General features: G+C 68.6%; 43 protein-coding genes. 17 read left to right on the forward strand and 26 right to left on the reverse strand.

Annotation, left to right across the window (positions count from 1 at the left end; all coding sequences use genetic code 11):
* Positions 1 to 263: 263 nt before the first annotated feature.
* Positions 264 to 3,089 carry a type I DNA topoisomerase gene (topA, locus tag FAB82_RS01480; RefSeq protein WP_425461574.1) on the forward strand — a complete coding sequence of 942 codons (2,826 nt, stop codon included), beginning with the start codon at positions 264 to 266 and terminating at the stop codon, positions 3,087 to 3,089.
* On the opposite strand, the gene FAB82_RS01485 is transcribed toward topA, so the two are convergent.
* Positions 3,086 to 4,528, reverse strand: coding sequence for a glycosyltransferase family 2 protein (locus FAB82_RS01485; RefSeq protein ID WP_136532767.1), 1,443 nt, complete (start codon positions 4,526 to 4,528; stop codon positions 3,086 to 3,088). The two genes, topA and FAB82_RS01485, sit on opposite strands and share 4 nt — an antisense overlap.
* Positions 4,529 to 4,934: 406 nt before the next feature.
* Here FAB82_RS01485 and FAB82_RS01490 point away from each other — a divergent pair, with 406 nt between their 5' ends.
* A complete protein-coding gene (locus FAB82_RS01490) occupies positions 4,935 to 6,098 on the forward strand; it encodes a glycosyltransferase family 4 protein (RefSeq protein ID WP_168801371.1) in 1,164 nt (387 codons plus the stop codon).
* 113 nt (positions 6,099 to 6,211) lie between these two features.
* On the opposite strand, the gene ispD is transcribed toward FAB82_RS01490, so the two are convergent.
* Entirely contained in the window at positions 6,212 to 6,949 is a 738-nt protein-coding gene (gene ispD, locus FAB82_RS01495; RefSeq protein ID WP_211116302.1) for a 2-C-methyl-D-erythritol 4-phosphate cytidylyltransferase, read from the reverse strand.
* 207 nt (positions 6,950 to 7,156) lie between these two features.
* Here ispD and FAB82_RS01500 point away from each other — a divergent pair, with 207 nt between their 5' ends.
* Both FAB82_RS01500 and FAB82_RS01505 read left to right on the forward strand, forming a co-directional pair.
* Entirely contained in the window at positions 7,157 to 7,852 is a 696-nt protein-coding gene (locus tag FAB82_RS01500) for a phosphocholine cytidylyltransferase family protein (protein WP_136532769.1), read from the forward strand.
* 76 nt (positions 7,853 to 7,928) lie between these two features.
* Positions 7,929 to 9,647 (forward strand): CDP-glycerol glycerophosphotransferase family protein, encoded by a 1,719-nt coding sequence (locus tag FAB82_RS01505; RefSeq protein WP_136532770.1) that lies wholly within the window; start codon positions 7,929 to 7,931, stop codon positions 9,645 to 9,647.
* Positions 9,648 to 9,845: 198 nt separating this feature from the next.
* Here the strand turns inward: FAB82_RS01505 and FAB82_RS01510 are convergent, their stop codons facing one another.
* Together FAB82_RS01510 and FAB82_RS01515 are read right to left on the reverse strand one after the other, a co-directional pair.
* Entirely contained in the window at positions 9,846 to 11,354 is a 1,509-nt protein-coding gene (locus tag FAB82_RS01510) for an FAD-dependent monooxygenase (protein ID WP_211116303.1), read from the reverse strand.
* 16 nt (positions 11,355 to 11,370) lie between these two features.
* Positions 11,371 to 12,819, reverse strand: a complete 1,449-nt coding sequence (locus tag FAB82_RS01515) for an MFS transporter (RefSeq protein WP_211116304.1) — start codon at positions 12,817 to 12,819, stop codon at positions 11,371 to 11,373.
* A 154-nt stretch (positions 12,820 to 12,973) separates the two neighbouring features.
* Here FAB82_RS01515 and FAB82_RS01520 point away from each other — a divergent pair, with 154 nt between their 5' ends.
* Positions 12,974 to 13,291, forward strand: a complete 318-nt coding sequence (locus FAB82_RS01520) for an ArsR/SmtB family transcription factor (RefSeq protein ID WP_136532772.1) — start codon at positions 12,974 to 12,976, stop codon at positions 13,289 to 13,291.
* 45 nt (positions 13,292 to 13,336) lie between these two features.
* On the opposite strand, the gene FAB82_RS01525 is transcribed toward FAB82_RS01520, so the two are convergent.
* The 7 genes from FAB82_RS01525 to FAB82_RS01555 form a co-directional block, all read right to left on the reverse strand.
* A complete protein-coding gene (locus tag FAB82_RS01525; protein WP_136532773.1) occupies positions 13,337 to 14,533 on the reverse strand; it encodes a cytochrome P450 in 1,197 nt (398 codons plus the stop codon).
* Positions 14,534 to 14,564: 31 nt separating this feature from the next.
* Complete coding sequence (locus FAB82_RS01530; protein ID WP_136532774.1) at positions 14,565 to 15,218, reverse strand: HAD family hydrolase; 654 nt, start codon at positions 15,216 to 15,218, stop codon at positions 14,565 to 14,567.
* Between the two features lie 28 nt (positions 15,219 to 15,246).
* Entirely contained in the window at positions 15,247 to 16,251 is a 1,005-nt protein-coding gene (locus FAB82_RS01535) for a ScbA/BarX family gamma-butyrolactone biosynthesis protein (protein WP_136532775.1), read from the reverse strand.
* Positions 16,252 to 16,526: 275 nt separating this feature from the next.
* On the reverse strand, positions 16,527 to 18,218 hold the full coding sequence (locus FAB82_RS01540) for a CDP-glycerol glycerophosphotransferase family protein (protein ID WP_136532776.1): 1,692 nt from the start codon (positions 18,216 to 18,218) through the stop codon (positions 16,527 to 16,529).
* Positions 18,219 to 18,229: 11 nt separating this feature from the next.
* The gene (locus FAB82_RS01545; RefSeq protein ID WP_211116305.1) at positions 18,230 to 18,937 is read right to left on the reverse strand and encodes an SDR family NAD(P)-dependent oxidoreductase; all 708 of its coding nucleotides are present in this window, start codon (positions 18,935 to 18,937) and stop codon (positions 18,230 to 18,232) included.
* Positions 18,930 to 19,613, reverse strand: coding sequence for an IspD/TarI family cytidylyltransferase (locus FAB82_RS01550; protein ID WP_136532777.1), 684 nt, complete (start codon positions 19,611 to 19,613; stop codon positions 18,930 to 18,932). The genes FAB82_RS01545 and FAB82_RS01550 overlap by 8 nt, the downstream gene beginning before the upstream one ends.
* A gap of 341 nt (positions 19,614 to 19,954) precedes the next feature.
* On the reverse strand, positions 19,955 to 20,764 hold the full coding sequence (locus FAB82_RS01555; RefSeq protein ID WP_136532778.1) for a DUF3109 family protein: 810 nt from the start codon (positions 20,762 to 20,764) through the stop codon (positions 19,955 to 19,957).
* 65 nt (positions 20,765 to 20,829) lie between these two features.
* Here FAB82_RS01555 and FAB82_RS01560 point away from each other — a divergent pair, with 65 nt between their 5' ends.
* The 4 genes from FAB82_RS01560 to FAB82_RS01575 all read left to right on the forward strand — a co-directional run bounded on the left by FAB82_RS01560 (position 20,830) and on the right by FAB82_RS01575 (position 25,530).
* Positions 20,830 to 21,630, forward strand: coding sequence for a sugar phosphate isomerase/epimerase family protein (locus tag FAB82_RS01560; protein ID WP_211116306.1), 801 nt, complete (start codon positions 20,830 to 20,832; stop codon positions 21,628 to 21,630).
* 104 nt (positions 21,631 to 21,734) lie between these two features.
* On the forward strand, positions 21,735 to 22,853 hold the full coding sequence (locus FAB82_RS01565) for a DegT/DnrJ/EryC1/StrS family aminotransferase (protein ID WP_136532780.1): 1,119 nt from the start codon (positions 21,735 to 21,737) through the stop codon (positions 22,851 to 22,853).
* A gap of 47 nt (positions 22,854 to 22,900) precedes the next feature.
* On the forward strand, positions 22,901 to 23,929 hold the full coding sequence (locus tag FAB82_RS01570) for a Gfo/Idh/MocA family protein (protein ID WP_211116307.1): 1,029 nt from the start codon (positions 22,901 to 22,903) through the stop codon (positions 23,927 to 23,929).
* On the forward strand, positions 23,926 to 25,530 hold the full coding sequence (locus FAB82_RS01575; protein WP_136532781.1) for a glycosyltransferase family 2 protein: 1,605 nt from the start codon (positions 23,926 to 23,928) through the stop codon (positions 25,528 to 25,530). The genes FAB82_RS01570 and FAB82_RS01575 overlap by 4 nt, the downstream gene beginning before the upstream one ends.
* Positions 25,531 to 25,649: 119 nt before the next feature.
* On the opposite strand, the gene FAB82_RS01580 is transcribed toward FAB82_RS01575, so the two are convergent.
* Positions 25,650 to 26,807 carry an RNA-guided endonuclease InsQ/TnpB family protein gene (locus FAB82_RS01580; protein ID WP_168801372.1) on the reverse strand — a complete coding sequence of 386 codons (1,158 nt, stop codon included), beginning with the start codon at positions 26,805 to 26,807 and terminating at the stop codon, positions 25,650 to 25,652.
* Positions 26,808 to 26,989: 182 nt separating this feature from the next.
* Here FAB82_RS01580 and FAB82_RS01585 point away from each other — a divergent pair, with 182 nt between their 5' ends.
* The 3 genes from FAB82_RS01585 to FAB82_RS01595 all read left to right on the forward strand — a co-directional run bounded on the left by FAB82_RS01585 (position 26,990) and on the right by FAB82_RS01595 (position 31,532).
* Positions 26,990 to 28,273, forward strand: coding sequence for a nucleotide sugar dehydrogenase (locus tag FAB82_RS01585; RefSeq protein WP_136532782.1), 1,284 nt, complete (start codon positions 26,990 to 26,992; stop codon positions 28,271 to 28,273).
* Positions 28,274 to 28,391: 118 nt separating this feature from the next.
* Entirely contained in the window at positions 28,392 to 29,882 is a 1,491-nt protein-coding gene (locus FAB82_RS01590) for a glycosyltransferase family 4 protein (protein ID WP_211116308.1), read from the forward strand.
* 123 nt (positions 29,883 to 30,005) lie between these two features.
* The gene (locus FAB82_RS01595) at positions 30,006 to 31,532 is read left to right on the forward strand and encodes a glycosyltransferase (RefSeq protein WP_136532784.1); all 1,527 of its coding nucleotides are present in this window, start codon (positions 30,006 to 30,008) and stop codon (positions 31,530 to 31,532) included.
* Here FAB82_RS01595 and FAB82_RS01600 read toward each other — a convergent pair.
* The 7 genes from FAB82_RS01600 to FAB82_RS01630 all read right to left on the reverse strand — a co-directional run bounded on the left by FAB82_RS01600 (position 31,529) and on the right by FAB82_RS01630 (position 38,547).
* A complete protein-coding gene (locus tag FAB82_RS01600; RefSeq protein WP_136532785.1) occupies positions 31,529 to 32,080 on the reverse strand; it encodes a PH domain-containing protein in 552 nt (183 codons plus the stop codon). The two genes, FAB82_RS01595 and FAB82_RS01600, sit on opposite strands and share 4 nt — an antisense overlap.
* An 86-nt stretch (positions 32,081 to 32,166) precedes the next feature.
* Complete coding sequence (locus FAB82_RS01605) at positions 32,167 to 32,766, reverse strand: acyltransferase (RefSeq protein ID WP_136532786.1); 600 nt, start codon at positions 32,764 to 32,766, stop codon at positions 32,167 to 32,169.
* 59 nt (positions 32,767 to 32,825) lie between these two features.
* Complete coding sequence (locus FAB82_RS01610; RefSeq protein ID WP_136532787.1) at positions 32,826 to 33,578, reverse strand: D-glucuronyl C5-epimerase family protein; 753 nt, start codon at positions 33,576 to 33,578, stop codon at positions 32,826 to 32,828.
* A gap of 27 nt (positions 33,579 to 33,605) precedes the next feature.
* A complete protein-coding gene (locus FAB82_RS01615; protein WP_136532788.1) occupies positions 33,606 to 33,785 on the reverse strand; it encodes a hypothetical protein in 180 nt (59 codons plus the stop codon).
* Positions 33,782 to 34,891, reverse strand: coding sequence for a non-hydrolyzing UDP-N-acetylglucosamine 2-epimerase (gene wecB, locus FAB82_RS01620; RefSeq protein ID WP_136532789.1), 1,110 nt, complete (start codon positions 34,889 to 34,891; stop codon positions 33,782 to 33,784). The genes FAB82_RS01615 and wecB overlap by 4 nt, the downstream gene beginning before the upstream one ends.
* A 282-nt stretch (positions 34,892 to 35,173) precedes the next feature.
* The gene (locus tag FAB82_RS01625; protein ID WP_136532790.1) at positions 35,174 to 37,288 is read right to left on the reverse strand and encodes a glycosyltransferase family 4 protein; all 2,115 of its coding nucleotides are present in this window, start codon (positions 37,286 to 37,288) and stop codon (positions 35,174 to 35,176) included.
* Positions 37,285 to 38,547 (reverse strand): glycosyltransferase, encoded by a 1,263-nt coding sequence (locus FAB82_RS01630; RefSeq protein WP_136532791.1) that lies wholly within the window; start codon positions 38,545 to 38,547, stop codon positions 37,285 to 37,287. Before FAB82_RS01630 ends, FAB82_RS01625 begins: the two co-directional genes overlap by 4 nt.
* A 472-nt stretch (positions 38,548 to 39,019) precedes the next feature.
* On the opposite strand from FAB82_RS01630, the gene FAB82_RS01635 reads away from it, so the two are divergent.
* The 5 genes from FAB82_RS01635 (at position 39,020) to FAB82_RS01655 (ending at position 42,858) form a co-directional block, all read left to right on the forward strand.
* Positions 39,020 to 39,940: a proline dehydrogenase family protein gene (locus FAB82_RS01635; protein WP_136532792.1), complete on the forward strand. Its 921-nt coding sequence runs from the start codon at positions 39,020 to 39,022 to the stop codon at positions 39,938 to 39,940.
* Positions 39,941 to 40,076: 136 nt separating this feature from the next.
* A complete protein-coding gene (locus FAB82_RS01640) occupies positions 40,077 to 41,804 on the forward strand; it encodes a hypothetical protein (RefSeq protein ID WP_136532793.1) in 1,728 nt (575 codons plus the stop codon).
* Positions 41,805 to 41,990: 186 nt separating this feature from the next.
* On the forward strand, positions 41,991 to 42,194 hold the full coding sequence (locus tag FAB82_RS01645) for a helix-turn-helix domain-containing protein (protein ID WP_136532794.1): 204 nt from the start codon (positions 41,991 to 41,993) through the stop codon (positions 42,192 to 42,194).
* 194 nt (positions 42,195 to 42,388) lie between these two features.
* Positions 42,389 to 42,490: a 30S ribosomal protein bS22 gene (locus tag FAB82_RS01650; protein WP_081687713.1), complete on the forward strand. Its 102-nt coding sequence runs from the start codon at positions 42,389 to 42,391 to the stop codon at positions 42,488 to 42,490.
* Positions 42,491 to 42,534: 44 nt separating this feature from the next.
* Positions 42,535 to 42,858 carry a DUF2516 family protein gene (locus tag FAB82_RS01655; protein WP_136532795.1) on the forward strand — a complete coding sequence of 108 codons (324 nt, stop codon included), beginning with the start codon at positions 42,535 to 42,537 and terminating at the stop codon, positions 42,856 to 42,858.
* 164 nt (positions 42,859 to 43,022) lie between these two features.
* Here the strand turns inward: FAB82_RS01655 and htpX are convergent, their stop codons facing one another.
* The 7 genes from htpX to FAB82_RS01690 all read right to left on the reverse strand — a co-directional run bounded on the left by htpX (position 43,023) and on the right by FAB82_RS01690 (position 50,624).
* Positions 43,023 to 43,883 carry a zinc metalloprotease HtpX gene (gene htpX / locus FAB82_RS01660; protein WP_136532796.1) on the reverse strand — a complete coding sequence of 287 codons (861 nt, stop codon included), beginning with the start codon at positions 43,881 to 43,883 and terminating at the stop codon, positions 43,023 to 43,025.
* Between the two features lie 66 nt (positions 43,884 to 43,949).
* Positions 43,950 to 45,539, reverse strand: a complete 1,590-nt coding sequence (locus tag FAB82_RS01665; RefSeq protein WP_246039408.1) for an NADH-quinone oxidoreductase subunit N — start codon at positions 45,537 to 45,539, stop codon at positions 43,950 to 43,952.
* A complete protein-coding gene (locus FAB82_RS01670) occupies positions 45,539 to 46,954 on the reverse strand; it encodes a complex I subunit 4 family protein (RefSeq protein WP_136532798.1) in 1,416 nt (471 codons plus the stop codon). Before FAB82_RS01670 ends, FAB82_RS01665 begins: the two co-directional genes overlap by 1 nt.
* A 61-nt stretch (positions 46,955 to 47,015) precedes the next feature.
* Complete coding sequence (locus FAB82_RS01675) at positions 47,016 to 48,791, reverse strand: NADH-quinone oxidoreductase subunit 5 family protein (protein WP_136532799.1); 1,776 nt, start codon at positions 48,789 to 48,791, stop codon at positions 47,016 to 47,018.
* A complete protein-coding gene (gene nuoK, locus FAB82_RS01680; protein WP_136532800.1) occupies positions 48,791 to 49,120 on the reverse strand; it encodes an NADH-quinone oxidoreductase subunit NuoK in 330 nt (109 codons plus the stop codon). The genes FAB82_RS01675 and nuoK overlap by 1 nt, the downstream gene beginning before the upstream one ends.
* 120 nt (positions 49,121 to 49,240) lie before the next feature.
* Complete coding sequence (locus FAB82_RS01685) at positions 49,241 to 50,059, reverse strand: isocitrate lyase/PEP mutase family protein (RefSeq protein WP_136532801.1); 819 nt, start codon at positions 50,057 to 50,059, stop codon at positions 49,241 to 49,243.
* Positions 50,060 to 50,126: 67 nt separating this feature from the next.
* Positions 50,127 to 50,624, reverse strand: a complete 498-nt coding sequence (locus tag FAB82_RS01690; RefSeq protein ID WP_136532802.1) for an 8-oxo-dGTP diphosphatase — start codon at positions 50,622 to 50,624, stop codon at positions 50,127 to 50,129.
* Positions 50,625 to 51,454: the final 830 nt, after the last annotated feature.

The raw sequence follows: 51,454 nt of genomic DNA on the forward strand, positions 1-51,454 counted from the left end.
GTTCCAGATCCCGGTGTTGGATCTGGGAGCCCGACAACGCAGCGAGCGGGCAAATGGGCCGGAGCCAGGCCTTCCGGCACCACCACACACCCCCTAGTTCCGGGGCGAATCAGACGCTTCGGCAACCCTGAAAGCCGAGACGAATCCACGTGTGCCCCGGTCCGTTCGGGCCGGGGCACACGCATACTCAGGGGACGAACCGTTGGAGCGTGAGCTACCGTAACGATTCGAGTGCGAATTTTTTCAGTGAACCCGAGTGAATGGTGGGAGCAGTGGCCGACCTCAAGCGCCTGGTCATCGTCGAATCCCCGGCGAAGGCCAAGACGATCTCCTCGTATCTGGGTCCCGGCTACATCGTCGACTCCTCCCTCGGGCACATCCGCGACCTGCCGCGCAATGCCAAGGAGATCCCCAAGAAGTACAAGGACAAGGCCTGGTCGCGGCTCGGCGTGGACGTCGACAACGACTTCGCGCCGCTGTACATCGTCAACCCCGACCGCCAGGCGCACGTCAAGAAACTCAAGGGCTACCTCGCCGAAGCCGACGAACTCTATCTGGCCACCGATGAGGACCGCGAAGGCGAAGCGATCGCCTGGCACCTGCTGGAGACGCTGAACCCGAAGATCCCGGTGCGGCGCATGGTCTTCCACGAGATCACCCCGCAGGCCATCGCCGAGGCCGTCGCCAACCCGCGCGAGCTCAACCAGGACCTGGTCGACGCCCAGGAAGCGCGCCGCATCCTCGACCGCCTCTACGGCTACGAGGTCTCCCCGGTGCTGTGGAAGAAGGTCATGCCCCGGCTGTCGGCCGGGCGCGTCCAGTCCGTCGCCACCCGCATCGTCGTCGAGCGCGAGCGCCTCCGCATGGCCTTCCGCTCCGCCGACTACTGGGACGTCTCGGCGAACCTCGCCACCGACGACGGCCAGATCTTCAAGGCCTCCCTCATCGCCGTCGACGGCGACCGCGTCGCCACCGGCAAGGACTTCGACTCCGCCACCGGCCGCGTCAAGGGCAATGTCGTCCACCTCGACGAGGCCGGCGCCCGCGGCCTGGCCACCCGCCTCGAAGGCCGCGATTTCACCGTCCTCAAGGTCGACAAGAAGCCCTACCGGCGCCGCCCCTACGCGCCGTTCATCACCTCCACGCTCCAGCAGGAGGCCGGACGCAAGCTCCGCCTCTCCTCGGCGCAGGTGATGCGGGTCGCCCAGCGGCTCTACGAGAACGGCCACATCACCTATATGCGGACCGACTCCACGAACCTGTCCAACACGGCCGTGGACGCCGCCCGCGCCCAGGCCGCCGAGCTCTACGGCGCCCAGTACGTGCCCGCCGAGCCGCGCCGCTACTCCCGCAAGGTCAAGAACGCCCAGGAGGCCCACGAGGCCATCCGCCCCGCCGGGAACAAGTTCAAGACCCCCGCGCAGCTCAAGGGCCAGCTGCAGGCCGAGGACTGGCGCCTCTACGACCTCATCTGGCGCCGCACCCTCGCCTGCCAGATGGTCGACGCCACCGGCAACTCGACATCGGTGCGCTCGCGCGGCGTCTCCACCTCCGGGGAAGAGGCCGACTTCGGCGCCTCCGGCAAGACCATCACCAACCCGGGGTTCCTCCTCGCCTACGTCGAGTCCATCGAGGACGGCGACGCCGACGACACCGAGAAGCGCCTCCCCGAGCTCACCGAGCGCCAGCACCTGGCCGAACGGGGCCTGGAGGCCGCCGGGCACACCACCCAGCCGCCCTCGCGCTACACCGAGGCCAGCCTCATCAAGGCCATGGAGGAGCGCGGCATCGGCCGCCCCTCCACCTACGCGTCCATCATGGAGACCATCCAGAACCGCGGCTACGTGTTCAAACGCGGCCAGGCCCTCGTCCCCTCCTTCCTCGCGTTCGCCGTCGTCGGCCTCATGGAGCAGCACTTCGCCCGCCTGGTCGACTACGACTTCACCGCCGGCATGGAGAACGAGCTCGACTCGGTCGCCGCCGGCAACGAGCAGCGCGTGGAATTCCTGCGAGCCTTCTACTTCGGCGGCGACGCCGGCGAAGGGACCGTGGCCGCCTCCGGCGGGCTGCGGCACCTCGTCGAGGAGGAACTGGGCAAGATCGATGCCCGCGGGGTCAACTCGATCGGGCTGTACACCGACGGCGAGGACCGCAAGGTCGTCGTCCGCGTCGGCCGCTACGGCCCCTACCTGGAGCGGACCTCCCCGGCGCAGGCCGAGGCCGGCGAACCGGGCGAGCGCACCTCCATCCCCGATTCCATGGCCCCCGACGAGCTCACGCCCGGGAAGGTCGAAGAGCTCTACGAGCTCGGCGCCGGCGAAGGCGAGATCGGCACCCACCCCGAGACCGGGGAGCCGGTGTACGCCAAGAACGGACGCTACGGCCCCTACGTCATGTCGGGCGAGAAGACCTCGTCGCTCCTGACCGGCCAGAAGCTCTCCGAGCTGACGTTGGACGACGCCGTCAGACTGCTCACCCTGCCGCGACTGGTCGGCAAGGACGCCGAAGGCGAGGAGGTCCGCACCGGCCTCGGCCCGCACGGCCCCTACGTCAAGAAGAAGCGCGACTTCCGCACCCTCCCCAGCGAGGAACAGCTGTTCACGCTGACCATGGAGGAGGCCGAGCACCTGCTGGCGCAACCGAAGACGCGCGGCCGCCAGCAGGCGCAGACGCTCCTCAAGGAGCTCGGCCCCGACCCGGTCACCGGCAAGGAGGTCACCCTCAAGGACGGCCGCTTCGGCCCCTACGTCACCGACGGGGAGACCAACGCCTCCATCCGCAAGACCGACGCCATCGAGACGCTCACGATCGACCGCGCAGCCGAGCTGCTCGCCGAGAGGCGCGAGAAGGTCGCCGCGAACGGCGGCCCCGTGAAGAAGACCGCCAAGAAGGCGGCGAAGAAGACCGCGGCCAAGAAGACCACGGCTAAAAAGGCGACGGCTAAGAAGGCCACGGCGAAGAAGACGGTCAAGAAGGCCGCGAAGAAGACCACCGCCAAGCAGACGACGGCCAAGAAGACCGCCAAGAAGACCGCCAAGAAGACCGCCAAGAAAGCCGCCAAGAAGGCGGCGCCGAAGAGCGAGGACTAGCGCCGCAGGCGGTCGGTGAGCCGCCGCAGCCGGCTCCGCGTGTGCGACGACAGGTCCAGACGCAGCAGGTCCTTCGTCGTGTAGTCGCCGAAGGTGACCTCCAGGTACAGGTCCCAGCCGCGCCGAATCCGCTGCTGCGCCGCGGCCAGTTCACGCAGCGGCACATCGACGCTGAACTTCGCGTCGCTCTGGTCGACCGGGAACGCCAGAACCGTGTCCGTGCCCCGCAGCTCGCAACGCAGCACCGCACTGACCCGGTCCTTCGGCACGTGCGCGAACGTCAACCTGCCCTGGAGATGCCGGTAGTCCCCGAGACGCTCGTCGACGGTGATCCCCGCGCGCAAGGGATACAGGGCACCGACCTCGACCGCCCACCGCTCGAAATCCGGCTCCGTCCAATCAGGGTGCGCCGCGAAGAGCCCGTCCGAGCGGCCCGTCAGTTCCACGGTGTCGAACTCGTCCTTGAGTCGCACGATCTCCTCGCAGCTCGCGGTGGGGAGCGCCGCGTACAGCACCTGCGCGGCCGGCTTCAGCTCCCGCACGGTCGCCGGGGTCCCCCACTTCTCGAACAGCCCCCGGATCTGGGCGTGCAGTTCGGCCTGCCGCTCCCGGTCCTTCACCCGTCCCATGTGGTGGATGGCGCTCTTGCACTGCAAGTGGAAGAGCCGCTTGAACAGGTAGCCCTCCCGCCTCGGGCTCAGATTGAACTCGCGGATCGCCGCGCAGGTCTGCTCCACGGTATTGATCCACTGGTAGGCCGCGGCGGCCGCGTCGCGCCGCCCCAGGGCGGTGACGTTCCCGCCGTCATCGCGTCTTCGCAGGTACATGTAGTCGTAGTCATTGAGGATGGAGATGGACTCGGCGTGCAGGAACGCCCGGGTCACGAACACCGAGTCCTCGCCGAACAGCATCCCGGTGGGGAAGCGCAGGTCGTGCTCCCGCAGCAGGTCGGTGCGGAACAGCTTCCAGGGGCCGACGCTCCAGAACGCGTAGGAGTCGAACACGGTGGTGCGGGGCAGGTGCTTGAGGAAGGCCTGCTTCTTGTCCGCGCGCCCGTTCGCGCCGACGATCTTGCCCATGACCACATCGGTCTGGTGATTCTCGGCCGCCGCGACGAGGCGCTCGATCGACTCGTCGCCGAGCCAGTCGTCGGCGTCGAGGAAGAACACGTACTCGCCCCGGGCCTCGGCCAGGCCCCGGTTGCGCGGCGAGCCGGGGCTGCCGGAGGCCTCCTGGTGGATCAGCCGGGTGTTGTCCGGATGCTCCCGGACCCACTGCCGCAGCACCTCGTCGCTGCCGTCGGTCGAGCCGTCGTCCACAATGATGTGTTCAATGTTCTCGCGCCCGAACGACTGGCGCTGCACCGATTCGAGTCCCTCTCGCAGATAGCCGGCGGCGTTGTAGACCGGCGTGACCACGCTGACGCGAATGCCGTTCATGGAAGCCCCTTGATAGGATCGGTGCTAAATAGCACAAGCGGGTCATATGTTGCAATAGGGGCATAGTAATTGCTCAGTGAACCCTGAGTGAACGAGAACGTGAATCGGACGGGTGATTTCGGCGCGGCGGGCGTCGGCGGCCCGCCATGATGCAGGCCGGAAGCGGACGCGCGCTTTCGTTGCGGTGTGTCGTATTCGACATTCGGATGCGATCGGACACGCAACCACCAGGGGCATTACGGGCGTCTTCAATCACAGATAGGCTATTTTCTTGCGCGGAGGCAACCGGGCGGTGCCGCAAAGCGTCAGAGAATTGTGGAGGGTGCTTAGTGTTGAGCATCGACGGTCCGTTGTGGATAACAGTGGCAGTCCTTGAAAATAAGTCTCGAAGATGGGTTTCGAAGGCATGCGTATTACATTTCTCGTCCGTAACATCTGGGGCATCGGTGGCACCATCAAGACCACCCTGAATACGGCTGAAGCGCTGCTTGACCTCGGGCATGACGTCACCATCGTCTCCTGTGTGAGGCACACGGACGAACCCGGATTCCCCTTTGACCCCCGCCTTCGCATCGTCAATCTCTGGGACGTCCGCGATCCCGCCAAGGGCGGCGACAAACTGTCCCTTATGAACAAAATTCTGCGGAAGCGTCCGTCATACTTGGATTCCGACAAGGTCAACAACATGGTCGAGTCGTCCGTGCTGTTCGACCGGAAGGTCAAGCGGTGCCTCCGCGACCTGGACACGGACGTAGTGGTCGGGACCCACGTCAGCATGAACCTGTACATGGCGAAATACGGGCACGGCGACTACGTCAAGGTCGCCCAGGAGCACATGTACCTCGACTTCTACTCCGACGGCACCCGCGAGCGAATTCTGCGTGAATACCCCTCTCTCGACTCGATCGTCACGATCACCGAGGCCGACGCCAAGATCTACCGCGAGGCCATTCCCGAGCACGCCGACAAGGTCGTGCGCATCCCCAACTCGATTCCCGGGAGCCCGCTGCCGCCCTCGGAACTGGCCGAGCCGGTCGTCATGACCGCCGGGCGCCTCACCGGGATGAAGGGCTTCGACATCCTCATCAAGGCCTTCGCGCAGGTCGCGGGGGACTATCCGGAGTGGAAGCTCAAGATCTTCGGCCGCGGCAAGGACCGCAAGAAGCTCCAGGGCCTCATCGCCGAATACGAACTCGAATCGCGCGTCGAACTGCCCGGCGCGGTCTTCCCGCTGGACGAGGAGTGGCGCAAGGCCTCGATCGCCGCGATCCCCTCCCGGTTCGAGCCGTTCGGGCTCGTCATCGTCGAGGCGATGGCCTCGGGCCTCCCCGTGGTCGCCTCCGCCGTCAAGCACGGCCCGCTGGAGATCATCCAGAGCGAGGAGAACGGCCTGCTGGTCGCCCCCAAGAAGCCCACGCAGCTGGCCAATGCGCTCTCGCGCCTCATGGGCGACGAGAAGCTGCGCCGCCGCTTCGCCGAAGAAGGCCTCGTGACCGCCAAGCGCTTCGAACCCGAACAGGTCGTCGGCCTGCACGTCGAGCTGTTCGAGCAGCTGCTCAAGACCAAGTGAGTCCGGACGGCCGAGCGAGACGGGTGGTCGCCGATCGGGGCGGGCCCGGCCCGTCCGCCGGGCGTCCGCACCGCGGCCGAGTCCCTGCCCGCCCGCGCCGGAGCCGGTTCGGCTCAGCGCTCCAGTAGCGCCTCGGCCACGGCCAGGTCCGTCGGCTCGGTGACCTTCAGGTTCCGCTCATCGCCGGGCACGACGCGCACCGGCACCTGCGGCAGGAACCGCAGCACCACCGAGCAGTCGTCGGTCGCCGTGAAGCCCGGCTCGGCCTCGGCCGCCGCATACGCCGCCCGGATCACCGAGAACCGGAAGCCCTGCGGGGTCTGGACGCGTCGCAGCCGCGAGCGGTCCGGCACGGCCGCGATGGTCTCCATCCCCGAGTCCCCGTGAACCTCGATCACCGTGTCCGAGGCCGGGACCGCGACGGTCACCGCGTCGCACTCGTCCAGGGCGCCGGCCACCTCGGCGATGATCTCGCCGGTCACCAGCATCCGCGCCGCGTCGTGCAGCAGCACCTTGCAGTCCTCGCCCGGCGCCACATGGGAGCCGATCCAGCTCAGCGCCGCCAGCGACGAATCCGAACGCGACGCGCCCCCGCCGATCACGTCGGCGAGCTTCGTCACACCGGCCTCGTTCGCGATCCTTCGCGCCTGGTCGCCGTAGCCCTCGGCCATGACCACCAGGATCCGATCCACCTCCGGCGCGGCCTCGAACGCCTCCAGCGTGTGGCCCAGCACCGGCTTGCCGCGGACCTCCAGCAGCTGCTTGGGCACCGGCCCGCCCATCCGCTTGCCCGTGCCCCCGGCCAGAACCACCGCGAACACGGCGACCGGCGTCTCTGTACTCTCGGCCACGCGTAACTCCTGATGCCTCGGGGCGCGGATGTGATCTGAGCGCGAGAATACCGGCCTCAAAACGGGGTACAGACGGTGACGACGGGTCCATGGGAGCGCGCGCCTGTGACCGGCGCGTCCATACGGTGTTGGGCCTTTCGTAATTGCCCGTTTAGCTAGGTAAACTGCACGAATCTTGCACCCTATTCAAACGAGGTGGCACCCAATATGTCCACGAACATCGTGATCCTTGCGGCCGGCGTCGGCTCCAGGCTCGGCAAGCCGCACCCGAAGCCGCTCACGCCGCTCAACACCGGCGAGACCATCCTCGGCCGCTCCCTGCGCCTGCTGACCTCCCGCTTCAGCCGCCAGTCGATCCACCTCGTCGTCGGGTTCAAGAAGGAGATGATCATGGAGGAGGTGCCCGACGTCGGCTTCATCTACAACCAGGCCTACGGCGACACCAACACCTCCAAGAGCCTCCTCAAGGCCCTCAACATCCTCGGCCCCGGCGGCGTCCTCTGGCTCAACGGCGACGTCGTCTTCGACCCCCAGGTCCTCGACCTGCTGCTGCCGCACATCGCCATGGACCGCTCCTTCGTGTCCGTCAACACCGCCAAGGTCTCCGACGAAGAGGTGAAGTACACCCTCGGCGCGGACGGCTACATCAACAAGCTCTCCAAGCGCGTCACCGAAGGCGCCCTCGGCGAGGCCGTCGGCATCAACTACGTCTCCGCCGACGACCGCGCCCTCGTCGCCAAGCGCCTCGCCGAGGTCGACGACCAGGAATACTTCGAAGGCGGCATCGAGGCGGCCATCGAGAAGGACGGCGTCAAGTTCGAAGCCGTCGACATCTCGCAGCACAACGTCATCGAGGTCGACTTCGCCGAGGACCTCGCGAACGTCAACCAGGCCTTCAAGTAGCCGACCGACCCACCCCCCAGCCCGAAGGGACGCCCGCGCGGCGCCCCTCGCAAGACCCGAGTTAAGGCACGGCGAGTTGAAGAAACTGCTCAAGTCCAGGACCATCCGACTCAACCTGCTCGCGGTGGCGGCCGTCATCTCATCCGTGGCACTGCGCGGCACCCCCTGGGTGACCCTCGTGCTCGCCTTCGCGGTGTTCGGCACCATCGCCTGGCGCAACCGCGACTCGGTCGCCTCGATGCGGATCGCCCGCACGCTCACCTCGCTCGCCGTCCTCATCGAGGTCTGGTACTCCGGCGGCGCAGGCCGCTGGCCGCTCCTGATCGCCGGGGTCCTCGTCACGCTCTACCTGGCCTACGCCGACATCGTCGCCAAGGCGCTCAACGTCGGCTACCTCCAGACCGTCGGCTTCGACATCGAACGCACCCGGCGCGAGCGGTGGACCACGCCGCCGTCCATCGGCCGCATCATGAACGCGCTCACCGTCCTGTACGTGCTCGCCGACATCCCCGCCGGGCCGCTCACGAACGCCACCGACCTGGTGTTCCTCGTGATCGCGCTGGCCGCGTTCGGGTGGACCGGCACCGCCGTGCTCTCGGGCTACCTGCACCGCCGCCGCGAATCCCACCCGGTCGACCTCAAGGTCATGACCGCCGTCCAGCGGCTCCAGCCGAAGTACGTCATCCACTTCGCCGGCGCCCGCGAGTCGGAGTACCAGCTCAACATGTGGCTGCCGTACTTCGAGCAGGTCGGCGACCCGTACATGATCATCGTCCGCGACCGGTACCTGCTCGACAGCATTGCCGCCCGCACCAGCGCCCCGATCGTGCTCGTGCCCGCCCAGTCGGTGCTCGACTCGATCCTGCCCGAGAGCGTCCGCGCCGCCTTCTACGTCAATCACGCCGTCAAGAACGCGCAACTCATCAAGCTGGACAAGTACATCCACACCCAGCTGATGCACGGCGACTCCGACAAGGCCATCAGCCGCAGCCCGGTCTCGCTCATGTACGACCGCGTCTTCGTCGCCGGGCAGGCCGGCATCGACCGCTACCACCGCCACGGCGTCGACATCCCGAACTACAAGTTCAAGAAGATCGGCCGCCCGCAGCTGCACGACCTCCAGGTGGGGCGCCGCGACAAGCTGGAGTCCGACCGCCAGGTGGTGCTGTACACGCCGACCTGGACCGGTCTGACCGCCGACGTGAACTACTCGTCCCTCAAGGAGGGCAAGCGGATCGTGGAGGCCCTGCTGAAGCGGGACGTCACGGTCATCTTCCGCACCCACCCCTATACGCGGACCAATGCGGCCTACCAGGCGCTGGCGGACGAGATCAAGGCGATCATCGCCGCCGACGCGGCCGCGACGGGCCGGGCGCACCTGTGGGGCTCGCAGGCCGAGTCGGAGGTGACGCTGTCGGACTGCATCAACGCCGCCGACGTGGCGATCTCGGACATCAGCGGCACGGCGTCGGACTGGCTGTACTGCGGCCGGCCGTTCGCGATGACCGACCCGAAGGGCTTCCGCGAGGACTACCTGGAGGAGTTCCCGCTGGCGAAGGCCTCCTACCTGTTCGATCCCCAGGCGGACAACGTGGAGGAGGTGCTGGACGAGCTGCTGGTCACCGACTCCAAGGCCTCCGTCCGCGCCGAGGTCCGCGAGTATTACCTGGGCGACATCGAGCCGGGGGACCTGATCGGCGTCTTCGCGAACGAGGTCAAGGCGACCTACGCGAAGCCGGTCCACAAGACCGCCATCGGCACCTCGGCTCTCCCACCCGAGCTGATCGGCAGCTAGCGGCTCGACCGGGAAGGTTCACCGGGTGACGGCGGAGTCCGTTCCACCGCCAACCTCCCCGGTCGAGCCACCGGCCATGAGAACGCGAAAGCCCCGCCGTCGCGAGGACGGCGGGGCTTTCACGTTTTGGCATTCAGCCGCCGCGTGTGTTCGGCGCGAACCCGCACGGGCGTATCGCAGGGACTGGAGAGGCATCCGTCAACGAGGTGTTCCGCCGAACCAGGCGGTGAGGGTCTGGATCAGGGATTCGATGGCCTGCCTGCTCTCCGGCACGTCATCGGCCCAGGCCAGGTAGCCGTCGGGACGGACCAGTACGGCGGTCCACGGCAGCGGCTGCGGGCCTTCGGCGCGAACCACCGACAGATCGGCGTGCCACGCGGCGGTCTCCTTTTCGGCGCCGGTGCGGTCATCGAAGAGGAGCAGCAGCGGCCTGCCGTCCGTCAGCAGTTCGGAGACGCTGGTGCGCCGACCGGTATTGGCCTCCTGCAAGGGCAGATTGGGAAGGAACCGGCCGGTCCAGCGGGAGGCGCCAGGCGGAGCCGGGTAGCAGACCTCCTGATCGCTGATCATGTCGCCGAGGCGGCGGTTGACGGGATCGAGCTCCATGAGGGACATGAAGAGGTCCCGGAGTGGGTCCCAGGCGGGATCCGGGTTCATCAGCGCCAGCTGTGCCCGGGTGTTGTCGACGACGCGCTGGGCGGGAGGACGCCGTTCAGCGTCGTAGGAGTCGAGCAGCGTGTCATCGCCGGAGCCGTCGCAGGCCAGAGCCAGCTTCCAGCCGAGGTTGAGCGCGTCCTGGACACCGAGGTTCAGCCCCTGTCCGCCGACGGGGAAGTGCACGTGCGCGGCGTCCCCGGCCAGGAGGACGCGGCCCCTGCGATAGGTCCGGGCCAGGCGCGAGTAATCGCTGAAACGGTCGAGGTGTTGCGGATCGGTCATCGGGATATCGAAGCCGGCGATGCGGGAGACCTCACTCCGCAGTTCCTCAAGGGTCGGCTGCCGGTTCCGGTCGGGGCCCGGGCCGCTGAAGTCGATTGCGGCGACGCGGCTGTGGCCGAAGGGGTTGGTGCCGATGACGGTCCAGCCGCGCTCGGTCCTGGTCCAGCCGGCCGGCGCCGCGAACGGGTCGGTCAGCCGGACCATGCCGAGCAGGGCGTTGCTGCGGGGCGCGTGGGCATCGCTTTCGAAGCCGCACGAAGCCCGCACGAGACTCCGGGCGCCGTCGGCGCCGACGAGATAGTCGGCCTCGACGCTGGGGGAAGCAGTGCCTTCGATGAAGACGGTGACCCCCGAGTCGCGGACGTCGATGGCGGTGGCAGTGGCGCCGCGGAGGATGCGGGTGCCCGCGCGGCGCGCCTCGGATTCGAACTGCCGCTCCAACGCGCCCTGTGGACAACCGACGATCGGCGGCCCCTCCACGGCCGGTCCGGAGATGGCCAGGCCGGGCATCCCCGCGAAGTGGAACGGTGCGGTCAATTCCTCTTTGAGGTCCGCGGCACCGATCTCGGGGGAGGGGAAGTAGCCGCGGCGATGGAGGGACTGGGCGGTGCGGGCATGAAGGGTGCCCGCCTTGGGTACGTCCAGGGTCCGCTCATTGCGCTCCACCACCACGGTCGAGACGCCGCGGCGGGCGGTCTCGGCGGCGATCAGCATGCCGACGGGGCCGCCGCCGCAGACGGCGACCTGGAAGCGGCGGGACTCGGACACGGAGGCCACCGTCGGGTCACCGACCCGAATCGGCGCGGCGCGGCGCGGCGCGAGCCAGCACGGCTATGAAGAGGAAAATGACCGCGCAGACGATCGCCATGGACCACAGGAGAGTGTGGAAGGCCCCGTCATAGGCGGCGGGGGCGGCGTTGCCGCCTGCGATCGCGTCGGTGCTGAGCTCGGCCAGGAGGGATCCGAACACGGCCACGGCGATGGCCTCGCTGCCGAGGCGCAGGGTGTTGAGGAACCCGGCGGCCATTCCAGACTTCGCGGGCTCGACCTGGGCGAGTGCCTGGGCGTCGACGAGGCCCGCCGAGAGGCCCATGCCCGCGCCCGTGATCAGCATGGGCAGGGCCATGACGGCGATGCCGGTGTCCGGTCCGAGCAGGAGGAGCGCCAGGTCGCCGACGACGAGGCAGGCGAGGGAGGCGTAGACGACCGTGGTCGCCCGGACGCCTTTCTCGACCAGCGTGGTGCCGACGAGGGGCAGGACGAGGACGGGGAGTGTCAGCAGCAGCATGGAGAGTCCCGCCGCGGTCGCGCTCGCCTCGGTGACCTCGCTGAGGTAGGTCGGCAGGTAGGTCAGCATCGTGACGAAGCCGAACGATGCGGCGACCGGGACCAGCGAATAGGCGAGGTAGGGCTTGTTGCCCATGAGGGAGAGGTCGAGGAGCGGTGCGTCGCTGCGTTTGGAGAAGTAGGTGAACAAGGCGAGGAGGAGCACTGCGGCGAGGGCGACGCCGAGGGTCCGCGGGGAGGCCCAGCCCCATTGCGGGCCTTGGACGATCGCGTAGGTCAGGGCGAGCATACCGGCGACGAAGGCGACGGTGCCGGGGATGTCGAGTCGGCCCGTGACGCGTTCCTCGGTGCCGCGCTTCATGACGGGTACGGCGACCAGGACGAGGACCAACAGGATCGCCTGGAGGCCGAAGATCCACCGCCACCCGAGGAAGTCGACGGTGGGTCCGGAGAGGGTCGGGCCGACGGCGACGCCGATGCCGGCGACGGAGCCGAAGAGCGCGAAGGCCTTGGCGCGCCTGGGTCCTTCGAATGTGGTCGAGATGATCGCGCTGCCACAGGCGAAGATGGCGCCGCCGCCGAGGCCGGCGAGGGCGCGGGCGCCGTCGAGCACGTAGATGTTCGGGGCCACGGCGCAGATCACCGATCCGGCGGCGAAGATCGTCGATCCGGCGGCGAAGGCCTTGACGCGCCCGATGCGGTCGGCGAGCGAGCCCCAGATGAGGGTGAAGCAGGCGAAGGCGAGGTTGAAGGCGTTGACGACCCACTGCAGTGTGGTCGGGGAGGCGTCGAGGTCGGCTCCGATGTGGGGCAGGGCCACGGCCGTACCGGAGATGGAGGTCGGCACGACGAAGACCGCGAGGAGGACTGCGACCAGGGTCAGGCTGCCTCCCTTGCCGGGCGCGGCCTCGGTCGCCGTTTTCTGGGCGGTGGTCGGTTCGGGCACGGGGACTCCAGTCACAGATGAGGTGATGATCTCGTAGGTATGAATTTTATTGGACCTACGGTAGCATTGGTACCCGAGGAGGGCAAGCGGTAACCTGGGGGAACTCGCCCAAGCCTGCGAAAGAGGCGCTTGCAGGAAAAGTAAGGAGTTCGCCGTGCCCGACGCCGAAGGCCACCCATTGCCGGAGGAGATGGATTTCCAGACAATCCTCAAAGCACTCTCTGATCCGATGCGATACGAGGTCATCGCAACATTGGCGACAGCGGAGGAGGGAGCGAAGCGCTCGTGCGCCTCCTTCGGACTGCCGGTCTCCAAGTCGACGCTCACCTATCACTTCCGGGTGCTCCGGGGGTCCGGCCTCATCAAGCAGGTCGATCTGGGCAACAGCCGAATGGCCCAGTTGCGACGCCAGGACATTGAACGGCGATTCCCCGGACTGCTCACCCTGATCGTGGAGAACCGGGCTGGATGACGCGCGAGCGGCGGCCGGGCCCGGCCGCCGCTCGACATCAGGTGGTCACCAGCGGACCGGCAGCGATACGGGGCGGCGGAGGATGACCCCGCTGTCCCAGGGAAGCGTCTCGGGTTCGGCGGTCAGCTCCATGCCGGGGAACTCTCGCGCGAGCGCCGCGACGAGCTCGCCGATCTCCATGCGCGCCAGTGCGGAGCCCATGCAGTGGTGCATGCCGTAGCCGAACTGGAGGTGCCGCTTTCCGGTCCGGTCCGGATCGATGGAAAGCGGGTCCGCGAAGGCCTCCGGGTCGCGGTTGGCCCGGAAGGCGTCGGGGTAGACGACGCTCCCCTCGGGGATCAACCCTTCGCTGCATTCGGTGTCGCGCCCGGCGATCCGCGGGAACGCCGAAATGTTGCCGAGAGGGATGAGCCGGATCAGCTCGTCGACGACCTTCGGCGCGAGGGACGGGTCGGCGGCGAGACGGCTCCACAGCTCCGGCCGGCACAGGAGGGCGTAGACGATCTTCGAGGACACCGACAGGACGTTCTGGTCGGCGCCGAGGAGCGACCCGAGCAGGATGCCGACCAGTTCCTGGTCGCCGAGCGGCGGCTCGGCGGAGTCGCGACCGGCGTCGAACCGGTCGATGAGCCCGCCTCCGATCCGCTTCCTCTGCCCGGTCGCCAGCGCGATGAGATAGGTGTACAGGTCGGTGAACTGCTCGACCAGCTCCGGTACGTGCTCGTGGGAGGCGATCTGGACGGTCCGGGCGAGGGGCCGGTAGAAGGCGATGTCCTCGTCAGGGATGCCGAGGAAGACGCCGTTGACCCGCGCGGGCAGCTCGTCGAGCACGTCCCGGTACAGGTCGGGTTCGGACTGTGACCGCAGGACCTCGAACCGCTCCTTGAGGATCCGACGCAGCTCCGGGCGCAGGCGCTCCACTCCGGCGGCGCTGTAGTCGGCGTTCACGAAGCTCCGCACGCGGGCGTGGTCCGGCACGTCGAGGTTGAGCAGCAGCTCTTTCGGCATGATCGTGGGAAGGAAGCTCGGGCCGTCCTCCACATTGGTGGCCGTGCGCCCGAATGTCGTGTCGGTCAGGACGGCATGGACGTCGCGGTACTTGGTCAGGTGGAGCGCCGTGTGTCCGCTGGGAAGGCGGATCTGGGCGACTCCGGAGGCGCTGCGCTCTGGCAGGACCTCGAAGGTCGGGATCGGGTCGAGGTTCGGTATGCCCTCGATGGTCGGCGAGACGGTCGGGGTCATGATCGTGTCCAAACGTGGGAGGTCGAATCGGTCAGGAGAGGTGCACGCCGGCCAGGGCGCTCAGCTCGCGCAGGATTTGGTCGTCGTCGCGGAACCGGACGGCGGACCAGCCGCACTCCTCGGCAGCCGCGCAGTTCTCGGCCAGGTCGTCGATGAGGATGCAGTCCTCGGGAGGGACCCCGGCGGCCTTCTCGGCGAGGCGGAATATCTCGGGGTCGGGTTTGCGGACCCCGACTTCGCAGGAGTCGACGACATTGTCGACCCGGCCGGCCGGGGCGATGATCGCCGTCCAGTACGGCTTCCACTCGACGACGTTGTTGGACAGGACTCCGACCCCCAGGCCGAGGTCGCGGGCGCGGCAGAGGGCGGCCGTCATACGAGGGTTGGCGCTCACGCCCTCGAACCACTGAGCGCCGAACCCATCGGTCCGCAACCGGGAGAGGTCCAGGTCGGGGTGGAGGGCGGCGAGCGCTGCGGCGAGCCTGGCGGCCCACTCCCGCTCCGACATGGCGCCCAGCTCGATCGGGGCGAGGGCGGCGGTGCCGAAGTCGTCGCCCATCCGGGACAGAGCGGCGTGCATCTGCTCGGGGGTGATGCCGGTCTTCTGCTCGAAGAGCGTGAAGAGGTCGGGGAGCGGAGGAGAGAGCACCCCTCCGAAGTCGAACCACAGAACGGGTCTGCTCATGTGCTGTCTCCTGGAGACTGGTGCCGGTTCAGTGCGCCGCCACCAGCTCCGACATGCCGTCAGGGAGCGAAGCGGGTGTCTGGCGGCTGCGGGACAGACGCATGCGGGACGAGGCGATCTCGGTGCCCTCCTGCCGCATGCTCAGTTCGAAGCAGGCGGTGTCGCCCTCGACCCCGGCGGTGACGGCGTGGCAGTCGGTCGGCAGCTCGAACTCGCCGACGTTCGTGAACTCCGTGTCGAAGTCCGTCAGCGCCAGGAAGCGAGGATCGAGCCCGAGCAGCTCGCTCGCGGCGTAGAGGGCGGTCTGGCGGAGGGCCTCGAACTGGAGCGCCCCGGAGATGTGGTCGAGGGGGTGGTCGAACAGTCCGGGGTGCGAGCGGTCGACGGTGACCTTGGAGATGAGGCCACGGTCGGTGATGTCGGCGTCGACGAGGACGACGTTCTGCGGGGAGTGCCGCCCGACCGCGTAGGCGGGCAGTCGCGTGCCGGTCAGGTGCGCGCGAGGAGTGAGGTCGAGCGATGAGCGCGTGCGCCGACGCAGCGTGCTCCACATCTTCTGGCGCATCCACCGCCAAGCCAGCGAGGTGCGGGCGCAGACGCGGCCGTCGATGGTCATGCTGGCCTCGATGGCGCAGCCGGCGAGGTTCTTGCCGCGGAAGTGCCGGTCGGTGACGGTGAGGTGGACGATCACCTCGGCAGGCTCGGCGCCCATCCGCAGGGCGTCGCAGTCGGTGATCTGCACCGAGCCCTTGTCGAAGATGAACGCCGAGTCCATGGGCGCGCCGAGCGCCTTGTGGGAGAAGAGGATGCAGGTCTGCCGGAAGACCTCCAACACCAGCAGCGGATCGTACTGGGCCGGACTGGTCGTATGGTCGTTGTAATAGCTGTGGGTGCGGGGCAGCTGCCCTGCGACGGTGAAGGACCCGTCGGACTCTTCGCAGTGGCCGGTAAGAAACACCTCGGCGATAGAGGCGCGGTGAACGAGTTCGCGCGAGATGGTTGTGGAATGGTCGAGACTGCTGTGTGGAGTCATCGGCATATCCTTCTTGGGGTGGGTGTTGGTAGATAGGAATTTTTTCGTACCTACATTCGGAACGTTACCAACCGGTTCGGAGCCCGTCAAGTCCTTTAGGACTGGAGCACCGGAACCCGCGCTGAATTTCCGGTGGCCCCGAAATTCCGGTCCTGTTAACGGAGTCGGGCCGCGGGGCGGCCACCGTCGAAGCGCCGTTGTCCGCGCCGGATCGGCATGCCCAGGCGTTCCAGGGCAGGGACGCTCGCCATGCAGCCTGTGGTATCCCTACGACTTCAAGCGCGTCGGCCGATGCCGATGTATTCCTCGGCCTTGTCCACGAAGGCCCGCTCGTAGGTCTCGGCCGGGAAGTCGCCGAGGTAGTACACCTTCGCCCGGGTCCGTTCGGCCGCGAGTGGATCCGTCTTGAGCAGCTCGTCCAGGACCTGGTCGAGGTTCGAACCCGAACCGTCGATCAAGTAGGCGGCACTCGCGAGCGGGAACGTCACCGCGAACTCCTCGCCCTCGTCCCTCGCGTCCACGACCGCGAACGGCTTCTCGGTGTACAGCCAGTCCGAGGCGACCGCGCTGACGTCGCACACCAGCGCGTCGGCGGCGTTGACGCAGTCGAACAGCGTCATCTCCTCCGAGGCCTTCTCGCCCCACGCGTGGGCGCGGCCGGTCTTGGCGGCGTCCGCCCGCAGCAGTTCCTCGATCTCGATCCGCTTGCGCTTCGCGCCGTCGTCGCGGTCGGTGTACGGGTGCGGCCGGAAGACCACCGTGGCGCCCCGCTCCAGCAGCGTCCGCACCAGGTTCGGCCCCAAGGGGAGCGAGCAGTAGTTCGCGTCCTCGTAGAAGCCGGTCCACGTCGGCGCGTACAGCACCGTCGGGGCGGTGGCGTCGCTGATCCGGGTGCGCGGGATGTCCAGCACCGACACCTGCGGGCGCCCCACGATGTCGAACTTGTCGGCCTGGATCCGCACCCCGTGGTTGGCGTACCGGTCGATGCCGGCCTGCCCGGCGCAGAAGATCCGGTCGTACATCGCCGTCACCGGGTTGTAGCTGGAGACCTTGTCGGAGTCCCCGTGCAGCAGTTGCAGATGCAACAGATCCGGGTTGCGCACCAGGTGCGTGTTCTTCATGCCGTTGTTGACGTAGAAGACCGCGCTCACCGACTCGGGGATGATCAGGTCGATCGGCCCCTGCCCCTCCACGAACACCACCGGCCGCTCGGTGGCCCGGGACAGCGCGTTCAGGTTGTGCCGCTCGCGGGTCATGATGAAGTAGTCGCCGTCGATCTGGTCGAAGTACGGCAGCCACATCTCCAGCTGGTAGGTGGTGTTCGGCGGCCCGGCGAAGTAGATCATGAACTCCGGGTCCAGCTGCTCCAGCGCGTTCGCGACCGTGGCGGTCGTGTCCTCGGTCGAGGGCAGGATCCGGTGGGTCAGGCCCAGGAACTTTGCGGCGGCCAGGATCGCCGTCGGCAGCGCGGCGAGCGCCACCGTGTACGGCGACCAGGCCGCGAATCCGGGAGCCAGCAGCGGGATCTGCACCGCGGCGATGGCGAACGTGGACAGGTAGTACAGGATGGTGCGCCGCAGGAACGAGTCCGTGGTGACCGGGTTCGTGTCCAGGTTGACCGTGGCGATCTTGGCGGCGGAGACGACGCGGCCCAGCAGCACCTCCACGGCGATCATCGCGGCGGTGGCGAGGGCCGCGATGGACCAGGCGGCGGGCACGTCGGTCCCGGCGGCGACGGCCGCGGTGAACGGCGTGAAGGCCAGCAGGGTCTTGCCCGGCGCGTACCGGCCGGGGATGTTGGCCGGGCGCGGGTAGCAGTAGAACACCAGGGTCGCCGCGATGAGCGCGAGGCCGAGCGGCCTCCAGGCCGAGGTTCCGGCGAGGAGGACGAGGGCGTGGCACAGCACCGGGAGCGCGTTGGGCAGGAGCGAGCGCAGGTATCGCAGCTGTGTGATCTTATTGAGCATCGGTCTGATTCTTATTGTCGGACAACGAGGTTCTGACTGTCGACGAGGTGGCCGACGTCGGAGGCGAGCATGTCGATGACGGAGGCGACGTGTTCGGGCTGCATGATCGTGGTCGGGTCCTCGTCGGGGGCGAGGGTGCGGCGCAGGTCGGTGGCGCAGCGGCCGGGGGAGATGCAGACGACGCGGGTGCCGTAGATGGACAGTTCGTCCTTCATGGCCTCGCTCATGTTGATCACGGCGGCCTTGGAGGCGCCGTAGGTGAGCCAGCCGGGCCGTCCGCCCATGCCGGCGGTCGAGGCGATATTGACGATGAGTTCGAAGGTGTTGCCGCAGTGCAGCAGCTCCTGCACGATCGTGAACGGCGCGTAGAGGTTGACGCCGATGGTGCGCTCGAAGTCGATGAAGTCGATCTGCTGGAGCGCGCTGGGGGCGGTGTATCCGGCATTGTTGACCAGGTAGTCGACCTTGCCGGCCTCGTTCATGACGTCGTGCATGAGGCCGACGATGCGGGCGCGGTCGTTGAGGTCGATGAAGTGCGGGTAGACCTTCTTGCCGTGCGGGTTGTCGCCGCCGAGGCGGGCGATGAGCTTCTCGAATTCCTCGGACTCGCGGGCGAGGAGGATGAAGTCGGTGACGTCGTTGTCGGCGTAGAAGAACCGTTCGGCGGTGGCCGCGCCGATGCCCTTGGAGGCGCCGGTGATCAGCATGGACTTAGGCATCGTCGTCGTCTCCAGCGAGTAGGAATCCGGCCAGTTTCACGTCGGTGGGGGTGGTCACCTTGATGTTGGTGTCCTGGCCGTCGATGTAGTGGACCTCGTGGCCGGTGACGGCGACGAGGGTCGCGTCCTCGGTGAAGACGAGGTGTTCCTCGCGGGCCTTGTCGTGGGCCGCGGCGAGGTCGGCCTTGCTGAACTTCTGCGGCAGTTGCACATTGCGGAGCCTGTCGCGTTCGAGCGAGCCGGTGACGCGCGCGTTCTCGGGGTCCACCGGTGCGACGGTGAACGGGATCGGGAGCATGAGGCTCACGTTCTCGCGCGGGTCGGAGACGAGTTGCTTGAAGTCCGCGGCGCCGACGAGCGGGCGGGCCGACTCGTGGATGAGCACGCGGTCGTTCCGGCACTCGGGGAGCATGGCGGCAACTGATTCGTGGCGGCTGGCTCCGGCGGGGACGTAGGTGACCGGGGTCTGGATGGCGTAGTCGGCCACCAGGTCCTGGATCGTCTGGAGGAAGCCCTCGGGGTAGTTGAGGACGATCTGGTCGATTTCGGGAACGGCGTCGGCGGCGACCAGCGAGTAGACGATGATCGGGCGTCCCGCGACATCGATGAACTGTTTCGGGCGGCCTGCCGCGACGCGGCTTCCGATACCGCCGTTGAGCAGCATCAGGCTGTACATCTGGCTTTTACCTCCGCGAGGGAACATGCGAGGTCCGAAGGGACTGATCGAATGGCTGGGCAGGGGGTCAGGGGGTTCGGGTATTCGGGATTGTTCGGTTACCGCAAAGTGGAACGAGTCTCGCCACGTTAGCACGATCACAACTCATGTTCGCCCTGGTGTAACCCTGGATTCATGTACCGGATGCCGGTCAGCTCAACGCATTTGGGTCGTTCGGGCGTCTGGAGTGCACGAATCGGACGGTCCGGTGCGCGGTCGGTCACCGGTGGTGCGCTGAAACGGCGAAAACCGCTCGGCCGCATGGCGATCGAGCGGTTTCAAGAGCGACCGGACGGGGTCGATCAGAGCCGGCGGGGCATCTCCAGGTGCCGCCGCGCCGCGACGCTCGCCGGGTGCGGGGCGATCTGGCCGCGATCCTCGCGTTCGGCGCACAGCTCGGCCAGCCGGTCGTAGGCGTTCTTGCCCAGCAGGGCGGCCAGTTCGGTGGCGTAGGAGCGGTAGACCGGTTCGGCGGCGGTGTGGGCCAGGGGTGAGCCGGTGCACCACCAGTCGAAGTCGTGGCCGCCCGGCCCCCACGAGGCCCGGTCGAACTCGGTGATGAGGGTGACCTCGATGTCGGTGCCGTCGGCGCGGTGCTCGGACTTGAAGTCCCGCTTGACCGGCAGCTGCCAGCACACCTCGGGCTTGTACTCCATCGGGTGGACGCCGTCGCGCATGGCCTGCTGATGCAGGGCGCAGCCGGCGCCGGCGCCGAAGCCCTCGCGGTTGTGGAAGACGCAGGCGCCGTCGACCACGGCGGTCTTCCTGGCCGGCTCCTCCTCGCCCTCGCTGTTCTCCAGGGTGTCGTCCACGACGGTGTCCTTGAAGCGCCGGTACAGCTGCCAGGTCTCGGGCGTCAGCTTCTTCACGGCCTGGCGGGTGCGGGCGATGTCGTCGGCGTCGGTGTAGAACGCCCCGTGCAGGCAGCACCCGTCCGCGGGCTGGTCCTTCTCGATTCCCGGGCATCCGCCGGATTCGGGATGGCGTCCGAAAATACATCCCCAACTGGACAGCAGCCAGGTCAGGTCGGCCCGGACCATGGTCTCGGGATCGTCGGGATCGAAGAACTCGACCCACTCGCGGTCGAAGTTCGGTTCCACCTCGTCGGTCATCCGACAAAGGTACCCGCGCGCGCACTGCCAGGCCCGGACGCGCGCTGGAGCGTAGCCTGGAATGCGTGAATGAGTCCGTCCCGGTGCTGCTCTCGACCACATCCGTGTACCCCGAACCCACCGCCGTGGGGTTCGAACTCGCCGCCGACCTCGGCTACGACGGGGTCGAACTGATGATCTTCACCGACCGGGTCTCCCAGGACCCGGCGGCTGCGGCCAGCCTCGCCAAGCACTACGGCGTCAAGATCGGCGCCGTCCACGCCCCCTGCCTGCTGGTCACCCAGCGGGTGTGGAGCGCCGACCCCTGGACCCGGCTGCGGCGCTCGGTGCAGGCGGCCGACTACCTCGGCTCGCCGACGGTGGTCATCCATCCGCCGTTCTCCTGGCAGCGCGAGTACGCCTCGAAGTTCTCCTCGGTCCTGGACGGCCTGCACGCCCGGTATCCCGGCGTGACCATCGCCGTGGAGAACATGTTCCCGCTCAAGCTCGGCAAGCGGAAACTCGTGCCGTACCGGCCCCACTGGGACCCGACCCGCCACGGCTACGATTCGTACACTTTGGACCTGTCGCACTGCGCGGCCGCCGGTGCCGACGCGCTGGCCATGGCCGATCGGATGGGCAAGGGGCTGCGGCACATTCACCTGTGCGACGGCAATGCGCCCGGCACGGACGCGCACCTGGTTCCCGGCCGCGGATCGCAGCCCTGCGCCGAACTGCTCGGCCGTCTCGGCGCCTCCGGTTGGAACGGGTCGATCACCGTCGAGGTCTCGACGCGCAAGTCCGGCAATCGGACCCGCCGATCCGCCGATCTGGCCGAGTCACTCAAGTTCGCTCGCGACGCTCTGACCTCACAGATGCCCGCTTGACACACTTACGTTCCTATGTGTTTGCTTTGCGTTAACTGTGCGTTGCGTCTGTATTATCGACCCCGCGGAGACACTGAAGTCCAGCAAACCACGCAGGGGGACGAATGCCAGGCGAGCAGCGGGGCGCAGGCACCAGGGGCGATATTCCCCCGGCCAAGCCCTACCTAGGTGAAGCCGAGATTGAAGCGGCCGTAGCGGTGCTGCGCAGCGGCATGGTCGTGCAGGGCCCCGAGGTGGCCGGGTTCGAGGACGAGTTCACGAAGGTCGCCGGCACCCAGCACTGCGTCGCGGTGAACTCGGGGACCTCGGCACTCCAACTGGCGCTCATGGCGATGGGCATCGGCCGCGGCGACGAGGTCATCGTGCCCTCCTTCTCCTTCGCCGCCAGCGCCAATGCCGTGCGGCTCGTCGGCGCCGAACCGGTCTTCGCGGACATCGAGCCCGGCAGTTTCTGCATCGACCCCGAGCACGTCGCCTCGCTCATCGGTCCGCGCACGGCCGCGATCATGCCGGTGCACCTCTACGGCCACCCCGCCGATTGCACCCGACTGACCGCTTTGGCGCGGGTGCACGGTCTCCAGATCCTCGAGGACGCCTGCCAGGCGCACGGCGCCGAGGTCGATGGGAAGCCGGTCGGTTCGTTCGGCGTGGCCGGGGCGTTCAGTTTCTACCCCACCAAGAACATGCACGCCCTCGAGGGCGGCATGGTCACCACGGACGATGCCGGGCTGGCCCGGACGCTGCGTCTGCTTCGCAATCAGGGCATGGAGCAGCGGTACGCCAATGAGATCGTCGGCGCGAACATGCGCATGACGGACGTGTCGGCCGCGATCGGCCGGGTCCAGCTCGGCCGGCTCGGTGATTGGACCGAGCAGCGGCGGGCGAATGCCGCCTTCCTGGACGCCGCGTTCGCGGATGTCGAGGGGGTCCTCACCCCGTCGGTTCCGGCGGGGGCGCGGCACGTCTACCACCAGTACACGGTGCGGATCGCGGGCGATCGCGATGGCGCGCAAAGGCAGTTGAAGGAGGCCGGGGTGGGTTCGGCCGTGTATTACCCGGTGCCGATTCACCGCCTCGCCCCGTACGCGGAGTCGAAGGCGGATCTGCCCGAGACCGACCGTGCCGCCGCCGAGGTGCTTTCTCTCCCCGTCCATCCGTCGTTGACGGGTGGCGACCTCGATCGCATCGTGGATGCGGTCCGTTCTCTGGAGTTGCAGCCGTGAATCCAGCACCGCACGCGAACCAAGCACCGCATGTCAACCAAGCCCAGTTGAGGGCCGGTCTGATCGGTCTGGGCGCCATGGGGCGCAACCATGCGCGAGTCCTGAACGGCCTCGAGGGGGTCGACCTGGTCGGGGTGGCCGATCCGGTCGCCGACGCGAGTGCGCTCCCGGCCGGGGTGCCGTTGGTCGAGACCGTCGAGGGGCTGCTCGAGTTCGGGCTGGACTATGCCGTGGTGGCGTGTCCGACGGCGTATCACGAGTCGATCGGGTTGACGCTGGCCGAGGCGGGGGTGTCCGCGCTCATCGAGAAGCCGTTGGCGCACACCTCTGCGGCGGCGACCCGGCTGGCGGAGGCGTTCGAGGCGCGGGGCCTGGTCGCGGGCGTGGGGCACATCGAGCGGTGCAATCCGGCGATCATGAGCCTGCGCGAGCGATTGGAGTCGGGCGAGCTGGGGGAGATCCTGCAGATCGTCACGAGGCGTCAGGGGCCCTTCCCGGGCCGCATCGCGGACGTGGGCGTCGTCAAGGACCTCGCGACCCATGACATCGACCTGACCTGCTGGGTGACCGGCCAATCGTACGAGTCGATCACGGCGGAGACGGTGTCGCGGTCGGGCCGCGATCACGAGGACATGCTGTCGGCGATCGGGCACCTGGACGGCGGTGCGATCGCGAACCATTCGGTGAACTGGCTGAGCCCGTTCAAGGAGCGGACGACGGTCGTCACCGGTGACCGGGGCAGCTTCATCGCGGACACGCTCACCGGCGATCTGACGTTCTATGCCAACGGCGCCCGGGACACCGAGTGGGAGGCGCTGCGGGCGTTCCGCGGCGTGTCCGAGGGCGACATGATCCGCTATGCCATTCGCAAGCGGGAGCCGCTGCTGGTCGAGCACGAGCACTTCCGCGACGCGGTTCAGGGACATGGCCTTGACGCGGCGAAGGGCTCCGGCGACGACATCGTGGACCTGCGGCAGGGTGCTGCGACCGTGGCGATCTCGGAGTCGATGCTGCGTTCGGCCCGGTTGGGGGAGACGGTCGTCCTGAATGGTGCTCGGACTAGGGTCCGGGCATGAGCGTCAATACCCCCGATGTCACGGTCGTCACGGCCGTGTACAACACCCTGCCGTATCTGAACGACTGCCTGGAGTCGCTGGCGGCGCAGACGATCGGCGCGGGCCGTTACGAGGTGATCGCGGTCGACGACGGGTCGACCGACGGCTCCGGGGAGGAGCTGGACCGGTTCGCCGAGAAGTACCCCGACACCTTCCGCGTGTTCCACCAGGAGAACTCGGGCGGCCCGGCCGTGCCGAGCAATCTGGCGCTGGAGCACGCGAGGGGCCGCTACGTGTTCTTCATCGGCTCGGACGACTACCTGGGGCGCGAGTCCCTGGAGCGCATGGTCGCCGCGGCCGACGGGTGGGGCGCGGATGTGCTGCTGTGCAAGATGGTCGGCGTCGGCGGACGCAAGGCGCCCCCGGTGTTCGACCACACCCTGCCCGACGCGCCGTTCCCGTCGGAGAAGCTGGCGTGGGCGCTGTCGAACACGAAGCTGTTCCGCCGCGAACTGGTCGAGGCGGAGGCCCTGCGCTTCCCCGAGGACATGGCGGTCTGCTCCGACGTGCCGTTCACGTTGCGGGCCATGACGGCGGCCCAGAAGATCTCGGTCCTGGCCGACTACGACCACTACTTCGCGGTCAAGCGGGACGAGGGCGAGAACCTCATCTACGCGACGGCGCCGCTGGGTTGGGTCGGCGCCGCGCAGCGCCTGGTCGAGGTCGCCTGCGAGCTGTTCGAACCGGGCGCCGACCGCGACGACCTGATCTACCGGGTGTTCTCGCGGGAGATCGCCAAGATCCTGCAGCCGCACCTGCTCGCGCTCGATCCGTTCGATCGCGCCGCGGCCTGGAACGCCGTCGCCGACTTCGCCGACGAGCACCTGACCGAGGTGCTGCGGTCTCGCCTGCCCACCGAGAAGCGCCTCCGCCTCTCGCTGGCGCAGCGGCGCGACCACGAACGGCTGGAAGCGGTCCTGGCCGAGGGGGCGCCGGGTTTCGCCGTCGAGGACGGGCGCCTGTTCGTGCGCTATCCGGGCTTCCGTGAGGACGGCGCCGATTTTCCCGACGAGTGGTTCGAGGCCCAGGCCGAGCGCGTCACAATGCGCCTGATCCGCGGCATCCACTCCCGCTACCTGGTGTGGACCGGCGTCAAACGCGACGAGTACGCGCTGGAGTACTCCTTCAGCCTCCCCGTGACCGGACTCGACCCCGCGGCGGTCCAGGTCGGCCTGGAGCGGTTGAAGGCCGGGAAGAACCCGCGCCCGCGCACCGTCCGCCCCGCCGTGGCCGAGGTCGGCCCGCAGATCACCGCCGAGGTCGAACTGGGGCCTGACGGGGACGACACCGCGCTCGTCGCCCGGATCCCGATGAGCGCGTTGACGAACCGCAAGACCGGCCGGTGGACGCTGCGCGCCTACGTCGTCCTCGGCGCCTTCGTCTACGACCTGCCCCTGAAGGCCCCGCACGACTACGTGCAGCGCGAGGGCCGCCCCCGGGGCGTCAGCGTCGAATGGGGCGAGCGGCACAGCGTCGTCGTCCGCGTGGGAGAGCGCGCGACGCGGCGCGGCCCCCGGGCCCGCCTGGGGCGGTTGAAGATGCGCATTCTGACGAAGAACTGAGCAGGAAGAGTCAAATTCTCGGCCTTGAAGGACCGAGTTTGTCACCCGATCCCGAAGGGCGTTGATTGCAAGTGGAGCGCGACTGGCTGCCGCGTTGGTCCCCTGCGTCCGGTACGGCGCTAGCCCGTACTGGGGCGTTTGACAGCGCCCCGCTGCCACACAGCCTCGCCACGGTGGGCGATGTTGCGGGAGCCGTTGATGTCCGCGTGCAACACGATCCCGCAGGACCGGCACACGAACCTCGCTTGATCCACCCGGTTCGAACGGTGGGTGTGCCAGCACTCCGAGCACTGGCGGGAGGTATTGCGCGGGTCCACATGGACCACGGCGACACCTGCCCGCCGCGCCTTGTACTCGACGAAGGCGCCGAGCTGGGCGAAGGCCCAGGAGGAAAGTCGTGCCCGCTGGTCTTTCTTGGCCGTAACCCTCTGCCGGATGCCCTTGAGGTCTTCCAGGGCGATCCCGCGCGAGGTGCGTTCAGCGGCGGTGACGAGTCGCTTGGCGATGATGTGGTTGGTGTTGGCGGCGTGCCGCGATTCCCGGCGGCGGATCGCCTTCAGGCGGCGCTTGGCGGCCTTCGTCCGCTTCTGCTGCAATTTGGCCCGCAGGTCACGCTGCCGCTTGCGGTATCGGTTCAAACGCCGCGCCGCCAGTATCTCGCCGTCCGAGGTGGTGGCGATATTGACGACCCCCAGGTCCACCCCGAGGAAGGCCTTGGGCTCGGACACAGGAGGTTCATCCACGTTGATGGTGGCGGTCAAGAAGAACATGCCGTCGCGCATCACCAGATCCGACTCGCCCTTGCGGTCGGCCAGCAACTTCGCAGCCTGCTCCGAGCACACGAAGGGGATGCCCTTCAACCTGCCCGCCACGGTCCAAATGGAGACGGTGCGGGCATCGAGGTTCCATGTCAGGATGCGGTCGTCGAACGGCTGCGCGGCGTCCTCACGGAAGACGATGGGCTTGGACTCCGCCCGCACCCGGCGCTTCGACCCTTCAGCGCCGAGGTTCCCGGCCTTGAGGTTGCCCTTGAGCGTGGCGTAGGCGTCGCACACCTTTTTGATCGTGCGCACCGCCGCCTGAGCTCCGAGATCGAAGTCGGCCTTGATCCGGTGGTACACGGCGTCCTGCAACACGTTGCGCCGCTTCAGATCCTTGGCGAACGCCACCTCGGAGGCGGTGTTCGCGGCCCGATTGCAGGCGCGCAGGGTCGCCGCCAGGGCATCCGCGTCATACGCGGACCCCGGCAGCAACTTCACCTGCGCTACGATCTTCACGCAAATGACCTTAATGCACCCGAATGGAACAGATTGGCTCGGGGGCGACTGCGGGCAGCCCGAGGCAGAGGACGATCCGCCCTGACAGCGAATCGCGGCTCCTTGCTCTGCTCCGCAGGAGCCAAAATTCCTCCCCGCTCTAAAAGACGGGGGCTTCCTCGGAGAAGACAGGTGAACCAGCAATGAGAGTCTGTGTCGTAGCCCTGGGCAAGATCGGGCTGCCGCTGGCCGTCCAATTCGCGACCAAGGGGCACGAGGTCATCGGGGCCGACGTGAACCGGCGGGTGGTCGACGCCGTCAACGACGCCGTAGAGCCCTTCCCCGGCGAGCACCGCCTCGCCGAACTGCTCAAGGAGACCGTCACCTCCGGGAACCTGAAGGCCACCACCGACACGACCGCCGCCGTGGCCGCTTCCGACGCCGTCGTCGTCGTGGTGCCGCTGTTCGTCGACGCGGGCGGCGTCCCCGACTTCGGGTGGATGGACAGCGCCACCGAGGCCATCGCCGCCGGACTGCGGCCGGGCACCGTCGTCTCCTACGAGACCACCCTGCCCGTCGGCACCACCCGCGAACGGTGGGCGCCGATGCTGGAGGCCGGGTCCGGCCTCACCGCGGGCGAGGACTTCCACCTCGTCTTCAGCCCCGAACGGGTCCTCACCGGCCGCGTCTTCGCTGACCTGCGTCGCTATCCCAAGCTCGTCGGCGGCATCAACGAGACTTCCGCGGCCGCCGGCGTCGCCTTCTACGAGGCCGTCCTCGACTTCGACGAACGACCTGACCTGAAGGCCCCCAACGGGGTATGGGACCTCGGATCGGCCGAGGCCTCCGAGCTCGCCAAGCTCGCCGAGACCACCTACCGCGACGTCAACATCGGGCTCGCCAACCAGTTCGCGCACTTCGCCGACCGGCGCGGCATCGATGTCATGAAGGTCATCGAGGCCTGCAACACCCAGCCGTACAGCCACATCCACCGGCCCGGCATCGCCGTCGGCGGCCACTGCATCCCCATCTACCCGCAGATGTACCTGTGGAACGACCCCGAGGCGACGGTCGTGCGCGCCGCCCGGGCCGCCAACGCCGCCATGCCGTCCTACGCCGCCGACGTCCTCGCCGCCGCCTACGGCGACCTGGATGGTGCCGGCGTGCTGGTACTCGGGGCGGCCTACCGCGGCGGCGTCAAGGAGACCGCGTTCTCCGGGGTGTTCCCGCTGGTGGAGTCGCTGCGCGCCAAGGGAGCGGACGTGTACGTGAGCGACCCGATGTACTCCGCGGAGGAGCTGGAGGCCGAAGGACTCACCGCCCACCGCGGCGAGGACGTCACCGCCGCCGTCGTCCAGGCCGACCACGCCGAATACGCCGGCCTCGCGCCCGCCGACCTGCCGAACGTGCGGGTCCTGCTCGACGGGCGCCGCGTCACCGACCCGGCGGCGTGGGCCGGACGGCGCCATATTGTGCTCGGCCAATAAGACCCGCTCGGCGGGCTGACCCAGGCCACCCCGCCGCGCGACCCTTCTCCCTCCCTATCGAAGGACCCCCGACATGGCACCCGACCACCCTCTAAATGCGAATAAGGCTCGCATCGTCATGCTCGTGCGCAACGGCGTGGTCGGCGACTCGCGCGTCCAGAAGTCGGCCGCCTCGGCCGCCGCGGCCGGATGGGACGTCACCCTCATCGGCCGCAGCGAAAGCGGACAGACCGAGACCTGGAAGATCGGCGACGCTGACGTCCGCCTCGTCCCAGTCAAACGCGGCTTCCACGCCCACAACTCGAGGCACGGCTGGCTGCGCGCGCCCCTGGCCTACCCGCCCGGGCCCCGCCGCGCCCAGCGCGAACGCCAGCTGCGGAACTGGCGCGCCCAGATCGGCGAGGCCAAGACCCGCCTCGCCGTCGAAGGTCACGGCCTCGGCACCGGAGCGCAGACGGTCCGGAAGCTCGCGCTGGCGCCGCGCCGCGCCGGCGTGAAACTCGCCGGGAAATGGATCGACCTGCGCGCCAAGGAATCCGCCCGCCTCACCACCAGCCGCAAGGCCATGGACTCGTGGATCGACCGCGTCGCCGACCGCTTCTGGATCTCGGTCATGGGCGACAAGGTCTGGCGCCGCTTCGACCCCCGGCTCTGGGAGTACGAAACCGCCTTCGGGCCCGTCCTCGACCGGCTGGAGGCGGACCTGATCCACGCCAACGACTTCGAGATGCTGGGCGTCGGCGCCCGCGCCGCCATGCGCCGCCGCGCGAAAGGCAAGCGCTGCAAGCTGGTGTGGGACGCCCACGAGTTCCTGCCCGGCATGAAACCGTGGGTGAAGCACCCGCGCTGGCATAAGGCACAGATCGCCCACGAGCGGGACTACGCCTCCTCGGCCGACGGCGTCGTCACCGTCTCCGAGCCGATCGCGAAGCTGCTCAAGGACTCCCACGGCCTGGCCGAGCTGCCGACCGTCGTCATGAACGCGCCCGACGTCGCCGCCTCCAAGCGCCCGGGACCGTCCCCCAGCATCCGCGAGGCGTGCGGGCTTGGACCCGAGGTCCCGCTCATCGTCTACTCCGGCGCGATCTCCATCCAGCGCGGACTCGGCGACATGATCGAGGCGCTGCCGCAGCTGCACGGCGTCCACTGCGCGCTGGTGGTCGGGAAACCGGAGGGCGACCTCGCGGTGGAACTGGCCGCGAGGGCGGCCGAACTCGGCGTCTCGGGCCGGCTCCACATCCTGCCCTACGTGGAGTACTGGCAGGTGGTGCCGTTCCTGTCCAGCGCCGACGTCGGCCTGATCCCCATCCACCACTTCCAGAACCACGAGCTCGCGCTCATCACCAAGTTCTTCGAGTACGCGCACGCGCGGCTGCCCATCGTCGTCTCCGACGTGGAGACCATGGGCGGCATGGTCCGCATGACCGGCCAGGGCGAGGTCTTCCGCGCCGGTGACCCGGTCGACCTCGCCGTCGCGGTGAAGCGGATCCTCGCCGACCCGAAGCCCTACCGCGCCACGCTGGAGACCGGACTGCTCGACGAGTGGACGTGGGCCGCGCAGGCCGAGCGCCTGCACGATATGTACCGAAACCTGCTCTCCCGAGGTTGAATCCGGCTCTGATTCACCTCGGAGCACCACCCCGCTTGCCAGGAATTGGTCTGTTCTTCATTTAACCTGGGTAGCGTCACCGCGAATTGTCATAGAGGACAGAGCGGCAGGGAGGCGGACCCCATGGGGACAGCGAGTCGGGGCAGAGTCGTGATGCTGGTGCAGAACGGCGTCGAAGGCGACTCGCGCGTCCAGAAGCAGGCCGCCTCGATGGCCGCCGCGGGCTGGGACGTGACGCTGCTGGGCCGCTCCCCGAACGGCGAGGTCCAGACGTGGGACCTGGGCGGGGCCGAGGTCCGGCTCATCCACGTGCGGCGCGCGTTCAAGCGCCGCCGCCACGAACTGCGCAGCCACTGGGCGCGCGACCCGCTCGCCTACCCGTTCGGGCCGATCCAGATCTACCGCGAGCGCCAGCTCGAGGCGTGGAGGGCCGAGATCGGCATTCGCAAGGCCCGCATCGCGATCGACGCCAAGCACCAGAGCGGCGCCGTGACGCGCCTCCGCAAGGCCGCGCTCGTTCCCCGCCGGGCCGCGGTGAGGGCCGCCGGGACCTGGGCCGACGTCCGTTCCGCCCACACCGAACGGCTCTGCGAGCGCCGCGAGGCGATGGACGGCCGCGTCGACGCGTTCGCCATCAAGTTCTGGAAGACCGTCCTGGGCGACCGATCCTGGCGGCGCCTCGACCCGGCCCTGTGGGACCTCGAACTGTCCTTCGGGCCCGTCCTCGACCGGCTGGAGGCGGACCTGATCCACGCCAACGACTTCCAGATGATCGGTGTCGGCGCCCGCTCGGTCATCCGCCGCCGCGCCCGCGGCGCCCGCGTCAAGCTGGTGTGGGACGTGCACGAGTACCTGCCGGGGATCAAGTCGTGGATCGACCATCCGGCCTGGAAGGACGCGCAGATGGCGCACGAGCGCGAGTACGCGCCGTGGGCGGACGCGGTGGTGACGGTGTCGGACACCCTGGCCGACCTGCTGATGGAGCGCCACGGCCTGGCCGAGCGCCCCGAAGTGGTCATGAACGTGCCGGACCTGGACTCCCGGCCCGAGGCCGACGACCCGGTCCCCGACATCCGGGAGCTGTGCGGGATCGGACCGAGCGCCCCGCTGATGGTCTACTCGGGCGCGCCGATGGCCAGGCGCGGCCTGATGACGATGGTGGAGGCCCTGCCCGACCTGGAGGGCGTGCACGCGGCGTTCGTGGTCGCCAAGCCCGAATGGGCCGACATTCGCTCCCTGGTGGCCCGCTCGGAGGAGCTGGGCGTGGCCGACCGGGTCCATCTGCTGCCGTACGTCCCGCACTGGCAGATCGTGCCGTTCCTGGCGGGCGCCGACATCGGCGTGATCCCGATCCACCACTACCTCAACCACGAGATCGCGCTCATCACGAAGTTCTTCGAGTACTCGCACGCGCGGCTGCCGATCCTCGTCTCCGACGTGAAGACGATGGCGGCCAAGGTGAACGAGACCGGCCAGGGCGAGGTCTTCCGGGCGAAGGACACCGCGGACTTCGTCCGGGCGGCGAAACTGATCCTCGCCGACCCCGAGTCGTACCGCAAGCGCTACGACACCCATGTCCCGCTGACGGAATGGACTTGGCCCTCCCAGGCGGCCATCCTGGACCGCGTCTACACCGAGGCCCTCCGCTAGGAGTGTTCGGGAGCAGTCTGGTCGCCGTCGGCCTGGCGGGTGCGTTCCTGGATGAGCCGGTATATCTCGGTCCGGATCTGCCGTACGTTCTGGACGTCCCGGAACAGGATCGCGGCGGTGTCGATGGAGGCTTCGATCCGCAGCTCCCCGTAATTGAGCAGGCGGCCGAACAACGTCTGGCGGTAACTGATGGAGCTGACGTGCCGCAGGGGCATGTCGCTTCCTCTGACACCCAAGAAGCCGTAGTGCCACACGACCCGGTCGGTCGTCACCAGGTAGTGGGTGAACCACAGCCGCAGCAGCGCCCCCACGAGCCGGGCGAACTCACGGATGGCGAAGCCGGCCGCCACCAGGACCGCGACGAGGAACAGGAGCAGTTCCAGGTCGCCGGTCTGCCCGGCCACCCGCTCGAAGTTGGTGATCAGCAGCAGCGCGATCACGCACAGGATCGTGAACCGCACGCCGACGGTGATCAATCCGATCCGATGCGGCTGCAGGTGGATCCGGACTGCTTCATTCGGGGCGAGCACGTCTTCGGGGAAGCTCATGGGCACTCCAGGGGGTGACGAGGCTGAGTGACCTCGATCTCCATGGTACTCAAGAACTTCCACCACCGGGGGACGTTTCCCCAGCGTCAGCCCTCGACGCGGGCGAGGCCGGTGCCGCTTTCGACGTAGGTCTCCTTGGTGCGCGGGCAGATCCACGTGCCCGCCTCGGCGCCGGCCTCCAGTTTCTCGCCGGCGCGGCCGACCCACCCGATCCGGCGGGCCGGGACGCCGACGACCAGGGCGTGATCGGGGACGTCCTTGGTGACGACGGCTCCGGCCGCCACCATCGCCCACCGTCCGATGCGGACCGGGGCGACGCACACCGAGCGAGCCCCCAGCGAGGCGCCCTCCTCGACCGCGACTCCCACGGCCTCCCAGTCGGAGGCGCTCTTGCGCTCGCCGTCGACGCCCACGGCGCGCGGGTTGCGGTCGTTGGTGAGGACTGCGGCCGGGCCGACGAACACGCCGTCGGCCAAGGTCGCGGGCTCGTACACGAGCGCGTAGTTCTGGATCTTCACGTTCGCGCCGATCTGCACCCCGGTGCCGATGTAGGCGCCGCGTCCGACGATGCAGTTCTCGCCCAGGCTCGCCCCCTCGCGGATCTGGGCCAGTTCCCAGACGCTCGTGCCGTCGCCGATCTCGGCGGACGGGTCGACCTGGGCGGAGGGCTGGATCCTGTACTGCATTGGCGGCCTTCGTTGTCGGAGGAAACGATCGCGATTCGGGCACTCCCGGTGCCCCGAGGCTATCTGACCGCTCCTGTCGGCCGTGAAGGTGCGACCCGGAACTCGACCGTCGCGCCGCGGCCCCGGTGTCCGAGCCGCAGCTCCACCGGAGTGGGCCGGGCGACGTTGAGCCGTACAGTGTTCGGCTCGGGCGAGGCCAGGTAGAACACCAGGTTGACGATCCTGGCGTCGCTCATGCGGTGGTTGGCCCAGTGCGAACCGTGCCCGGTGAGTCCGAAGGCGCCTTCACCGGGCACGATCACCGTCGCGTCCTCGATTCGGGCGGCAGGAGTCTTCAGGTAGGTGAAGCAGGTGAGTCCGTAGCGGTTGTTCTTCTCGGGTTCGGCGTCGTACCGGTGGAGCAGCCCGGCCAGGGACTGGGCCGAGGACTCCACCAGCTCACGCGCCGCGGCGTTGCCCGAGCACTCGTAGTAGTCCCATGCGGACACCAGCGCGGACAGCCAGCCGTTGAGGAGGTAACTGTTGGGCCGCTGGGGGACCTCGGCGATCGAGACCCCGTTGGCGTCGCGGAAGAGGACGTCGCCGCGCTCGGCGGGGACTGCCAGTGCCGCGAAGCAGCGGCGCGCGGCCGCCATGGCCTCGCCGTCGCCGACAGCCTCCCACAGCAGCCGAGCGTAGTAGGACTGGGTCAGAGCCGAATAGTGGCGTTCGAAGAGCCTGGCGCCGATCCCCGCCTCGTACCAGAACACCAGCGCGCCTTCGTGTTCGTCCATCCTGCGCAATGCCGACTCCGTGGCCGCGGCGATGGCCATGCGAAGGGCCGCCGACCGGTCGCGGCGTTACTGAGCGAGATAGTCCTTGAGTACATACGTGGGGTAGATCGGGTGCTCCCATATGCTGCCGTCCTGCTGGAGCTGACCGGGGAATCCGTCGGCCGTCCACGCGAGGCGGTAGTAGCCGGCGGCACGGGCCGCGAACGCGTCGCTGAAGGACGGCCGCACTCCGCTTTCGTGGGTCACCTCGCGCAACCCGACGCGCGGGCCGGAGTCAGGGCCGCCCGCAGCGTGTCGAGCACTTCCCAGGCCGCCCGCCCCTTGCCGTACGGGGCGCCGGGTTCGCCGACCGGTGCGGGGCGGACCGCCGTGCGGGCCCACTCGCCGTCCGCCAACGCGGAGGGGTCCGGCACCAAGGCGTTCCAGCCGCCTTCGAGGGTCTCAACCCATTCGGTCTCGGTTCGCAGCGTGGTGCAGGGCCGCCTGAGCAGGAACGCCTCTTTCTGAAGTCCGCCGGAGTCGGTAACGACGCCGTTGGAGGAGAGGACGGCCGCGACCAGGTCCGCGTAGGGCAGCGGGCGGCCAGGCCGTAGTGCTCCGGCAGCGAGGTCGATGCGGTACTGATCGGCCTTGGCTATGAGGCGGGGGTGGGCGAGCAGCGCGACCTGGATCGGCAACGAGGCGAGCGCGCCGATGAGTGCCCGCAGTCGGTCGGGGTCGTCGGTGTTTTCGGCGCGGTGCAGGGTCGCGAGCAGATAGGGGGCGGACTGGTCCACGCACGTGGGTGGATGCGGGTGGCCTGTGGCGAGTACCTGGTCGCGGGTGCGCACGCAGACGTCGACCATGACATCGCCGACCAGCGACGTGCGATCGGCCAGCCCTTCAGCCGCCAGGTGGCGCATGGCCTCGTCGGTCGGGGCGAGGAGCAGGTCGGCGCAGTGGTCGGTGAGGACTCGGTTGTGCTCCTCGGGCATGCGCCGGTTGAAGGAGCGCAGCCCGGCTTCCAGATGCGCGACCTTCAGATGCAGCTTGACCGCTGCGAGCGCCCCTGCGATCGTGGAGTTGGTGTCGCCGTAGACGAGTACCCAGTCGGGGCGTTCTGCGGCGAGGATCGGGTCGAGCGCGGCGAGCATCGCGCCGGTCTGGGAGCCATGGGAACCGGAACCGACGCCGAGAAAGTGGTCGGGCGCGGGGATTCCAAGCCCGGTGAAGAACACGTCGGACAGTTCGGCGTCGTAGTGCTGTCCGGTGTGGATGATGCAGTGCACGTCGTCGGTGCCGTCGATGGCTCGCGCGACCGCCCCCAGTTTCACCATCTGGGGGCGGGCTCCGACGACGCTGACGACCTTCATGACGACTCCTCCGTCTAGGCAGACTGATCGATCGTATGGTCCGTATCTCCGGTTATCACGGTATTCACCCGCTATGTGCGGTGTGTTGTCGCGGAAAGTCTCCCGATCGACCCTCGGCTTCGAGACGACCCAGGCCGCGATCTTCAAAGGAGACACAGGAGTCTTGGAATGAGATACAGAACGGCACGTCGCCGTCATCGCCCCCTGGTCCCCGAACGTCAGGGCATACTCGATGGCCGCCGCGTCATCGACCCGGCGGCCGGGGAGGCTCTCTCATACCGGCTATCGCCGCTCGCCGAGGAACATCTGGTCGAAGTCGGCCCTGACGAATGCCCAGTCCCAGGTGGACAGGGCGTGTTTCGAGGCCAGCTCGGCGCTCTCCAGCCAGTTTTCCTCCGTGGCGTTGACTTCCAGTATGCGTTGGGCTGCCGCTGCCGGTGTGTCCACGACCCAGCCGTTCGGATACACCGTGCGGGCGCTATGGGTCTTGCCCGCGAAGAACGGCCAGTCCCGCACCACGGGGACCGCGCCGCTGGCCGCGCCCTCCATCAGACCCAGGTGGGCGCTCTCACGCACCGACGAGCTGAGGATGAAGCCGATATCGGTGAGCTTGCCGGCGACGTCTTTGGTCGGTCCGAGCCGCAGTACGGCGCCGGCCTCGACCAGCGGTGCCAGCTTCGCCTCCATCTTCTTCCGGTACTTCTTGGTGGCGCGGCTGAACTTCGGGTCCATGTCGGCGCCGACCATCACGAGCCGGTAGCGCTCGTCCTCCTCGCGCAGCAGGCGCAGCACCTCGACGGCCCACAAGGGGTCCTTGACCACCTGGCCGACGCCAACGAGACCGAGGTTGAAGCGCGCGTCCGAGGTCTTCTCCCGGGTGAACGCGCTGAGCTCCACAGCGTTGTGCAGGACGTGTGTTCGTGGTGCCTGCGGGCCGCGCAGCTGCGGCACCAGCGTGGTGGTCAGATCCAGCAAATGGCTGCCGACGAAGATGAGGTCGTCTACGCGGGAGAAGTCCACCAGGTGCGGCCAGCGGGTGAACGCCTCGTAGCTGTGCAGGCGGACGATGATCCGGGTGTCGCCGGGGTCGATCGTGGTCAGCATGGCAGCGTGGCCCAAGCACCAGTCGAGGAACACCGTGTCGGCCCAGTCCAGATACGGTCGCATCAGGTCCTCGACCAGCGCGGCGTGCTCGTCGTCGCCGCCCATCCGCTCCGCCATGACCTTGCGGTCTGCCCACGTGAGCCGCTTTAGGGACGGCCGCGTCGCCATGTCCAGGTATCGCACCTCGACATCGTGGCGGTTCCGGTAGCGGTCGAGGATGTGGTGCAGGAAGTTGTCGTTCGCGTTGGTCGTCACCAGCAGCCGCAGCGGCCGGCCGGTCGGCGGCGGTGCGGCCGGCCGGACCCGGCCTCGCGGGGTCATGACGGTCTGCATCGCCCTCGAACGGTGGAACCGCCCGACGAAGGCCTCGGGGTCGGCGGCCAGCGGTGAAGCGAGCTGGTCGATGTGGACACCCCGGTGGAAGCCCAGTGCCAGGGCCCGGCTCAGGTTCTTGACGGCGTCTTTGTATTCCCCTGCGGCCTGCAAGTCGTCCGCGTGGGCGAGGAGCGACTGTATCGCCTGGTCGAGGTGCTTCGGACCTGTGCCGCGGTCGATCTCCTGCGACACCGCCTTGTCGTAAAGCTCGGCCTTGATAGCCGGGTCGCTGATCTTGGAGGCGGTCAACGCGAGTGCGTACGATCCGCCGCCATACTTGCCGGCCCAGTTCATGGCCTCGGCCACTCGGCGGCCCATTGCGATGCGGAGCTTGTCGGGCACGGCCGGGGCCCGCAGCGGCACGCGCCACAGGCGGGCGCCGATGGAGCTGCGCATGATGGGGCGGGCGGTGACGGTGCGTTCCAGGGAGCCGGGCAGCCCCCGTACGCGCCGGGCAAATTCGCGGACCACGAGTGAGACCGGGGGTCGGAAGGCTCGGAGCGCGGCCGCCTCGCCCTCCCGAGCGAGTTCGCGCACGGCGTCGAGCGCGGGGGCGAAACCGTTGACGGCCTTTGCCGTGCGGTTGCGCTGGGCGAGCTGCCAAACCGTGTACACGGCGCCGTCGTCGAGCGCGACGAGCACGTGGGCCTCGCGCGCGCGGGCGCGCAGCCAGGAGTCCGAGTGGATGCGCAGCCAGACCCGCTCCCCGAACGGGAGATCGACGGCGCGCCGCAGATTGGAGCGGCGCAGCGGGTGCGTCTCGACGAAATCGATGCCGGTCAGCTTCTTGGCCATCCACGATTCGGGGACCGAGCCGCCATACGAGACCCGGGCGCCCTCGGCGACCAGTTTCCGCACCGAGCCGGCGAGCACGCTGACCGGGCGGGTCTTGGCGCTGATGAACAGAACGTTGATCACTGGGTGCGACCTTTCTCCAGCCCCAGCACGTCGACCAGTTGCCGCACGGCCGCGGACATGATGATCTCTCGCGTGAACTGGTCGGCGTGGGCCATGGCCTTCGTGTGCTGCTCGTCGGTGGACTCGACCGCCAGATGCGCCGCCTCGACGAAGGCGTCGGCCAGGGCCTTGCCGGCGACGCCGCGCGGTCCCGTCCACAGCGGGTGCCCCTGGAGGACGTTCGATGCGTCGTGGTCGATGGCGTGCGCGGAGACGATCGGCAGACCGGTGGCCATGTACTCGTAGACCTTGCCGGAGGTCACATAGCGGCCGCCGATGAGGATGAGCACCATCGCGTCCCAGCGGGCGTAGATGGACGCGACCTCCGCCTTGGCCACCGGGCCGCCGTAGGTGACGCCGTCCGCCTCGGCGTCCAGCAGCAGGTCGGCTTGGGGGTTGGCGCCGCGGAGGGCGCCGTGGCCGCTGTAGCCACGGACCTCGAAGCGCGCGTTGGCCAGCAGCGGTTCACGACTGCGGGCCGCACGCCAGCCGTTGAGGACCGTTCGCAGATGCTCCACGGAGAAGTTGATCGTGCCCAGGTACCCGAAGACCAGGCCCGACTCCGGGTCGGCGGGGCGCTTCCGGACGGGGGTGCTGTCGACGTCGTAGCCGTTGCGCACGATGTGGACGCGGTCGGCGAGCTGCGGGTAGCGGGCGCGGTAGTGCTCGGCGATCGGATCGTTGACGACCCACAGGCTGATCGCGGAGCTGAGGACGCGCGATTCCCAGCGGCCCTTCTCGGAGTCGGCGATGAAGGCTTCGCGGCCGTCGATCACATCGATCGACCAGCCGTCGCGGAAGTCGACGGCATACGGGACCCGGGCCTCTTCCCACAGCTTCCAGGCCGCAGCGAGGTTCGTGTACGGCACGCAGGTGGCCAGCAGCAGGTCGGCGGGGTTCTCCTTGTGGAGACGCAGCACCGCGTCCTCGAGCGCGTCCTTCCAATCGCCGAAGTTCGGCTCGGGGAACATCTCCTGCTGCCGATCGCGCAGCGACCTGACCCACCATGCCGGGCTGACGGCCCGCTGCTCGCTGAAACGGCGGATGTCCGTCTCCAGGTCCTCGCGGCGGAGCGGGAGCTTGACGACTTTCACCCGCGGGTCGACCTTCTGTGACAAGGAGTGGTCGACACCCGATTCCAGCGCCCAGGACTCGTCCTTGATGGTGACCACCGTTACATCCCATCCCTGGGCAGCGAATTGGTTGGCGGTCTCCCGCATCCGGTACGCACAGCTTTTCGCGGCAGGGGGAAACCCGATCGCGAGATAGATGAGATGGGGGCGCTGCTCGTCGCGTCCCGGTCTGGATGCTCGTTCGGATTGAGTGACCCTGGGTGTCGCGAATGCTGACATGGGAATGGACGCTAGCAACGGGCGGAGAGGGATCCGAGCATTCCGGATCGAGTGTCCGAGGGTTTCCGGCGCGCGGCGCCGACGTTGCCGCGTTACCGTTCCGGCCCATCGGCGGGGAGTTCTAGCGCAATAGGCCGTTGGGAGACGGCGTCCCGCACTTGAGGAGCTGCGGGCGGCCGCAGGCTTGTTGCATCCGAAATTCCAAATTTACACAGGTTCTACTGGATGCATGCCTGTGATTGCAAAGCAATCTACGGACAGCACTAATTTTTCCAATGTTGCAGCACTCATGTTATGGCGCTGTGACCGGAGATTGAACAGCAGGGGATACGCTCCAAATATGCTGCGTTCAGTCATCCTCGCCGCCGCTCGATCCTCGAAGTTCGAGCGCTTTGTCGGTACCGCACCGGTCAGCCGGTCGCTCGTCCGCCGCTATGTCGCGGGTGAGACGACGGCCGACGCAGTGGCCGCCGCCCGTTCCCTGGCCTCGGACGGGCTCCTCGCCACCCTCGACTACCTCGGCGAGGACACCATCGTCGCCGAACAGGCCGACGCCACCCGCGACGAGTACCTGAATCTGCTCTCCGCCCTCAAGGCCGAGGGGCTGTCGGAGACCACCGAGGTCAGCGTCAAGCTCTCGGCCGTCGGCCAGCGCATCGACGTCGAGCTGGCCTACGACCGCGCCCGCCAGATCTGCGCGGCCGCCGAGAGCGCCGGGACCACGGTCACCATCGACATGGAGGACCACACCGTCACCGACTCGACCATCGAGATCGTGAATCGTCTGCGCCAGGACTTCGGCGACACGGGCGCGGTGCTGCAGGCCTACCTGCGCCGCACCGAGGACGACTGCAAGTCCCTGGCCACGGCCGGTTCGCGCATCCGCCTGTGCAAGGGCGCCTACAAGGAGCCCGAGACGGTCGCCTACCAGCGTCCGCTGGACGTCGACCGGTCCTATGTGCGCAGCATCAACGCGCTCATGGCCGGCGACGGCTACCCGATGCTGGCGACGCACGACCCGCGCCTGGTCGAGATCGGCATCGACCGGGCCCGCTGGTTCGACCGCGAGCCCGACTCGTTCGAGTTCCAGATGCTGTACGGCATCCGCCCGGCCGAGCAGCTGCGTCTGGCCGCCGAGGGCTACCGGATGCGCGTCTATGTTCCCTACGGCGACCAGTGGTACGGGTACCTGATGCGGCGGATGGCTGAACGTCCGGCGAACCTGGCGGTCTTCGCCCGCTCATTGTGGACCCGTTCTTAGACCACGAATTTCGCGCGGGGGCGCGGGATCGGCGCAGGTGGCGCCGGTTCCGCGCCCTTTCGCGTGTGCCGCGGGTCGCGTCGTGAGCGATGGTCGTGTCTCGCATCGGTAGCGACCGGAGACTAGAGTTGCGAGGGTGACTCAAGCCCCCGAGGACTTCCCCGCCGAGCCGCGAGCGGTCGACAATGCCGCAGATCCCCGGTTCGCCGCGCACGTCCCGAGCCAGCGGCCCGCGCCCGCCCCCTCGCCGGTCGGCGAGCCCGTGATGCCGGCGGCCGATCCCGCCGCGGGGCAGGCGATCCCAGCGGAACCGGCGTATCCGGCGGCCTCCCTGCCGCAGCCGACCGCGCCGGGAATGCCCGATCCGGGCGCGCAGTACCCGGGGGCGCAGCAGACGGCGCAGTATCCGCCGGCGCAGCAGTACGCGCCCGGGATGCCGCAGCAGGCCGGGGCGCCGCCGGTCGACATGCTGGCGCCGCCCCCGGTCCCTCCGGGCTGGCAGCAGTATCCGCCCGGTTTCTACCCGCCGCGGCCCGAGCGCAGGCGCAGCCGGGTCGGGACCGTGTTCATGGTCGTCGCCCTGGTGGCCGCGTCGGTGCTCAGCGGAGCGTTCGTCAACGGCTGGCGCCCGTCGCTGCCGGGCACCCCGGAGGGCACCTTCAACGGCGCGGCGGTCGAGCCCGGCGAGGGCGAGCTGCCCAGCCCCGGTGAGGACGCGAGCGAGTCGGAGATCCTCGCCTACCTCAAGGAGCAGGCGCAGCTGGTGCTGGACGCCCACTCCGAGTCGCTCATCAACCGGAGCCCGGAGGGCTGGCTGGCCGCGTTCGATCCGACGCTGCACGAGGAGATGACCAGCCGCTACGACTCCTTGGCCGCGATGGAAGTCAGCCGCTTCGACTACCAGGTGACCTCGGGTCCCCTGGAGGATTCGTCGGGGGCGGTGCCGCTGTACGACATCACCGTCGCGGTCTCCTACTGCTTCGCGACCCCGGCCGACGAGTGCTCGCCGGCCGACGTCGTCTTCGACACCGTGTGGCGCGCGGGCGACGAGGGCATGGTGATGGTGCAGGTGGACCCGTCCGAGGGCGGCGACGGTCCGCACCCGTGGGAGGTCACCGACATGGTCGCCGCCGTCGGCGAGCGCACGGTCGTGGCCGTCCCCGAGAACATGGCCGATGAATTGGACGCCGCGCTCGAGGTTTCCGAGGCCGCGGCCGAGAACGCCGACGAGTGGGCGAAGTGGGAGGTCCCCGACCGCTACGTCGTCTACATCGCCGGGGACGAGGAGTTCGAGGAATGGTTCGGCGGCATCTGGGACTCCGGGGACGTGCTCGGGTTCGCGCTGCCGCTGTCGGGGACCGTCGACGGTGAACGGGTGCCCTCGACGTACGCGACCGTCATGGCCGTCGACCGCACCGGTTGGGGCGCCGAGCTGGACAGCGTCATCCGGCACGAGCTCGGCCACGCCGTGACGCTGTGGGCCGCGCCGTCGGAGCGGTACGCCAACGACACCTGGTGGATGGTCGAGGGCATCGCCGAGTACATCGACCACGGTGAACGCGACTACGACGAGTACGAGCGGGCGTGGGACGTCGAAGAGTATGTGGCCCAAGGCGGTTGCGAGACCGACATCCTTCCGCCCGACGAGGACGACGACACCCTCGCCGGCTCCGGCAAGTACGGCTGCGGCTTCCTCGGCGTGACCTACATGATCAACACCTACGGCGAGGACGAGTTCGCCGAATGGTTCGGTTTGACTGCCCGAGAAGGACAGTCGCCGGACGAATCGGCCGAGTCGATCTTCGGCAAGAGCAATGCCGAACTGATGGAGGAGATTACGGCCTTCATTGCCCAGACCGTGTGAGATCGCCTGTTGCCCAATGAGCCGGACTGCCGTAACATGAGCAACATCCCAATCGATAGACATCAACGTCACGGACGGTGACGACCGACTCGTCTCGGTTCATAAGGGCATTCGCGTCCGCCACACCTCTAAGACATCACACAACCCCACGTCCTCGCACCAGCCCTCGACAGAACGGTGAGACACATGAGCGAACACGGGGACCTCCTCGACGAGGTCAAGTTTTTGACGGTGACAGAAGTTGCCGACTTGATGCGCGTCTCGAAGATGACGGTGTATCGACTCGTCCACAACGGTGAGATCGCGGCGGTGCGGGTGGGGCGCTCTTTCCGCGTCCCCGAAAGCGCCGTCAAGACCTATCTCTCGGAAGCGCTCCAGACTGAAGAGTGACACCGGGCCGCGGACCCCTGACCCTGGGGGCCGCGGCCGGTTCATGCCCCCGGGCGACGAACGGCCGCCCGGGGTCACGGCCGCGCCTGTGACGGGGATCGGCGGTCGCATTCCCCGCCCGGCACACGTTAGGCAGTCCGAGATAGGCTGGTCAGGCTCTAAGTAATGTCTACGAACATCTGTGAGGAAGCTCTATGGGCTCGGTCATCAAGAAGCGACGCAAGCGCATGGCGAAGAAGAAGCACCGCAAGCTGCTCCGTAAGACCCGCGTGCAGCGTCGCAAGCTCGGCAAGTAGCCGAGACGACCGGTTCCTGATTCCCTGCGGGTAGGCTGGCCCACATGCCAGAGCTGTTTGACTCCGCATTGCCGTTCGCGTTCGAAATCCGCAACACGGTCTGGATGGTCGTCGGGTACGGCGCCGCGCTCCTGTCGCTGATCGCGGCGGTGCACTGCGCGGTGCAAAAACCCGATGCGTTCAGTGCCGTCGGCACGCTCTCCAAGGGTGCGTGGATGGGGCTTCTGATCATCAGCTTCGCGCTGGCGCTCCTCTTCGGCGGTTTCAACGGACTCGGCCTCTTCGGCCTCATCGCCTTGTGCGCCGCGCTCGTCTATCTCCTCGATGTCCGCAAGGGCATCAGGGACATCGGCGGGAGCGTCTACTAGCTTCGGCGCCAACCGCATACTTCAAAGCCGCGCCCGCTGATGCGGGCGCGGCTTTCGGTGCGTGCGTTCCTATAGGATATAGGATCCGGCGGGACGGTGCCGCCTCGCCGGGTCGACGGACGAGGCACTCCGCACGGGACCGGTGCTTCCCGGCTTCGGCCCTGCTAGCGGATCGCTCCTCCGCGGGCCATCTCGCGCAGCCGGGCGACGCGCTGCTCGGTCGGCGGGTGCGTCGAGAACAGGCTCGACATGCCGCCGCGCAGCGGCGACGAGATCATCAGGTGGGCCTCGCTCGCGAGCGGGCTGTCCGCGCGCGCCGGCATCCGGTCGATCCCGCCCGAGATCTTCTGCAACGCGCTGGCCAGGGCCAGCGGGTCCCCGGTCAGCTTCGCGCCCGAGGCGTCGGCCTCGTATTCGCGCGATCGCGAGACGGCCATGCGGATGACCCCGGCCGCGAGTGGTCCCAGGAGCATGGTCAGCAGCAGCACCAGCGGGTTCGGGCCTTCGCGGTCATTCCCGCCCATGGGGATGAACCAGGCGATATTGGCGATCATGGTGATGATGCCCGCCAGAGCCCCGGCGACCGACGAGATGAGGATGTCGCGGTTGTAGACGTGGGAGAGCTCGTGGCCGAGCACTGCCCGCAGTTCGGCGGGCGTGAGCAGCTGCAGGATGCCCTCGGTGACCGCGACCGCCGCGTTCTGGGGGTTGCGGCCGGTGGCGAAGGCGTTGGGCTGCATGGTCGGGGAGACGTAGAGCCGGGGCATCGGCTGCCCCGCGCGCTGCGAAAGCTCGCGGACCATGGCGTACAGCTGCGGCGCCTGCGCCTCGGTGACGGGTCGGGCGCGCATCGAGCGCAGCGCCAGCTTGTCCGAGTTGAAGTACGCGTAGGCGTTCATGCCGACGGCGATGGCCGCCGCGATGAGGACGCCGGTCGAGCCGCCGAAAAGGTAGCCGATGGCGATGACGATCGCCGACAGGCCGCCGAGAAGCATTGCGGTTTTCAAGCCGTTGTGGTGTTGCATGTTTGCCTTCCCCCTGTGAGGCCCAACGTCTCAATACTCGCAAGTATTCCGCTGTGACCTGGGATTTCACTGGGAAATGCGGGTGAACTCCAACACCGTTTGCGGCGCCAGGCCGATGGCGAGGAGGACCAGGCCGATGACGGCGACCGCGATGGTGAAGCGGGCCTTCGGGGTCGGGGTGCCCCGGCCGAGCAGGACTGTGCGCGCGAGCGGGAGGTAGTAGGCGAGTCCGACGATGGCCCCGGCGGCGACGATGATGGCGAGCCACACCGCGGAGGAGGCGAGGAATTCGAGGATGACGATCTTGGCGAAGGTCCCGGCCAGCGCGGGCGGAAGCCCGGACAGGCCGACGACGGCGATGAGGAAGACGGTCGCCGGGAGGGGCGCGGTGCGGAACAGGCCGGCGAGTTCGGTGATGTTTCCGGCGCTTGCCTTCAAATCGGACCCCTGGGGACCCCCCGATTCAATCGTGGCGCGGGGGTGTGACAGCTCGGTAGAACTGCGGAGTGTCCCGGCGTTTACCTTCAAATCGGGCGCGCTGAGGTCCCCCCGACTCAACAGTGGCTCGGGGGTGCGACCTTTTTCTGCGGTTGCGGTTGCGGTTGCGGTTTCTGTTTCTGTATCGGGCCTGACCGCCGTCAATGCAGCGAACGCTCCCGCCTCCAGCAGCACGAAGAACACCGCGTACGCCAGCGCCGCCGAGGCGGCCGCATCCGGGGCCCCGCGGCCCGCCGCCGTCGCCAGTGCGGCCAGCGGCGCGAGCACGTACCCGGCGTGCGCGATGCCCGACCACGCCAGCAGCGAAACCGTTCGCCGCTGCACCAGCGCGGCCACGTTCCCCACCGCGATCGACGCGACGCTCAACGCCGCCAGCACGATCCCGGCCGGCAGACCCGCCTGCGGGGCGAGCCCGAAGTAGACGACCCAGGTGATGGCGACCGCGCCGCCGAGTTTGGAGGCGCTCGCCAGGTACGTCGCGATCGGCAGCGGTGCCCGCTCGAGCACGAGCGGCGCCCAGGCGTGCAGCGGTGCGGCAGCCAACTTGAAAGCGAGCCCGCCCAGCAGCAGCGCCACCCCGGCGGCCACAAGTCCTGGATGTGCCCCCGCGAGTTCGGTTGCGAGACCGGCGAAGTGGACCGTTCCGCTCGCCGCGTACAGCAGTGCCGCGCCCATGAGCGCGGTCGCCGACGAGGCGATGGAGGCGATCAGGAAGGTCACTCCGGCTTCGGCCCCGTCCCGGCCGGGACGGGTCACGAGGACGTACAGCGGTACGGTCAGCGTCTCCAGGGCCACGATGAGGGTGATGAGGTCTCCGCTGCCGGCCAGCGTGATGCCTCCGGCGGCGCTGGCGGCCAGCAGGAAGCAGTATTCGGCGCCGGCGCGCGCGCTCAGGGCGGCGACCAGGACGGTGAGGAGGGCGAACAGGGCGGCCAGACCCATCGTCGCGTCGCTCGCGATGTAGGAATGCCACTCGCCTACCGCGAAGGTCCGCCGGTCTGCTCCGACACCGATCCAGATCGCGGCACCGGCCGAGATGCTCAGTCCGATCATGGTGCAGGCCTTGGCGAGGCGTCCGGCGAACAGTGCGACGGCGGCGGTGGCCGCCGCCAGGTACAGCGGGAGCAGGGCCGCGTGGTCGATCGGCTGCGACACCATCACAGGACCCCCGTCGCGAACAGGTCGAGGAGGGGGCCCGGGGCCAGGCCGAGCAGGAGCACGGCGGCCACGAGCGGCGACCACGTCGCGAATTCGATGGCCGAGACGGCACCGAGCCCTTCGAACGCGGGCGCGACCGGTCCGTGGCTGACGCGTCTGAGCATGCGCAGCAGGTAAGCGGCCGTGAGGAACGCGCCGAACGCGGCGATGGCGGCGAGGGCGATCCAGGCCCCGCCGCGCTCGACGGCGGCGTACACGGTGAATGCCTCGCCCCAGAACCCGGCCAGGCCCGGCAGGCCCAGGGAGGCGAACGCCGCGAAGCCGAGCAGTCCGGCGAGGGCGGGGGCGGCCAGGCGCAGCCCGCCGAGGTCGACCAGGCGTCCCGTGTGGGCCCGGTCCTTGACCGCACCGGCCAGGAAGAACAGCAGTGGCGTGACGAGCCCGTGGGCGAGGTTCGCGAACAGCGCCGCCCGCACCCCCGCCTCGGTGCCGGTGGCGAAGGCGAGGACCACGAACCCCATGTGCCCCACCGAGGAGTAGGCGATGAGGCGCTTGAGCTCGCCGAGCCGCAGGCACACCAGGCTCGCGACGATGATGCCGATCGCGGCCAGGATCGCCAGGACGGGCGCGGCGTCGGCCGCGCCGTGCGGGGCCAGGCCGCCGGCGACGCGGATGAGCCCGTAGGTCCCGAGCTTGAGCAGCACCCCGGCGAGCAGGACCGACCCGACGGTGGGGGCGGCGGTGTGCGCGTCGGGGAGCCAGGAGTGCAGCGGCCACAGGGGAGCCTTCACGGCGAACCCGGCGGCCAGCAGGGTGAATACGAGGAGCGAGGCGTCGGCGCTGACCCCGCCGGTCGCGATGATCTCGCCGAGGTCGGCGGTGCCGGTGTCGGCGACGGCCACGAACAGGCCGGTCGCCATCAATAGCGACCCGGTGACGGTGAACAGCGCGAACTTGGCCGCCGCGTGTCGGCGGGTGGCCTCGTCGCCGTAGCGGTAGACGATCGCCCACATCGGCAGCAGCACCGCTTCGAAGGCGATGAAGAACAGGATCAGGTTGTCGGAGAGGAAGACCGCGATGGACGCGGCCTGGACGGCCAGCAGCAGCGCGGTGAGCGTGGAGGACGCGCCCTTATGTGCGTTGTGGACGCAGCACAGCAGCCCCAGCAGCGCGGTGAGCAGCGCGAGCGGCCATGAGACGCCGTCGACCGACAGCGAGAAGTCCAGGTGGATCGACGGGGCCCAGGCCAGGTCGACCGCGTGCCACCACCCGTCGCCGCGTCCCAGCGGCAGCACCGCCAAGGCCGCGAATGACCCGGCGGCGGAGGCGACCCCGATCCAATTGCGCCGCAGCCACCACGACAGCGCCGCCCCCACCAGGGGCAGCGCGACGGCGGCAATGAGCATCAGCCCCATGGCGCCACCGTTCCTATAGGATATATCCTATAGGAAATTGCGTTCCTATAGGATATGCGATTCACGACATCCACAGGCTCACCCCGATCGCGCAGGCCGTGATCACGAGCGTCCCGGCGACGCTCAGCCGCAGGTAGGCCACGAGGCCGCCCCGGTGTCCGGTGTCGGTCCGGTGGGCCGCAGCGACGGTGGCACGGGCCGAACCTTCGACGAGGATCTGGTCGACCAGGTGCTCGTCCAGAGCGCTCGCGGCCCCGGCCGCGGCACGGGCGCCGGTGCGCGTCGCCTTGCCCGCCAAGGCCTCCGCGTACAGCCCGCGGGCGAACGCCGCCCTGGTCCGGCCGAGCAGCCGGGCCGGGTCGCGGGCGCGGTCCCGCCACCAGGAGTCGCCGACCACGGCGAAACCGCCGAGCACGGCGATCAGCATGAGCACCATGAGATCCAGGTGCAGCGGCGGCACCTCGAGCGGTCCGGCGAAGTAGAGTCCGCCGACGACCACGATCACCCCGGTGAGTGTCCACAGCCCGATCGATTGCGCGAGGGGCACGGTCGCCCGCTCCTTCGCCCCGCCGCGCCAGAACACCAGCAGCCACAGCCGGGCCGAGTAGGCGGCGGTGAGAATGCCCGCGCCGATACCCGCCCAGAACACGATCACCCCGGCCGGAGTCGCGGACTCATAGGCCGCGCCGAGGATCGCCTCCTTGCTGTAGAAACCCCCGAGCGGCGGAATGCCGGCCATCGCGGCGAGCCCGAGCGTCATAGCCCAGAACGCGAGTCGTGACGACGACGGCCGCACCCGCGTGGTCGCCAGCGACCCGTCGGTGCCCGCCTGGTGGATGATGACCCCGGCGGTAAGGAACAGCAGCGCCTTGAAACCGGCGTGCGACAGCAGGTGGAACAGGGCCGCGTCGGGGTCGGCGACGGCGACGGCCGCGAACATGAACCCGACCTGGCTCACGGTCGACCACGCCAGGACGCCCTTGACATCGGTCGCGGCGAACGCGCACAGCCCCGCCCCGAGCATGCTGATCGCGGCGACGAGGGCGACGACGACCAGAAGGTCGGTCGGCCAGACCGGCAGCAGCCGCGTCAGCACGTAGGCCCCGGCGGCGACCATGGTGGCCGCGTGGATGAGCGCCGAGACGGGCGTGGGGCCGGCCATCGCCGGGGGCAGCCAGATCTGGAGCGGGAACTGGGCCGACTTCCCGATGCAGCCGAACAGGATCAGCAGCATCGCGGCCGCGGCCACACCCTCCGAGACGTCCCCGATCTCGGAGATGCGGAACGTCCCGGCGGCGGTGCCCAGCACCATCACCCCGAGCACGAAGGCGACATCGCCGAACCGCGTCACCAGGAACGCCTTCGCGGCCGAGCCCGGCGCGGACGGCAGCTTCGCGTAGTGCGCGATGAGCAGGTACGAGCAGGCGCCCATGACCTCCCACCCGATGAGCAGGAAGACCAGGTCGTCGGCCGCGACGACGACCAGCATGGCGGCGAGGAACAGGTTCACCTGCGCCGCGAACGGCCCATAACGAGAATCGTCACGCAGATACGAGACCGAGTACAGCTGTACCAGCAGCGTGACCAGTGAGCTGGCGATCGCGACGGCCGAAGCGGTGGGGGAGAGGTCGAGCGCGGCAGAGACCCGAATCGACCCGAAGTCCGCCAGGGTGAACGCCACGAACGGATTCGCGAAGAAGCAGACGATCGAGCAGACGAGCGCGAACAGCGGTGCGAGCACCGCCGACCAGGCGGCCGCCCTTCGCCGCCGAATCAGCAGCCCGGCCAGCCCCGCCGCGGCGGGGAGACCGATGAGCGCCCAGGCGAAGAACCCCATCAGGACCGATCCGCCCGCTCGTCGGCCTGCTTGCCGGAGTCGATCGGCAGGTCATCGGTGTCGATATCGGACCGGGCCCGCCACAGGTTCAGCACCAGAGCGAGACCCACCCCGACCTCGGCCGCGGCGATCACGACGATGAACAGCGCGAAGCTCTGCCCGGTGTATGAGCGCTGGACCAGGTCGGTCGTGACCAGGACCAGGTGCACCCCGCCGAGCATGAGCTCCGCAGACGCCAACTGCAAGACGGCATTTCGCCTGGTGAGAACCCCGAACAGTCCAATGGCGAACAACCCCGAGGCGATGAGATACCCGATCAGCGGATGCACAGGCCCACCCCGCTATCGGCGAGATCGGTCGTTCGGGGGCACATGGCCTCATTTTGTCCTAGGGGCGGGTACAAGTCCAGGCTAGTTGCAGATTCGAGACCGGCGAGTCTCAAAGGCAGGTCAGTCCTCGGTGAACAGGCCCTGCATGGTGCCGTAGCCGATGCCGCCCGCGACCGCCCCGTAGGAGTCGCCTTCGAGCAGGTCGACCGTCGCCGCCCGGGCCACCTCGTAGGCGGCCGCGGCCACGTTCGAGCCGAGACTGATGCGGGCCGCGCCGAGGCGATCCAGTTCGGACGGTGCCGGGCTGCTCGAGCCCGCCAAGACGTTCAGCGGGAGCCGGATCGCCGCCGCCAGCGCGGCGATCGTCGCCGGATCCGAGACCCCCGGCACGAAGATGCCGTCCGCCCCCGCCTCGGCGTAGGCCCGTGCGCGGGCGACGGTCGCGTCGAAGCGGGTGTCCTCGTCACCGATCCCGGCCAGGTAGATGTCGGTGCGGGCGTTGATGAAGACGCCGTCGCCGCCGCCCTCGCGGGCCGCGGCGATGCGCTCGGCCTGGTCGGACACGGGGCGCAGGGAGGCGGCGGACTCGGCGATGGAGTCCTCGATATTGACGCCGACCGCGCCGGCCTCGGCCACCGCCGCGAGCGTCTCGGTGACGTCCTTCGGCTGCTCGCCGAAGCCGGATTCGATGTCGGCGGTGACCGGAATGCTCACCGCGCGAACGATCCGGGCGATCGCGGCGAGGGCCGTCTCGCGGTCGATGGTGTCGCCGTCCGCATAGCCGAGGCTCCAGGCGACGCCGGCGCTGGAGGTGGCGATCGCGGGTGCGCCCGCGGAGGCGATGACCGCCGCGCTGGCGGCGTCCCAGCAGTTCGCCAGGCGCAGGGCCGGGGTGGTGTGCAGGGCGCGGAAGCGCTGGGCCTTGTCGTGGTTCGTCATGCCCTAATGGAAGCAGCGATGTCGCCTCGCGGCTGGCCACAAAGCGACATCACCGTCGAGCCGCAGGTCAACGGGGACTGAATCGGGCCTCAATGACGTGGGCATTGTCGTCGGCGAAGGTGAACGTGACGTCGAACCGTTCGCCCGCAAGGACTTTGGGCAGCCAGTACGTGGCGTCGTCCCACATCTGGTCGAAGGGGAGGGCGTCGGTCGGGACCCAGACGGGGACGAGTTCGTCTGAGGGAATGGCCTCGCCGCTCCACTCATCGGCTCGGAAGACCTCGGCGACCTGGGTCCAGGCGGGCTTGGCCGGGAAGAGGAACGACACCGTCGCCACCGGGGCGAGGGCGGACGGTGAGACGACGAGGCCGACTTCTTCCGCGATCTCGCGGGCGGTCGCCTGCTCGGGGGTCTCGCCCGGTTCGATGTGTCCGCCGGGGGCGACGAGCTTGCCGACGCCGAAGCCGTACTGCTTGCGGCCCAACAGGACCTCACGGGAACCGGCGGTCTCTCGCAAGAGCAGTCCGAGGCAGACGCGGGAGGCGGGCGTCGTTTCACCATTCATCGGGCAAGTGTCGCCGATTCAGGCACGGAGGAGTTCTCCGGCATCTCGTTCGTATGACGGCGAGCTCCCCGTTACAAGGGGGCCCGCCTAGCATTTCCGGGCCAGGTTGGCCGGGTGGCTCGGTCGGCTCGGTTGGCCGGGCGCAAGGCTGTTCGATTAGGGCGTCTGTTCGGGTGGCGGGTTCGCGTGGGGTGTGGTCGCGCCCGGGGAGGCCTGCATTGGGGGCCGGGGCGCTGGCGGGGGCGATGTCGGTGGAGGGCCCGGCTGTGCCAAAGGCATCGGCGACAAAAGCGAGAGTGGGGGCCGGCGTCCGTTTGCGGGGCAGGGCCTGCGGGGATTCCTCCGAAGCTCCGAAGCTCCGAAGCTCCGAAGCTCCGAAGCTCCAAGGCTCCGGGGCGGGGTTTCGGGGTTGGGCAAGACCTCTGGGCTTCGGTCGGGCGGCACGCCCGGCAGAGTGCGAGATTCGGTCGTGCAACACGCCCGGGTGCGATCGTGCGGTGCGGTCTCGGTGGTGGTCGTGGCGAGAGGTGTTGTGCCGCAACCAATCCGCTGAGCAAGTGTGACCGGCGTCACTTTGTCGTTAGTGGATCGGTCTGTGGCGTAAAGTTATCATTGAGGTACGCACAGAGATATGGAATTAGTACAGAGGTCGAGCAGGTGCAGGCAGACTACGCCAAGCCTCTGGCCGAGACGCCTTCTGACTGATTCCGAGAACAACTGCCCCGGTACATGAGGCCGGTGTTCTCAGCTCCTGGAGCTATCGGGTCCCGCGGTCCACCGCGCCTTTCATGGGCGGGTGTAGGGGGGAGACGGCCTTGTCGGGATCACCT

Origin of the sequence: Glycomyces buryatensis, from assembly GCF_004912275.1 — a bacterium.
GTDB lineage: Bacteria > Actinomycetota > Actinomycetes > Mycobacteriales > Micromonosporaceae > Glycomyces > Glycomyces buryatensis.

Coding starts and splice junctions, on each gene's coding strand:
- FAB82_RS01485 (WP_136532767.1), bottom strand. CDS start 4,528: ATGAACGGCATTCGCGTCAGCGTGGTCACGCCGGTCTACAACGCCGCC.
- FAB82_RS01490 (WP_168801371.1), top strand. CDS start 4,935: ATGCGTATTACATTTCTCGTCCGTAACATCTGGGGCATCGGTGGCACC.
- FAB82_RS01500 (WP_136532769.1), top strand. CDS start 7,157: ATGTCCACGAACATCGTGATCCTTGCGGCCGGCGTCGGCTCCAGGCTC.
- FAB82_RS01525 (WP_136532773.1), bottom strand. CDS start 14,533: ATGACCCCGACCGTCTCGCCGACCATCGAGGGCATACCGAACCTCGAC.
- FAB82_RS01530 (WP_136532774.1), bottom strand. CDS start 15,218: ATGAGCAGACCCGTTCTGTGGTTCGACTTCGGAGGGGTGCTCTCTCCT.
- FAB82_RS01535 (WP_136532775.1), bottom strand. CDS start 16,251: ATGACTCCACACAGCAGTCTCGACCATTCCACAACCATCTCGCGCGAA.
- FAB82_RS01540 (WP_136532776.1), bottom strand. CDS start 18,218: ATGCTCAATAAGATCACACAGCTGCGATACCTGCGCTCGCTCCTGCCC.
- FAB82_RS01545 (WP_211116305.1), bottom strand. CDS start 18,937: ATGCCTAAGTCCATGCTGATCACCGGCGCCTCCAAGGGCATCGGCGCG.
- FAB82_RS01550 (WP_136532777.1), bottom strand. CDS start 19,613: ATGTACAGCCTGATGCTGCTCAACGGCGGTATCGGAAGCCGCGTCGCG.
- FAB82_RS01555 (WP_136532778.1), bottom strand. CDS start 20,764: ATGACCGACGAGGTGGAACCGAACTTCGACCGCGAGTGGGTCGAGTTC.
- FAB82_RS01565 (WP_136532780.1), top strand. CDS start 21,735: ATGCCAGGCGAGCAGCGGGGCGCAGGCACCAGGGGCGATATTCCCCCG.
- FAB82_RS01575 (WP_136532781.1), top strand. CDS start 23,926: ATGAGCGTCAATACCCCCGATGTCACGGTCGTCACGGCCGTGTACAAC.
- FAB82_RS01585 (WP_136532782.1), top strand. CDS start 26,990: ATGAGAGTCTGTGTCGTAGCCCTGGGCAAGATCGGGCTGCCGCTGGCC.
- FAB82_RS01590 (WP_211116308.1), top strand. CDS start 28,392: ATGCTCGTGCGCAACGGCGTGGTCGGCGACTCGCGCGTCCAGAAGTCG.
- FAB82_RS01595 (WP_136532784.1), top strand. CDS start 30,006: ATGGGGACAGCGAGTCGGGGCAGAGTCGTGATGCTGGTGCAGAACGGC.
- FAB82_RS01600 (WP_136532785.1), bottom strand. CDS start 32,080: ATGAGCTTCCCCGAAGACGTGCTCGCCCCGAATGAAGCAGTCCGGATC.
- FAB82_RS01605 (WP_136532786.1), bottom strand. CDS start 32,766: ATGCAGTACAGGATCCAGCCCTCCGCCCAGGTCGACCCGTCCGCCGAG.
- FAB82_RS01610 (WP_136532787.1), bottom strand. CDS start 33,578: ATGGCCATCGCCGCGGCCACGGAGTCGGCATTGCGCAGGATGGACGAA.
- wecB (WP_136532789.1), bottom strand. CDS start 34,891: ATGAAGGTCGTCAGCGTCGTCGGAGCCCGCCCCCAGATGGTGAAACTG.
- FAB82_RS01630 (WP_136532791.1), bottom strand. CDS start 38,547: ATGCGGGAGACCGCCAACCAATTCGCTGCCCAGGGATGGGATGTAACG.
- FAB82_RS01635 (WP_136532792.1), top strand. CDS start 39,020: ATGCTGCGTTCAGTCATCCTCGCCGCCGCTCGATCCTCGAAGTTCGAG.
- FAB82_RS01645 (WP_136532794.1), top strand. CDS start 41,991: ATGAGCGAACACGGGGACCTCCTCGACGAGGTCAAGTTTTTGACGGTG.
- FAB82_RS01650 (WP_081687713.1), top strand. CDS start 42,389: ATGGGCTCGGTCATCAAGAAGCGACGCAAGCGCATGGCGAAGAAGAAG.
- FAB82_RS01655 (WP_136532795.1), top strand. CDS start 42,535: ATGCCAGAGCTGTTTGACTCCGCATTGCCGTTCGCGTTCGAAATCCGC.
- htpX (WP_136532796.1), bottom strand. CDS start 43,883: ATGCAACACCACAACGGCTTGAAAACCGCAATGCTTCTCGGCGGCCTG.
- FAB82_RS01665 (WP_246039408.1), bottom strand. CDS start 45,539: ATGGTGTCGCAGCCGATCGACCACGCGGCCCTGCTCCCGCTGTACCTG.
- FAB82_RS01670 (WP_136532798.1), bottom strand. CDS start 46,954: ATGGGGCTGATGCTCATTGCCGCCGTCGCGCTGCCCCTGGTGGGGGCG.
- FAB82_RS01675 (WP_136532799.1), bottom strand. CDS start 48,791: ATGGGGTTCTTCGCCTGGGCGCTCATCGGTCTCCCCGCCGCGGCGGGG.
- FAB82_RS01685 (WP_136532801.1), bottom strand. CDS start 50,059: ATGACGAACCACGACAAGGCCCAGCGCTTCCGCGCCCTGCACACCACC.
- FAB82_RS01690 (WP_136532802.1), bottom strand. CDS start 50,624: ATGAATGGTGAAACGACGCCCGCCTCCCGCGTCTGCCTCGGACTGCTC.